The 57,671-nt window shown below is 37.7% G+C and carries 47 protein-coding genes (1 of these 47 running past the window's edge); 31 read left to right on the top strand and 16 right to left on the bottom strand.

Features of this window, described 5'->3' with window-relative positions:
• Positions 1 to 645 precede the first annotated feature (645 nt).
• The 5 genes from ACM03V_RS17855 to ACM03V_RS17875 all read left to right on the top strand — a co-directional run bounded on the left by ACM03V_RS17855 (position 646) and on the right by ACM03V_RS17875 (position 8,992).
• Positions 646 to 1,641: a helix-turn-helix domain-containing protein gene (locus ACM03V_RS17855; RefSeq protein ID WP_414622146.1), complete on the top strand. Its 996-nt coding sequence runs from the start codon at positions 646 to 648 to the stop codon at positions 1,639 to 1,641.
• A 131-nt stretch (positions 1,642 to 1,772) separates the two neighbouring features.
• Positions 1,773 to 4,337: a TonB-dependent siderophore receptor gene (locus tag ACM03V_RS17860; protein WP_414622147.1), complete on the top strand. Its 2,565-nt coding sequence runs from the start codon at positions 1,773 to 1,775 to the stop codon at positions 4,335 to 4,337.
• Between the two features lie 281 nt (positions 4,338 to 4,618).
• A complete protein-coding gene (locus ACM03V_RS17865; protein ID WP_414622148.1) occupies positions 4,619 to 5,698 on the top strand; it encodes an iron-siderophore ABC transporter substrate-binding protein in 1,080 nt (359 codons plus the stop codon).
• 371 nt (positions 5,699 to 6,069) lie between these two features.
• The gene (locus ACM03V_RS17870) at positions 6,070 to 7,023 is read left to right on the top strand and encodes an ABC transporter substrate-binding protein (protein ID WP_414622149.1); all 954 of its coding nucleotides are present in this window, start codon (positions 6,070 to 6,072) and stop codon (positions 7,021 to 7,023) included.
• A gap of 175 nt (positions 7,024 to 7,198) precedes the next feature.
• Positions 7,199 to 8,992 (top strand): ABC transporter ATP-binding protein, encoded by a 1,794-nt coding sequence (locus tag ACM03V_RS17875; RefSeq protein WP_414622150.1) that lies wholly within the window; start codon positions 7,199 to 7,201, stop codon positions 8,990 to 8,992.
• Positions 8,993 to 9,076: 84 nt separating this feature from the next.
• Here the strand turns inward: ACM03V_RS17875 and ACM03V_RS17880 are convergent, their stop codons facing one another.
• Both ACM03V_RS17880 and ACM03V_RS17885 read right to left on the bottom strand, forming a co-directional pair.
• Positions 9,077 to 9,493 carry an ester cyclase gene (locus ACM03V_RS17880; RefSeq protein WP_414622151.1) on the bottom strand — a complete coding sequence of 139 codons (417 nt, stop codon included), beginning with the start codon at positions 9,491 to 9,493 and terminating at the stop codon, positions 9,077 to 9,079.
• A 78-nt stretch (positions 9,494 to 9,571) separates the two neighbouring features.
• Complete coding sequence (locus ACM03V_RS17885) at positions 9,572 to 10,153, bottom strand: Crp/Fnr family transcriptional regulator (RefSeq protein ID WP_414622152.1); 582 nt, start codon at positions 10,151 to 10,153, stop codon at positions 9,572 to 9,574.
• A gap of 82 nt (positions 10,154 to 10,235) precedes the next feature.
• Between ACM03V_RS17885 and ACM03V_RS17890 the strand changes: the two genes are divergently transcribed.
• Positions 10,236 to 10,712, top strand: coding sequence for a GNAT family N-acetyltransferase (locus tag ACM03V_RS17890; protein ID WP_414622153.1), 477 nt, complete (start codon positions 10,236 to 10,238; stop codon positions 10,710 to 10,712).
• A gap of 36 nt (positions 10,713 to 10,748) precedes the next feature.
• On the opposite strand, the gene ACM03V_RS17895 is transcribed toward ACM03V_RS17890, so the two are convergent.
• The 4 genes from ACM03V_RS17895 to ACM03V_RS17910 form a co-directional block, all read right to left on the bottom strand.
• A complete protein-coding gene (locus tag ACM03V_RS17895) occupies positions 10,749 to 11,084 on the bottom strand; it encodes a XisI protein (protein ID WP_414622154.1) in 336 nt (111 codons plus the stop codon).
• A gap of 11 nt (positions 11,085 to 11,095) precedes the next feature.
• Entirely contained in the window at positions 11,096 to 11,185 is a 90-nt protein-coding gene (locus ACM03V_RS17900; RefSeq protein ID WP_414622249.1) for a hypothetical protein, read from the bottom strand.
• A gap of 72 nt (positions 11,186 to 11,257) precedes the next feature.
• Complete coding sequence (locus tag ACM03V_RS17905) at positions 11,258 to 11,917, bottom strand: NAD(P)H-dependent oxidoreductase (RefSeq protein ID WP_414622155.1); 660 nt, start codon at positions 11,915 to 11,917, stop codon at positions 11,258 to 11,260.
• Positions 11,918 to 12,247: 330 nt separating this feature from the next.
• Positions 12,248 to 13,234 carry a phosphotransferase enzyme family protein gene (locus ACM03V_RS17910; RefSeq protein ID WP_414622156.1) on the bottom strand — a complete coding sequence of 329 codons (987 nt, stop codon included), beginning with the start codon at positions 13,232 to 13,234 and terminating at the stop codon, positions 12,248 to 12,250.
• Positions 13,235 to 13,499: 265 nt separating this feature from the next.
• On the opposite strand from ACM03V_RS17910, the gene ACM03V_RS17915 reads away from it, so the two are divergent.
• The 3 genes from ACM03V_RS17915 (at position 13,500) to ACM03V_RS17925 (ending at position 17,803) form a co-directional block, all read left to right on the top strand.
• Positions 13,500 to 15,233, top strand: a complete 1,734-nt coding sequence (locus ACM03V_RS17915) for a diflavin flavoprotein (protein WP_414622157.1) — start codon at positions 13,500 to 13,502, stop codon at positions 15,231 to 15,233.
• Between the two features lie 93 nt (positions 15,234 to 15,326).
• Entirely contained in the window at positions 15,327 to 15,842 is a 516-nt protein-coding gene (locus tag ACM03V_RS17920; protein ID WP_414622158.1) for a phosphate-starvation-inducible PsiE family protein, read from the top strand.
• 230 nt (positions 15,843 to 16,072) lie between these two features.
• Positions 16,073 to 17,803: a diflavin flavoprotein gene (locus ACM03V_RS17925; RefSeq protein ID WP_414622159.1), complete on the top strand. Its 1,731-nt coding sequence runs from the start codon at positions 16,073 to 16,075 to the stop codon at positions 17,801 to 17,803.
• Between the two features lie 50 nt (positions 17,804 to 17,853).
• Here ACM03V_RS17925 and ACM03V_RS17930 read toward each other — a convergent pair whose 3' ends face one another.
• The gene (locus ACM03V_RS17930; protein WP_414622160.1) at positions 17,854 to 18,522 is read right to left on the bottom strand and encodes a DUF7003 family protein; all 669 of its coding nucleotides are present in this window, start codon (positions 18,520 to 18,522) and stop codon (positions 17,854 to 17,856) included.
• A gap of 114 nt (positions 18,523 to 18,636) precedes the next feature.
• On the opposite strand from ACM03V_RS17930, the gene ACM03V_RS17935 reads away from it, so the two are divergent.
• On the top strand, positions 18,637 to 19,386 hold the full coding sequence (locus tag ACM03V_RS17935; RefSeq protein ID WP_414622161.1) for a Rossmann-like domain-containing protein: 750 nt from the start codon (positions 18,637 to 18,639) through the stop codon (positions 19,384 to 19,386).
• A 201-nt stretch (positions 19,387 to 19,587) separates the two neighbouring features.
• Here ACM03V_RS17935 and ACM03V_RS17940 read toward each other — a convergent pair whose 3' ends face one another.
• Complete coding sequence (locus tag ACM03V_RS17940) at positions 19,588 to 20,031, bottom strand: nucleoside deaminase (RefSeq protein WP_414622162.1); 444 nt, start codon at positions 20,029 to 20,031, stop codon at positions 19,588 to 19,590.
• Positions 20,032 to 20,326: 295 nt separating this feature from the next.
• Between ACM03V_RS17940 and ACM03V_RS17945 the strand changes: the two genes are divergently transcribed.
• Both ACM03V_RS17945 and ACM03V_RS17950 read left to right on the top strand, forming a co-directional pair.
• Positions 20,327 to 21,715 carry a DUF2157 domain-containing protein gene (locus tag ACM03V_RS17945; RefSeq protein ID WP_414622163.1) on the top strand — a complete coding sequence of 463 codons (1,389 nt, stop codon included), beginning with the start codon at positions 20,327 to 20,329 and terminating at the stop codon, positions 21,713 to 21,715.
• Positions 21,716 to 21,781: 66 nt separating this feature from the next.
• Positions 21,782 to 22,432, top strand: coding sequence for a GDYXXLXY domain-containing protein (locus ACM03V_RS17950; protein ID WP_414622164.1), 651 nt, complete (start codon positions 21,782 to 21,784; stop codon positions 22,430 to 22,432).
• A gap of 5 nt (positions 22,433 to 22,437) precedes the next feature.
• Here the strand turns inward: ACM03V_RS17950 and ACM03V_RS17955 are convergent, their stop codons facing one another.
• The 4 genes from ACM03V_RS17955 to fni all read right to left on the bottom strand — a co-directional run bounded on the left by ACM03V_RS17955 (position 22,438) and on the right by fni (position 27,706).
• Positions 22,438 to 22,677, bottom strand: a complete 240-nt coding sequence (locus ACM03V_RS17955) for a hypothetical protein (protein WP_414622165.1) — start codon at positions 22,675 to 22,677, stop codon at positions 22,438 to 22,440.
• Positions 22,678 to 22,988: 311 nt separating this feature from the next.
• Positions 22,989 to 23,702: a choice-of-anchor E domain-containing protein gene (locus ACM03V_RS17960; protein ID WP_414622166.1), complete on the bottom strand. Its 714-nt coding sequence runs from the start codon at positions 23,700 to 23,702 to the stop codon at positions 22,989 to 22,991.
• 914 nt (positions 23,703 to 24,616) lie between these two features.
• The gene (sppA, locus tag ACM03V_RS17965) at positions 24,617 to 26,443 is read right to left on the bottom strand and encodes a signal peptide peptidase SppA (RefSeq protein ID WP_414622167.1); all 1,827 of its coding nucleotides are present in this window, start codon (positions 26,441 to 26,443) and stop codon (positions 24,617 to 24,619) included.
• A gap of 210 nt (positions 26,444 to 26,653) precedes the next feature.
• Complete coding sequence (gene fni / locus ACM03V_RS17970) at positions 26,654 to 27,706, bottom strand: type 2 isopentenyl-diphosphate Delta-isomerase (RefSeq protein WP_414622168.1); 1,053 nt, start codon at positions 27,704 to 27,706, stop codon at positions 26,654 to 26,656.
• 317 nt (positions 27,707 to 28,023) lie between these two features.
• Between fni and ACM03V_RS17975 the strand changes: the two genes are divergently transcribed.
• From ACM03V_RS17975 to ACM03V_RS17995, 5 genes are all read left to right on the top strand, one after another.
• Positions 28,024 to 28,293: a type II toxin-antitoxin system Phd/YefM family antitoxin gene (locus ACM03V_RS17975; protein ID WP_414622169.1), complete on the top strand. Its 270-nt coding sequence runs from the start codon at positions 28,024 to 28,026 to the stop codon at positions 28,291 to 28,293.
• A complete protein-coding gene (locus tag ACM03V_RS17980) occupies positions 28,280 to 28,561 on the top strand; it encodes a type II toxin-antitoxin system RelE family toxin (RefSeq protein WP_414622170.1) in 282 nt (93 codons plus the stop codon). The genes ACM03V_RS17975 and ACM03V_RS17980 overlap by 14 nt, the downstream gene beginning before the upstream one ends.
• Before the next feature lie 928 nt (positions 28,562 to 29,489).
• Positions 29,490 to 30,878, top strand: a complete 1,389-nt coding sequence (locus ACM03V_RS17985; RefSeq protein WP_414622171.1) for a 3' terminal RNA ribose 2'-O-methyltransferase Hen1 — start codon at positions 29,490 to 29,492, stop codon at positions 30,876 to 30,878.
• A 70-nt stretch (positions 30,879 to 30,948) separates the two neighbouring features.
• Positions 30,949 to 31,398 carry an AAA family ATPase gene (locus ACM03V_RS17990; RefSeq protein WP_414622172.1) on the top strand — a complete coding sequence of 150 codons (450 nt, stop codon included), beginning with the start codon at positions 30,949 to 30,951 and terminating at the stop codon, positions 31,396 to 31,398.
• Positions 31,388 to 32,146, top strand: a complete 759-nt coding sequence (locus tag ACM03V_RS17995; RefSeq protein ID WP_414622173.1) for a tRNA(His) guanylyltransferase Thg1 family protein — start codon at positions 31,388 to 31,390, stop codon at positions 32,144 to 32,146. Before ACM03V_RS17990 ends, ACM03V_RS17995 begins: the two co-directional genes overlap by 11 nt.
• 83 nt (positions 32,147 to 32,229) lie before the next feature.
• Here the strand turns inward: ACM03V_RS17995 and ACM03V_RS18000 are convergent, their stop codons facing one another.
• Entirely contained in the window at positions 32,230 to 33,555 is a 1,326-nt protein-coding gene (locus ACM03V_RS18000) for a tetratricopeptide repeat protein (protein WP_414622174.1), read from the bottom strand.
• Between the two features lie 527 nt (positions 33,556 to 34,082).
• On the opposite strand from ACM03V_RS18000, the gene ACM03V_RS18005 reads away from it, so the two are divergent.
• Both ACM03V_RS18005 and ACM03V_RS18010 read left to right on the top strand, forming a co-directional pair.
• A complete protein-coding gene (locus tag ACM03V_RS18005) occupies positions 34,083 to 36,707 on the top strand; it encodes a polynucleotide kinase-phosphatase (protein ID WP_414622175.1) in 2,625 nt (874 codons plus the stop codon).
• A 421-nt stretch (positions 36,708 to 37,128) separates the two neighbouring features.
• On the top strand, positions 37,129 to 38,922 hold the full coding sequence (locus tag ACM03V_RS18010; RefSeq protein ID WP_414622176.1) for an SUMF1/EgtB/PvdO family nonheme iron enzyme: 1,794 nt from the start codon (positions 37,129 to 37,131) through the stop codon (positions 38,920 to 38,922).
• A 555-nt stretch (positions 38,923 to 39,477) separates the two neighbouring features.
• Here the strand turns inward: ACM03V_RS18010 and msrA are convergent.
• Positions 39,478 to 39,957 (bottom strand): peptide-methionine (S)-S-oxide reductase MsrA, encoded by a 480-nt coding sequence (gene msrA, locus ACM03V_RS18015; RefSeq protein ID WP_414622177.1) that lies wholly within the window; start codon positions 39,955 to 39,957, stop codon positions 39,478 to 39,480.
• 488 nt (positions 39,958 to 40,445) lie between these two features.
• Here msrA and ACM03V_RS18020 point away from each other — a divergent pair, with 488 nt between their 5' ends.
• From ACM03V_RS18020 to ACM03V_RS18060, 9 genes are all read left to right on the top strand, one after another.
• Complete coding sequence (locus ACM03V_RS18020; protein ID WP_414622178.1) at positions 40,446 to 41,819, top strand: calcium-binding protein; 1,374 nt, start codon at positions 40,446 to 40,448, stop codon at positions 41,817 to 41,819.
• A 341-nt stretch (positions 41,820 to 42,160) separates the two neighbouring features.
• Positions 42,161 to 42,496, top strand: coding sequence for a DUF4870 domain-containing protein (locus ACM03V_RS18025; protein ID WP_414622179.1), 336 nt, complete (start codon positions 42,161 to 42,163; stop codon positions 42,494 to 42,496).
• A 164-nt stretch (positions 42,497 to 42,660) separates the two neighbouring features.
• Positions 42,661 to 43,197, top strand: a complete 537-nt coding sequence (locus ACM03V_RS18030; protein ID WP_414622180.1) for a nucleotidyltransferase family protein — start codon at positions 42,661 to 42,663, stop codon at positions 43,195 to 43,197.
• A 208-nt stretch (positions 43,198 to 43,405) separates the two neighbouring features.
• Positions 43,406 to 43,822 (top strand): KTSC domain-containing protein, encoded by a 417-nt coding sequence (locus ACM03V_RS18035; RefSeq protein WP_414622181.1) that lies wholly within the window; start codon positions 43,406 to 43,408, stop codon positions 43,820 to 43,822.
• Between the two features lie 716 nt (positions 43,823 to 44,538).
• Complete coding sequence (locus ACM03V_RS18040; protein WP_414622182.1) at positions 44,539 to 45,186, top strand: sigma-70 family RNA polymerase sigma factor; 648 nt, start codon at positions 44,539 to 44,541, stop codon at positions 45,184 to 45,186.
• 28 nt (positions 45,187 to 45,214) lie between these two features.
• Positions 45,215 to 46,306, top strand: a complete 1,092-nt coding sequence (locus tag ACM03V_RS18045; protein WP_414622183.1) for a DUF1822 family protein — start codon at positions 45,215 to 45,217, stop codon at positions 46,304 to 46,306.
• 278 nt (positions 46,307 to 46,584) lie between these two features.
• Positions 46,585 to 49,206: an ABC transporter substrate-binding protein gene (locus tag ACM03V_RS18050; RefSeq protein WP_414622184.1), complete on the top strand. Its 2,622-nt coding sequence runs from the start codon at positions 46,585 to 46,587 to the stop codon at positions 49,204 to 49,206.
• Between the two features lie 163 nt (positions 49,207 to 49,369).
• Positions 49,370 to 50,524, top strand: a complete 1,155-nt coding sequence (locus ACM03V_RS18055; RefSeq protein WP_414622185.1) for an FIST signal transduction protein — start codon at positions 49,370 to 49,372, stop codon at positions 50,522 to 50,524.
• Between the two features lie 3 nt (positions 50,525 to 50,527).
• Positions 50,528 to 51,562: an ATP-binding protein gene (locus ACM03V_RS18060; protein ID WP_414622186.1), complete on the top strand. Its 1,035-nt coding sequence runs from the start codon at positions 50,528 to 50,530 to the stop codon at positions 51,560 to 51,562.
• Between the two features lie 318 nt (positions 51,563 to 51,880).
• Here ACM03V_RS18060 and ACM03V_RS18065 read toward each other — a convergent pair whose 3' ends face one another.
• Positions 51,881 to 52,969 (bottom strand): RuBisCO accumulation factor 1, encoded by a 1,089-nt coding sequence (locus ACM03V_RS18065; protein WP_414622187.1) that lies wholly within the window; start codon positions 52,967 to 52,969, stop codon positions 51,881 to 51,883.
• A 455-nt stretch (positions 52,970 to 53,424) separates the two neighbouring features.
• On the opposite strand from ACM03V_RS18065, the gene ACM03V_RS18070 reads away from it, so the two are divergent.
• The 3 genes from ACM03V_RS18070 (at position 53,425) to ACM03V_RS18080 (ending at position 56,672) form a co-directional block, all read left to right on the top strand.
• A complete protein-coding gene (locus tag ACM03V_RS18070; protein WP_414622188.1) occupies positions 53,425 to 54,366 on the top strand; it encodes a response regulator in 942 nt (313 codons plus the stop codon).
• A 111-nt stretch (positions 54,367 to 54,477) separates the two neighbouring features.
• On the top strand, positions 54,478 to 55,167 hold the full coding sequence (gene ubiE, locus ACM03V_RS18075) for a bifunctional demethylmenaquinone methyltransferase/2-methoxy-6-polyprenyl-1,4-benzoquinol methylase UbiE (RefSeq protein WP_414622189.1): 690 nt from the start codon (positions 54,478 to 54,480) through the stop codon (positions 55,165 to 55,167).
• Between the two features lie 269 nt (positions 55,168 to 55,436).
• Positions 55,437 to 56,672 (top strand): DUF445 domain-containing protein, encoded by a 1,236-nt coding sequence (locus ACM03V_RS18080; RefSeq protein WP_414622190.1) that lies wholly within the window; start codon positions 55,437 to 55,439, stop codon positions 56,670 to 56,672.
• 712 nt (positions 56,673 to 57,384) lie between these two features.
• Here the strand turns inward: ACM03V_RS18080 and ACM03V_RS18085 are convergent.
• Positions 57,385 to 57,671 carry the 3' end of a hypothetical protein gene (locus ACM03V_RS18085; protein WP_414622191.1) on the bottom strand. The gene runs 433 nt beyond the window's last position, so only the last 287 of its 720 coding nucleotides appear in the window; its start codon lies beyond the right edge, outside the window; it ends in the stop codon at positions 57,385 to 57,387.

Consider the following 57,671-nt stretch of genomic DNA (forward strand, 5'->3'; position numbering starts at 1 on the left):
AGTTATGTACGGACTGATTACCGTGATTCACTAAGCAACGAATCGCACTTGCTCTGAGAATTAATCAACCCGGTTTTAGGTCAAATTCTAATTATTAATGCTGAAGAAATGAAGTAGGAAGGCTTAAGTACTTACAATCAAGCTGCGTAGCAGCTTATTTTCGGACAACTTTCCTTCAAAGGGAAGTTCAAAGTTTTCCGATGATGTTAGAGCTTGCTCTTGTTTTCGGTACATATATACTAATCAGTCTTTTGGTCTACTTACGGTAATGCAAGGATTTTGACCGATATTAAATCTTTTTCTTGCAGATGAATATATTCCTTTAGTTGGAAATGTAGGCTGTGCCACATTTTTGTATTTATTCAGCAAACCCTACTTAGAAAAAGCTGTGAAGAGTATTTGCAATATTTACCACCATTGGGTTGGGAACATATCAATTTTACAGGTGATTATGCTTGGAATGTGAAGCAGGCGACTACGGGTTAAGGAAAATAAGTATCGCGAAAATGCTTATTAGATTACACTGTTAATATGCAACAAGGTTAAAAATAATTCTCATTTAATTAAAACTAAAACTCCATTTTTGATCAATTTGTTACGTAAATTTTGAGATAAATTTTACTTTTATAATCAGTAATATCAACTATGGCTATCACTATTTCTCAGCAAACCTTCTACGAGTTGTTGTATCAGGAGACAGAAAACAGTTCCCAATATCCAGATCCCGATGATCAGTTAGATGTGATATATGATTACCCAAAGGTACTGGGACAAGGCTATTGGCGAGAAATCAAACTGCGTGAGGGTTTGGAGTTAGCTATTGGTGATTTGCGGTTGTGCGATCGCATGACTACTGAAGACCCAGAAACAGAATGTTGGCTAAATTACCATTTTCATTTTTCAGGGGAACATGAAGATAAATATACATCCATAGGTAGCGGAAAGTATATTTTCCAAGGCAGTGGTTTGGCTCCTCAAATAAAAACTCAGTGTGATCACGAACAGCCATTTCTTGAAGTTGAATTTACGATGCAGCCTGATGTACTGCGTTCCTTTGCGGGAAATAGTGAAGGAGAGTTACCAAAACAGTTGCAGCACTTAATCCGACCCTGTGATCAGTATTACCGTCGCTGTGGCACTGCCACCTTACCGATGCAGAGAATAGCGCAGCAAATTTTACACTGTCCCTATCGGAGTATTGCTAAACGGATGTATCTAGAAGGTAAGGTGCTGGAATTGATGGGAATGCTACTAGCACAAGAAGTAGAGATGCGTGATGGTAAAACCAATATTCAGCCTTTACAACCAGATGTAGTTGATAGAATCTACCGCGCCAGGGAAATCATCCTGCAACGCTTGGACAATCCACCCTCCTTACACGAATTAGCGCGACAAGTTTGTTTAAATGAATGCACCTTAAAACGGGGCTTTCGTTGTTGTTTTGGCACAACAGTATTTGGCTATTTGCGTAATTACAAACTTGAACAAGCGCGACAACTGCTGGAAATAGGAGAGATGAAAATTACCGAAATTGCTCATGCAATGGGTTACAACAGCCGCAGTCCTTTTGCTGCTGCATTCCGCAAACAGTTTGGCATGAACCCCAAAGAATACCAAAAACTGGGGAAAAATTCCGTTTAGCTATCGAAAAAATTCCGTCTACCTATCGGATTAGTCTTGGTTAACACAGAGTTTCACGGTATTTTTATTGAAAGTCATTTTTATTAATGGTATGAGCAGTGGTGTCAAATTATTGCTGGTTGAAAGTGTTGATGCTTGGCTCTTTCTGGGGATTGGTTGCTTTGCCAGCTGGGGCGGAAACAAGTTTAGACCGTATTAATCGTGATCTAAATACGTCTGTGGCAAATACGGCTAAAAGTAGTCAAAAAATCCCTCATTTAAACGAAGTTAAGCACCCAGCGACTACAGTTAAACAGTGGCTTGCTCAAGTAATAGTTCAGGTAACGGGTGTAAAACTAGGGCAAAGAGAGCAGGAATTGGAAGTAATTTTAGAAACCACAGGTTCAGATCAGTTGCAGCCTGTAAGTAAGAATGAAGGTAATAATTTTATTGTAGATATTCCCAATACTCAGTTAAATTTGCCATCTGGTAGTGAGTTTCGTCAAGAAAATCCTGCTGATGGAATCACTGCTGTGACTGTAACTAATATTGATGCAAAGACTATCCGATTGATAGTGACAGGTGAGACGAGTTTGCCCAAGGTTGAATTATTTGATAGCGACAAGGGTTTAATTTTTGGAGTAACGCCTGGGGTAACGGCTATGCAGCCACCAAAAACACCACCAGAAGAAGCATCAGAACAGCCGGATGAGCCAATTAACTTGGTGGTGAGGGGAGAACGGGATGGGTATCGCGTAACAAATACTACAACTGCTACAAAGACCGATACACCTTTGCGTGACATTCCGCAATCAATTCAGGTAGTACCACAAGAAGTATTGCGCGACCAACAGGTAACTCGCTTAGAAGATGCGGTTAGAAACGTCCCTGGTGTTAATCAGAGCTTTAACTTTGGCCCACTTGCCGTTTTCAGCATTCGCGGATTTGATGCAACACAAACAAATCTTCTCAGAGATGGGCTACTTGACCCTGTAGCTGGAGAATCGACTGAACTTTCCAGTATTGAGCGAGTCGAAGTTCTCAAAGGACCTGCATCAGTGCTATTTGGTTTAGGTAATCCAGGGGGAAGTATCAACCTAGTATCTAAACGTCCCTTAAGCGAACCTTTTTATGCTATTGACGCAACCGTTGGAACTTATAGTTATTATCGAGGTGCGATTGATTTAACAGGGCCGTTAGATGACTCGAAGACGGCTTTATATCGTCTTAACGTAGCCTACAGAAATTCAGATAGTTTTGTTGATTTCTTTAATGGTGAAAGCTTCAACATATCGCCTGTTATCAGTGTGGACATTGGCGATAGAACTAACCTCATATTAGAGGGAGAATACATCAAGACAAGAGATTCCTACGCATCTGGCGTACCTGTAATTGGTAGTATATTATCTAACCCCATCGGTGAAGTGTCTCGTAACCGCAACTTTGGTGAACCTTCTGATGAAATTGAACAGACAATTACAAGACTTGGATACCAACTAGAACACAAATTTAATGATAACTGGTCATTACGCAATGCGTTTCGGTTGGTGTCTCGTGATTACACTGACAAACTCACGCTTCCCGGAAGATTGGATGCAGACAATCGAACTTTTAATCGTGTAGATCGAGAATACGAGCTTGAAAATACAATTTATGCTCTGACTGCAAATGTGGTTGGCAAGTTCTCCACTGGTTCAATTCAGCATCAGCTACTATTTGGAGTTGATTTTAATAGTTTAGAAAACTCGTCACCAATATATGCTGAACGGGAAGCAAACCCGATTGATATCTTTAATCCTGTTTATGGTCAAGCAAAAATACCGGGAGCGGCCGTTCTTTTTGAAAGTAGCGATCGCTCGCTCACCAACTCATGGGGAATTTATCTTCAAGACCAAGTTACACTCTCAGAAGGCTTAAAGTTGCTGTTAGGTGTGCGGTTTGATACTTTTGATCGGAAATATACAGATTTCATCAATAACACAGAAAGCAGTGGCTCGGATAGTGCATTCAGTCCTCGTTTTGGGATTGTCTATCAACCCATACCTGCTATCTCACTCTATGCAAGTTACACAAGTTCATTTACTCCACCAGACGGCACATTCTTTTTTGGTATTGACTCTTCCTTGAAGCCAGAACGCGGTAATCAGTATGAGGTTGGGGTAAAAGCAGATTTGAATGATCGTCTTTCCGCAACCCTAGCCTTATTTGATTTGACTCGTACCAATGTCACGACAGAAGATCCTAATAGACCAAACTTTTCTATCCAAGTAGGTGAGCAAAATAGCCAAGGTATTGAACTGAATATTGCAGGTCAAATTTTGCCGGGATGGAATATTTATGCAGGCTATGGTTATATCGATGCAAGCATTACTAAGGATAATACTTTTACACCTGGAAATCGGTTACCAAATACCGCAAACCATTCTTTCAACTTATGGACAAGCTACGAAATTCAACAAGGGGAATTACAAGGTTTAGGGGCTGGATTCGGCTTGTTTTTTGTAGGCGATCGCGCTGGAGATTTGACTAATACTTATGATGTGCCTAGTTATGTTCGCACCGATGCAGCGATTTTTTATAACCGAGATAAATTCCGAGCTGCACTTAACTTCAAAAATCTATTTGACGTAAACTATTTTGAAAGTGCGCTTAATTCTAATCGTGTTTACTACGGACAGCCTTTTACAGTCCAAGGAACAGTTTCCTGGAAATTTTAATAATTGAGACAATGCCAAATATTTTCTGTTGACTAATATTGGGCATCTTAGGATTTAATATAGTTACAGCTGGCAATCATCAGGCATCTTAAAATATATCCTATTCACCTAAACTAGCAACCGCAGAATGTCGCATAGTTAAACACACAATGGGGGGAAACCTGTGTTCCCCTTAACCCCCAACGTGTCTAGCTATTTACGGACAGATGCCGCCATGTTTTATAAACAAGATAAGTGGAGAGCATCGCTTAATGTTAAGAATCTATTCGGGGTAAACTACTTTGAAAGTTCTTTCAATCGAAATCGACTTTTTGCTGGAGAAGACCTTACAATTCAAGGTAGAACTTCTTGGCAATTCTAACAGCCAAAGAAAGAGACGAAGATACATAAGCCGCTTCGTCACTTGGCTGTCTTTGGGCGTGATGGGACTTTTGCTTGTCACAGCCTGTACTCCTAAAAATCGCCATAACATTCAAATACCTATTGAATCGGGCATTGCAGAGTGCCATTCGTTTCAGCACGTTATGGGTGAAACTTGTATTCCTACTGCCCCGAAACGTATTATTACATTATCTGCCTTAACTCTCAATAATGCCCTTCTTCTGGGAGTAAAACCCCTTGGCAGCACTTATTTTCTAGACGATCGTAAGTTACTTATCAGCAATGGCATAGAATTTTTGGGACCTTCTCAACCTAATCTAGAGAAGATATCCTTGCTTAAGCCAGATTTGATTTTGGGCTGGGAAAACATTGACAAGAGTGTTTACCCCTTACTTTCAAAAATTGCTCCTACCGTGTTGGGAAAATGGGAAGAACCTCTGGATTGGTCAAAGCACTTTGATTTTGTCGCTCAGGTTTTAGGCAAGGAAAAAGAAGCTAAAGAAGCGTGGCAGAATTACTACAAAAAAATTGAAACCTTGAAAATAGCTTTGGGCATTGACGCGGTTTCTCTAAAGGAGAATGGCTACCAGGGACAAAAAATTTCATTTATCCACATACATTCTGGTAATCGTGGTGTTGAGAGTGATGTGAAAAACTCCTTTGCTGGTTCTATTCTAGATGCTGTTGGTTTACAGCGTCCAACAGCACAGAATATTAATGCTTACTATGGAAGCATCAGTATTTCTGAAGAGGAATTAGAGAAGGCTGATGGAGACGTGCTATTTGTTTCTATCTTGAGAAATAACGCCAAGGAAGCTTTTGCAAAAATTCAGAAAAGCCCCCTTTGGAAACGTCTTAATGCAGTTCAGAAAAATCGTGTTTATTTAGTTGATTCCTCAACCTGGAGTGGTTCAAATTTACCTGCTGCAAATGCTGTCCTTGATGATCTTTACAAATACCTCGTCAACACACCTTTATAGATGCCCGCATTACGAAAGATAATACTTTGACACCCGGAAACCGATTGTCAAATAGCGCAAATAATTCTTTTAACTTGTGGACAAGTTACGAAATTCAAAAAAAAAGGTAATTTACAAGGTTTAGGGGCGGGAATAGGCTTGTTTTTCGTAGGCGATCATGCTAATTTCGACAATACTTATACTGTACCTAGCTATCTTCGGACTGATGCCTCTATTTTCTATAACCAAGATAAATTCAGAGTTGCACTTAACTTCAAAAATCTATTTGATGTAGACTATTTTGAAAGTTCGCTAGGTAATCGTGTTTATTATGGGCAACCTTTTACAGTACAAGGCATAGTTTCCTGGCAGTTTTAACTATCGAGATCATCATGCGACATTTTTTCTACTGGCTAATATTAGGCATCTTGGGATTTAGTTTGCTTACAGCTTGCAATCATCACACACCTCAAAATATATCCTCTTTACCTAAACAACCAACCGCAGAATGTCGCATGGTTAAACACACAATGGGGGAAACCTGTGTTCCCATTCACCCCCAGCGTGTTGTCACCTTATCATCATGTACTTTAGGCAATGTTCTAGCCCTTGGGGTTAAACCCATCGGCACAACTAACGAAGTTTATGTAGAGGGAAACTCTCTCTCATCCATTAATGGTAAAACTGATGGCATAAAACTACTGGGACTTTCACAACCAAATTTAGAAGCAACATTACTACTCAAACCAGATTTAATTATTGGTGTAGATTGGTTCAAGCCAATTTATCCTTTATTATCTAAAATTGCCCCTACAGTATTAGGTGAAATTGATTTCATAAACTGGCAAAAACATCTGAGTTTTGTAGCTGAATCTTTAGGAAAGCAAGAGGTTGAAAAAGCACTTTGGGATCGCTATTATCAGCGAATAGAACAGCTAAAACAGGCATTAGGAACTCGCTATCAAGGCAAAAAAATATCCTTCATAACTCTTGGGAGTAATCAACTATACATTGACTCTAAAAATTCATTCTCTGGCTCAATTCTTAGTGATGCGCTTTTGCAGCGTCCAGCTGCCCAAAATCTCGACTCAACCTATGGAGCTTTTCCTATTTCCTTCGAGGAATTAGAAAAAGCAGATGGCGATATTTTATTTGTGACAACTTATTCAAGTGGGGGCAAAAAATTTCTTGAAGAAAAACAACAAGAGCCACTTTGGAAAAGCCTTAAAGCTGTTCAAGAAAATCATGTCTATTATGTCGATTTTATGTCATGGGCTGCGACACATATGCTGGGAACTGATGCAGTAATTGATGACCTCTTTAAATACCTAGTAAACACACCCTAAATATCTAGTTAGGGGAGGAAACAGGCAGTTTCTGTATTTTTGTATATGGTTGCTAACTTAAACTAAAAAATGCCATTTTTAGCTAAAAATTCGCATTTATTGGCTATATTAAGGCAACAAATAATAGTAAAATATACTAATTAAAAACATAAATTTTCCACCTTTAACTATTACAATGCCTGCAAAAGTTGACCCAGGAATCAATAAACGCTCTCCCCTCCAACGGTTACTCAACTATGGACAAAAATATCGCCCACAAATTTATCAAGCCACAACCTATTCTATTATCAATACAATTTTAGATTTAGCACCACCTTGGTTAATCGGTGTTGCTGTAGATATATTAGTCCAACAGCAAGATTCTTTGATTGCCAAATTGGGAATTACAGAAGTCTTATGGCAATTTGCTCTACTTTCACTAATCACTGTCATTGTTTGGATATTTGAATCACTTTCTGAGTATGCCTATAATAAACTGTGGCGAAACTTAGCCCAGAATATTCAACATAATTTACGCTTAGATGCCTACGATCATTTACAAGAATTAGAATCAGCTTATTTTGAAGATAGTAGTACAGGCGGTTTGATGTCTATTCTCGGTGATGATATCAACCAACTGGAAGATTTTTTAAATGGGGGGGCTAATGAAATTATCCAAGTCATAACTTCATTTATAATTTTAATCGGTGGTGCATTCTTCATTTTGCCTCTCAACATCACCTTAGCAGCAATGCTACCAATGCCGTTCATTCTTTGGGGTTCATTAATCTATCAAAAGCGTCTCGAACCTCGTTATGCTGATGTTAGGGAAAAGGTGAGTTTTCTAAATTCTCGATTAGCTAATAATATTAGTGGTATTACCACAATTAAAAGTTTCACAGCTGAAAAATATGAAAGTGCCAGATTAGCAACAGAAAGCGAAGCTTATAAAATAAGTAACGCCAAAGCAATTAAACTTTCTGCGGCTTTTGTACCTGTAATTAGAATGTTGGTTTTAGTTGGGTTTACGGCTTTATTATTTCTAGGAGGTATGGCAGCGTATTCTGGTAGGATATCTATTGGTAATTATAGTGTTTTATTAGTTTTAGTTCAAAGATTATTGTGGCCATTGGTATTTTTAGGAGAAACCTTTGACCGCTATCAACGGGCGATGGCTTCCACAAAACGAGTGATGGATTTATTAGATACTCCCATCCAAATTATTACGGGAGATATGCCTTTAGTTGTTGAGGAAGTACAGGGAGAAGTTGAGTTTAAAAATATTACTTTTGCCTATGGAAATAGTGGAACCATAATTAAAGAGTTGTCTTTACATATTCCTGCGGGAAAAACTATTGCGGTTGTTGGTTCTACTGGTTCGGGTAAAAGCACTTTAGTCAAACTATTGTTGCGCTTTTATGATGTTTCTGCGGGAAAAATTACCATTGATGGCATTGATATTCAAAAGTTGAATTTATTTGATTTGCGTCGCAGCATTGGTTTAGTGAGTCAAGATGTATTTTTATTTCATGGTACAGTGGCGGAAAATATTGGCTACGGGACTTTTGACGCTACTGATGCAGCAATTATTCATGCAGCGAAAATTGCTGAGGCACATGATTTTATTGTGCAATTACCCCAAGGTTATGAGACGATAGTCGGGGAACGAGGACAAAAGTTATCTGGGGGACAACGCCAACGGATAGCTATAGCTAGAGCAGTGGTAAAAAATCCGCCGATTCTGATTTTGGATGAAGCGACATCTGCGGTAGATAATGAGACGGAAGCAGCAATTCAACGCTCTTTAGATAAGATTACTGTGAATCGGACAACGATTGCGATCGCACATCGTCTTTCTACAATTCGCCACAGTCATTGTATTTATGTCATGGATGACGGTCAAATTGTGGAGCAGGGTAAACACGAGGAATTACTAGCACTTGATGGGATTTATGCTCTTCTCTGGCGTGTACAGTCTGGAATTCATTAATACTTAAATAATCTACTATATGTAAGCCCAAAGTATTAGGAGACGTTGCAGTGCAACGTCTCTACATTATTGATTTGTAGATTATTAAATAACCGTACCGACTCCCAACTGCTGCATCATGCCAAAAACATCAGCTTGCCCCCAATGTTCTGTAACTTTTCCGTCTAAAAGAGTATCAATATGTACAAACGAAAATTTTACTTGTTTTCCCGTCGGTGGAATTCCCATTAATTCACCTTGATGAGTACCGCTAAAAGTTCCACGAGTAACAACTTTATTACCTTCAGCAATGATTTCTTCAAATACATGATAACCATCTGGAAATGCAATAAAAGAGGACATCGCATACTGGATAAATTCATCAATTCCTTTTCGAGGAGTTGTATCCATTCCACGCCCCACTATATCCGCAGATATGAATTTTCGTCCTTGCTCAATATCTTGATTATCAAAGGCTTCATACATTTTAAGCACGATTGCTTTGTTCTGTTCGAGTGACATATTTTCTCACAAAAATTTCTGCAACAATATATTTTTAATCACTATAAGTTGTAAATTTTTGAGTTTCATTGACTTTGGTTAAGATTTTTGATTTTGATAAACTCTCCGTTTCAATCTACTGAGTGATTCTGGTTCAATACCAAGATATGAAGCGAGATAATATTGAGGAATCCTTTGTAAAATTTGGGGTTCAGTTTCAATTAATTTAAGATAACGTTCTTGTGGCGTATCAATTAGAAGTGAAAGTAATTTATCTCGCAGCAAAAAGGCTAAATCTTCAGCAACAAGTCTGAGTAATTTTTGCCCTCCTACTGTTTTTTCAAACAAAAGCATTGTTTGATGGTTGAATATAAGTATTTCTGAATCTTCGATTGCTTGAGTGGAAAAGCAAGCAGGTTTGTTTTTTTGGAAACTTTCGTAGTCTCCAAAAGTTTGGTATTCGGTATGAAAGAATAAGGTATATTCTTTATCGTCTTTCACAACAAAGCTTCTCAGACAACCTTTGTAAGTAAAAGCGACAAAATCGCAAATATCACCTTTATGAAATAAAAATTCTCCCTTACGTACTTCTCTAGATTTCAAGAGAGATTTGAGGAGGTTGATATCAACTTGGAATTCAGGTGATAGTTTCTGAATAAATGCATAAAATGACTCATGCATCGAATAAATCTCGTATAAAATTGTTCCTTATGATATTTTAGCTAGTAGTCTATCCAATTAATTATGACTGCTAACACATTTGATGATTCGACCAACTACGCCTGATGACACAACTGCGTTAATTGCTCTAGCTAAAGCTACTGGATTATTCGAGCCAAGCCAGCTTGATGAAGTTAACGAAATGCTGGCTGAGTACTTCGGCAACAGTGACAGTGAGAACTTATGGTTTACTGACGATGACGACGAGCCAGTAGGGATTGCTTACTGCGAGCCGGAACGAATGACAAACGGGACTTGGAATCTGCAATTAATTGCCATCCATCCTGATCGTCAAAGACAAGGACGTGGTGCGGCATTAATTCGCTATGTTGAACAAGCAGTGGCAGAGCAAGGCGGACGGATACTGCTGGTGGAAACATCAGGGGTGCCAAGTTTCGAGTTTAAGCGGGAGTTCTACCGCAAATGCGGTTATCAAGAGGAAGCACGAATTCGCGATTTTTACGAAGCTGGTGATGATAAGATTATTTACCGCAAAGTGCTAGCTCATTCGGAGCTTTGAAGGATTATAGAATTGAAAACTCAAGCTAATTTTAAGTTAACTTACACAAAAATCTGTTAACTGACGCATTTTTGGAGTATGAAAACCAATTATAATATCATGCTTTGGTATTCCCATCTCAACTAATTCGCTAGCAATATCAATTTCTGTTGTATTTTGCTGAATCCAAATTTTATCGTTTTTTATATCTAAATGCATCATACAACCATAAATTCGCTTTTGATTATTCCAACCTACACTAACAACTTGATAACGGTCGCGTTCAATATCAAAAATTTGTTCAATTTCAACTTCCTCATAGCTCGGTTTATACTTGGAACATTTAATTAATATTTGTTTAACTTTTTCTCTATATTCATTTAGATTATCCATTCAACAAGCTCCTATTTATCGACATCATAAATAATTAATTTCAAATTGTTTTCATTTATAATTGTTTGAGTAAAAGGTAAACTAAAAAAGTCATTATAAATTGCTGATGGAACCTAAAAATAGGCGGGCAAGGATGCCCACCCCAAAAAAATATAACTTTTATCTACAAAAACTTAATCTATATATTCCACAACATCTTCCGTTTCAAAGCGGACTTTAGGCAACGTTGCATACTTGTCACTAGCTAGCCGATACCCTGCCGCACAGATTACTACTGTATGATATCCTTTGTCTTTTAATCCCAAAACTTGATCATATTTATCAGGGACAAAACCTTCCATCGGACAGGTATCAACTTTTAACATTGCCGCAGAAAACATAAAAAATGCCAAAGCAATGTAAACTTGTCTGGTAGACCATGCATCTTTGTCAAGGGGATAAGGTGGTTGCTTGAGAAAACCTTTCACCATATCTCCAAGCCCTTGAAGTTTCTCAACAGGTGTATTTCGGACTTCCGACATCCGAGCCAGATAAGCATCAACATCCTGGCTGTTGACATCTTCTTTAATAGTCAAAACTACCAGATGTGAAGCTTCCTCAACCTGTTTTTGTCCCCAGGAATGCTCTACCAGTTGATGACGGATTTCGGGATTGCGAATTACGAAAAATTTCCAAGGTTGTACTCCAAAGGAGGAAGGAGCAAGTACCAAACTTTGTTCCAAAACTTTCCAAACATCTTCTGGAATTTTTTTGCTCGAATCAAACTCTTTGGTAGCATAGCGCCAATGTAGTTGCTTGAGAACTTCTTGGGGTGAAAATGTTGTTGCGTTCATTTGCAAGTTAATTAAAAAAACAGCCAGTTCAAAGATAAACGCAATTACAAATAAAGGCTAGTTGATGATTATTAATATATGGACAATCATATATTTGAGTAATTACGCAAGTAGCTATAGAGGTATTATGTTGATTTACGTGCAATAATCGCTGTATGATTGGGCGGTAGATTAAACTCACCATAACAGTGTAAAGTTTGCACCTCGAAACCGATTCGATCGAGCGCTTGTGCAATTTCTGTCGCTTTGTATAATCGCTGATGATGTCATCATGAATATATGCTAAGTCTTCTTTGTAATATTCTTTCATATTGAACTGATGAAAGCCGCTCATACATAAGCGATTATATCTTTTAACTTCGCAACATAAGACGGTATATATTCCAATGCAGTTTGCTTAATTGATTCTTCCTCAGATTTACCCGCAAGAAAAAGCGCAAGACAAATATATCTCGCTGCCATAAATAACGAAAGTTTATTTTCTATTTCAATTGAAAGTTCTTTAATACTTCTATACCCTTTGATTAAACTTGTTTTAATTTTAGAATATTCTGCCATTTCCGAATATTTAGCTAAAATTACCGCCAAATCGTAAATATAATATCCCCAGCCGGAATCATCGAAATCAATAGGAATTAAAGTATTTTGATGCAAGATAACGTTATTTAAGTGTAAATCGCCGTGAATAATTCCGAAAATATTCTTTTGCTTACCATTTACAGCTTCAAAATCAATTAAACGTTGATAAACTGACTCAAATAAACTGACTGTTTGATTATCAAAATATTTGTAACCTAAATTTGCATATCCAAAAGCTCCGTTGCTTCCAATTAAACCATCAGCATCAAACATTGGACGTTTAAAATTAATCGGCTTTTGCCAATTAGCAAGTTGATTATGAATATGAGCAACTAATTTACCAAGTTGCTCAAACAAGCTTAAGTCGTTCACTTGATTTCCGATAATTGGCGAATCAATCCATGAAAGTATCGAAACAGGTTTAGCAATTCCTGAAGCTTCAACCATAGAGACAAAGTTATGAGAATTATTGTAAATAGGCTTTTGATATTGGGAATTATTACAATTACTTAGATATTCGATAATTTTAGCTTCTGATTCTATATCTTGAACCGTATTTTGCAATCCGCAATATACCCTAAGTAAGAAATTACCTTGTTCGGTAGATAATTTAAAGGTTGTATTTTCTAAATGTTTGAGAAATTTTAGCTTTACAGAATTAAAATCATACTGCTTGATCGCATTACGTGCGATTTCAGAATTGATCGTAACTTGTTGTGAGGATGAATCTTTGTTCATGCGCTGTAAAAAATTATTTATATATATATCATGAATGGGCAATATTTGGCTCTAACTTTAGTCTTGTATTAATATCTTTGCTGGTTTGATTTCAGCAAGGTCAGTAAATCGATTATTTAATTAACGTAAGCTTATTCCTTGAATGTCTATTCATAAGTTTTATTAATCGTAAGCTTTACAAATTGGCATTTTACGAATTGCATATTTCACGTCAAGATAATAAGTAATAACACCACAGCACATAATATATTTTTGGATAAACATCATGGTTCAACTCACACAGTCTCCTCAAGCTACAACTAATCCAGGACGTTTAACAGTTGAAACTGTAGAAATTGCTTGTGAAACTACTGCGATTCGCTGTCTTGATTGGGACAGAGAACGTTTTGATATTGAGTTTGGTTTGCAGAATGGCACAACTTATAATTCGTTCTTAATTCAAGGCGAAAAAGTTGCTTTAGTTGATACTTCTCACGGCAAGTTTGAGCAGCTATACCTGGAAATAATTACAGGATTAATTGACGTAAATACAATAGATTATTTGATTATTAGTCACACCGAACCAGATCATAGTGGCTTGGTTAAAAATATTTTAGAATTAGCTCCTTCTATTACTGTTGTTGGTGCTAAAGTAGCGATTCAGTTTTTAGAAAATATGGTTCACCAGCCTTTTGAATCAATGGTGGTGAAAAGCGGACAGAAACTAGATTTGGGCAACGGACACGAATTAGAATTTGTTTCTGCACCGAACTTACATTGGCCCGATACAATCTTTACTTACGATTATAAAACCAGCACTCTTTATACCTGTGATGTATTTGGAATGCATTACTGTGATGATCGCACTTACGATGAAAATTTCACGGAAATAGAAGAAGATTTTAAATATTACTATGACTGTTTAATGGGGCCGAATGCGCGTTCTGTTTTGTCGGCTTTAAAGCGGATTGATAAATTAGAAATTGTCACGGTGGCAACGGGACACGGACCTTTATTACAGCACAATATTTCGGAATGGATTGGACGCTATCAAAATTGGAGTTTAGAACAAGCTAAAACCGAAAAATTAGTAGCTTTATTTTACGTTGAAGATTACGGTTATAGCGAAGAATTAGTTAGAGCCGTAGCTCATGGAAGTAACAGAACAGATGTAGCGGTAGAATTAGTAGATATCAATAATACCGAACTGACTGAAGTCCGAGAAATAGTTTCCCAAGCTGCCGGTTTAGTAATTGGAATGCCTCCCCAATCTAACGATGTAGCAATCGCTGCTTTAAATACCATCTTGGCAGCGGTTCATAATAAGCAAGCAATTGGTTTATTAGAGTCGGGAGGAGGAGAAGACGAACCCATTTATCCCTTACGCAATAAGTTTCAAGAATTGGGATTAACCGAAGCCTTTTCTCCAATATTAGTTAAAGAAACTCCCAGCAAAGCCACAGAACAACTTTGCGATGAAGCCGGAACCGATTTAGGACAATGGTTGAATCGCGATCGCACTATCAAACAAATCAAATCCATTGACAACGAGCTAGAAAAATCATTAGGAAGAATTAGCACCGGGCTTTATATTATCACCGCCAAAAAAGGAGAAGTTCAAAGTGCAATGCTGGCTTCCTGGGTGACACAAGCAAGCGTTAATCCATTGGGAGTTGCGATCGCAGTAGCCAAAGACAGAGCCATCGAATCCTTAATGCACGTTGGCGATCGCTTTGTTTTAAACGTTTTAGAAGAAGGTAAATATCAAGGATTAATGAAACATTTCCTCAAGCGTTTTGCTCCCGGTGCAGATCGTTTTGCTGGAGTGAAAACATATCCTGCTGCCACCAATGAATCCCCGATTTTAGCCGAAGCTCTGGCTTACATGGAATGTGAAATCACCACCCGCATGGACTGCGGAGATCACTGGGTGATTTACAGCACCGTCCACACCGGAAGAGTTGCCCAAGTAAATGCTCTAACAGCCGTGCATCACCGCAAAATGGGCAATCATTATTAACAGTTAGGAGTTAGGAGTTAGGAGTTAGGAGTTAGGAGTTAGGAGTAAACTTTTTCTCCCCTTGTCCCCCCATCACCTCTTCCCCCTCACACTATGCATAAACCTGCTGAAACTACACCAACTATGTATTACATCAATCGGGAGCGCGTCGTCCGAAGTTTGGAATTTATCCAAGACGCAATTGTAATTTGCTTGTGTATCGGTTTATTTAGCTTCATGGTGCTTGAGGTGAGAGATATGTTTCTTTCCTTGCTTCCACCTTTAGAGTCTCAAGCTGTTACTGCCGATATTTTGTTTTTGCTGATTTTAGTTGAGTTATTCCGACTACTGATTATTTATCTACAGGAACATCGAGTCTCTATCGGGGTAGCCGTTGAAGTTTCCATAGTTTCCGCATTACGAGAAATCATTGTTCAGGGTGTACTAGAACTAAGTTGGACTCAAGTTGTAGCAACTTGTGCCTTTTTATTAGTTCTAGGAGTACTATTAGTTCTCCGAGTTTGGCTACCCCCCACCTTTGATGGCATCGATCCCGAACAAGCAATAACTGAACGTTATAAGAATCGACAAGTTAAATCGGAATTTGTAGAAACCAATGGACGTACTTGAGTTAAGGAATACCTAACCCCCAACCCCATAAGAGCAAGGGAAGGGGAGTAAGAATCAAAGCTTCTCAAAGAAAATCAATAATATCAAACCTATAAGGGAAGTAAAGATAAGAATCAAAGCCTCTCTCCTTGTAGGAGAGAGGTTTGGAGAGAGGTTAAAGCTTCATCTCCCAAAATCCAAAATAAATGCATCCGTTGTTAAAATTCAAAATCTAAAATTCAAAATTGATTATGTCTACTACCATAACCACAAACCGTAAAAGAGATGTCCAAGTTGCTGAAATTGGAAAAGATACAATAATATTGCGATCGCGAACTTGGGATCGATTAAAGTTTGAAGTTGAATATTCCCGTCAAAAGGGAACTACGGCAAATTCTTATCTCATCCAAGCCGATAAAAAAGCTTTAATCGATCCTCCCGGTGAATCTTTTACGGAAATTTATCTCCAGGAATTAAAGCAACATTTAGATTTGACTACCATTAATTACATAATTCTTGGTCATGTCAACCCGAACCGCAGAGCGACTTTGGAAGCATTGCTGCCAATTGCTCCCAACGCTACTTTAATTTGTTCTCGCCCTGCTGCGAATGCGCTCAAAGCGGCTTGCCCTGAGTGGGAATCGCGGATTCAAACTGTGCGGGAGGATACTTTAGATTTAGGAGGGGGACATCTTCTCACATTTGCTAGCGTACCAACTCCGCGTTGGGCTGATGGGCTTTGTACTTATGATGCTGCGACAAAAATTCTTTATACAGATAAATTCTTTGGCGCTCATATCTGCGAAGATACTTTATTTGATAAAGACTGGAAAAGTCTAGATGCGGAACGTCGTTACTATTTTGACTGTCTCCACGCACCGCAAGCCAAACAAGTCGAAGCTGCTTTAGAAAAGATTGCGGTTTTCCCAGCCAAATCTTACGCTCCGGCTCATGGCCCAATTATTAATTATAGCCTCAGTAGATTTACTTACGATTACCATCAATGGTGTCAGAGTCAAAAATCTCAAGAGTTGAAGGTTGCTTTGCTTTATGCTTCTGCTTATGGAAATACAGCAATTTTGGCAGGGGCGATCGCCAATGGTTTAATTGAAAATGGAGTTAATGTAGAATCGATTAACTGCGAAGTCGCAGAGACTGAAGAGATTACCCGTATTGTAGAAGCAAGTGATGGCTTGATTATTGGCTCACCGACATTAGGTGGACACGCTCCGACTCAAATTCAAACTGCTTTAGGAATAATTCTTTCAACAGCAGCTAAAACCAAATTAGCAGGAGTATTTGGTTCCTACGGTTGGAGTGGAGAAGCAGTAGATTTAATAGAAAACAAATTTAAAGATGCCAATTATCGTTTAGGATTTGAATCAATTCGAGTTCGTTTCACCCCTACACCTGAAATTCTCCAGGAATGTCAAGAATCTGGGGCATTATTTGCCGAAAACTTGAAAAAAGACAAGAAACTGCGTAGCTCCCGTCAAGTTGTAACAGAAACTCATATAGATCGTACCGAACAAGCAGTAGGGCGGATTGTGGGTTCCTTGTGTGTAGTAACAACTCGTGACGGAAACACGCAAAAAAGCGTTTTAACTTCTTGGGTATCTCAAGCCAGCTTTAATCCACCAGGAATAATGATTGCGATTGCTGACGAACAGAATGCAGATTTCATCTGTCATGTAGGCGATAAATTTGTACTAAATATCCTCAAAGAAGGCAGAAATGTGCGCCGTTATTTTTCTCGTCATAGCACATTAGGAGATAATCCATTCGTCAATCTTTCTACCAAAACCGCTGATAATGGTTGTCTCATTCTCACCGAAGCATTATCCTATTTAGAATGCACGGTACAAAATCAAACCAAATGCGGTGATGGGTGGTTAATTTATGCCGTAGTAGATAACGGTGAAGTTCTAGAAAATGAAGGATTAACTGCACTAGAACATCGTAAATCGGGCAGTCAGTATTAATTGTTGTAGAGACGTAGCACTGCTACGTCTCCCGACGTTTGAAGCGCTTTTTATTTAATAATCCATTTTCGCCAATCAACATTATCATCTTCGCATGGTTGATACAATTCCGGTTTACCAGATCCAAGCACCTCAGCAATCATTTGCATGGATTTAGTTCTACTCGGCGTAGAAAACTCAGAATTAGGATTATAGACATCGGGATGATGCCAATTATCAAGTTGAATAATTTGAGTTAATTCAGCCGGTACTATTTCTCTAAATTCTGTTTGGGTTGCTAAAATTTTTTCACGATACCTGTCTACAAGATGAACCATCAAGTCAAAATCAATATAATCTGATAAATGAGGATTTCTCTCAATTTCACTTGAATTGATCGTAAATTGTTCTTCCCGAATCATTACTGATATAGATTCGGGAATATCTTGATCATCTTCCTCCAATTCACCTGATGGATATTTAACCGGAAAATAAGTAACGAAAGGTTCGTTTATCAAAATACTACTTCCAAATGCAGAAATCACCAGCACTGGTTCAACACCATTTAAACTATACCAACTAACTAATTGTTCTATAGTCAAAGCCCAATCTTCATCGTTCCGGAATCCAGTAAGACGAGCCGTGACCATATCGTCATTCATATTATCAAAACCCGGAAAATCCAAGTTACCAGCGGCTTTGTCCAGACAGTTGAGAATATTTTCTGTAGTAATTGTCATATTATCTTAAATAACTTTTATTAAGATAGCATTAAGCACCAATAACTACATTAATCTTTCGTAAAGAGTGTTATTCAAAAAGGGAAATCATAATTTACTATTAAGTTTAAGGCTATGATTAATCCCCGTGAAATCTATGATTTAATGTTAGATTATGGCACTACAGATACTAAAATAGAAGAAATTATCATCGGTTTGACTTGGACTTTATGTTTAACTGAAGGTGCGGGTTTGTGCATGAGTCCGGGAATGCTTACTCGCACTTTACCTTTCTCCGGAACTTTAGTAAATAAATCAATTTCTGAATTAGCTCCTTGGTTGCGTTCGTGGAATCCCTATCAAGCAACTATCGGAATGGCTGCGATTAATTCTATAATAAATTCTGATTCAAATTTACCCGATACAGGTACGGTTTTATCTCCCGATAGTTCTGCCAATTTAGCGGTATTCGAGCATTTTTTACCCCAAATTCGTAACAAAAACGTTTGCATCATTGGACGCTATCCGGGATTAAATAAGTATTCTCAAGAAATGCAAATGAAGGTAATAGAATTGAATCCGGGGCCAGAAGATTTTCCCGCACCAGCTTCAGAATTTTTACTACCGGAAGCTGAATGGGTATTTTTAACTGCTACTTCTATTGCGAATAAAACCTTTCCTCGTTTAGTTCAATTAGCAAAGAATTCTAAATTAGTTTTAATGGGGCCAACTCTTCCTTGGTTGCCAGATTTAAAACAAATGGGAATCGATTATTTAGCAGGAATTAAAGTTACTAATTTACCAGCTTTAAGAGAAACGGTTGCCGAAGGTGGTGGTGTGAGAATCTTTGAAACTGGTATTCAATATAGTGTTGTTGAGTTATGAATTAAAAAACCCCTCTCCATGAACGTGAAACGTTTTCTCGTAGAGTACCTCTCCCCCACTAAGAGAGAGGCTTTAAACAACTGCTTTTCTTTTCCCCCTTCCCTAAGAGGGAAGCTTTAAAAAATTGCTTTTCCTTTCCCCCTTCCCTACTAGGGAAGGGGTTAGGGGTTAGGTTTTTATATCCTTTAATTAACAACTGATTCACAAGGGAAATCTACTATGAAGCTGTTTACATTCTTCTTTTAATATCCCCGATTTGATTTTAATAGAAGCTGGAGATTTACCGATAATTTCTTCACATCGCATATTAATCATGTTGGGATTGTAATCATCTTCAAAGTCTGAAGCACCAGCACCATAAACGATTTCGGAAATACCTGCCCAAAAGCAAGTCGCCGCACACATTGCACAGGGTTCGCAGGTAGAATAAAGCGTATATCCCGATTCTAAAGCGGCAGTTTTGAGACGAGTAGTTAATTTACGTAAAACGTTTACTTCAGCATGACAGGTTGGATCTGCATCGGATTCAACTGTGTTACCGGCTTTCTCAACTATTTCGTTATCTTTTACAATTACAGCACCGAAAGGAGTTTCGCTTTTCTCAGCTTCGGCGATCGCCATTTGCATTATTTCTTCAGGAGTCATTCAATTTTGGATTTTAGATTTTAACAACGGATGCTTTTGTTTTGGATTTTAGATTTTAGATTTTGGATTTTGAATTTTAGATTAACTGGCTTGAAACAATAACACAATTTTTTATATCTTCTCTACAGATAAATCTAAGAAATTATATCCAGTTTATTTTTTAATGATAATCAATAAACAGTTATCAGTTAGCAGTTATATATTACTGTTCCCTATTCCCTGTTTTTTAAATCATTCGGGGACAAAATTTAGTTAAATTACGACTATAGAATCATACACCCAATTACCAATTCTCATGATAATAGACAGTTTTCGGGCTAAGTTACGCAAGGAAGCACAACTTTGGCGAGATGAAGGAATTATACAAGATTCTCAGTACGAACAATTATCCCAAAGGTATCAGTTTGATAGTTTGGATAATGTTGCTCAAGACCGCTTTATTTTTATTTTAATTGGAGTCGGTTGTATACTTGTAGGCTTGGGGGCAATTACTTTTGTCGCAGCTAATTGGCAATCATGGTCGCGTGAAGTAAAGTTAGTTTTATTATTAAGTCTATTCTTTGCAACAAATATTATTGGTTTTTTCCTTTGGAGAGAACCCGTATTTGATAATGCGGGAAGAAGAAGACGGCAACGTAAGCGAATATTTGGACATGGTTTATTACTTTTAGGTGCTTTACTTTTAGGCGCAAATATGGCCTTTATGGCGCAGACATTCCATATCAGCGGTGCCGATTATCAACTGTATTTATTCTGGGGAATTGGCGTTTTGGTAATGGCTTATGGCTTGCGTTTGGCTTCCTTGGGGGTGTTTGCGTTCGTCTTGATGAACATTGGATACTTTACAGGCTCAGGGGAGTTATGGAATTCTGTGAGTGAATTTTCTTTGTCATTGCTGATGCTCCAACATATGCCAATCCTTTATTTAGCGCTGTTTGTTCCTTTAGCCTATATCTGTAAATCGCGATGGATTTTTGGATTATCTACGATTGCTTTTGCTACTTCATTGCAATTTAATTTAAGTAAAAACTATCTGCCCATGCTTTATTCTTTTGCCTTTGCACTTCCACCAGCGTTATTATGGAGTTATGACGATTTACTAATTCCTAAAGTTAATCAAAGATGGTTTCAATCGGTTGCACGTAATATAGCATTGCTATTTTTGAGCATTCTATTTTATGTTCTTTCCTTCCAGGGATATTGGCAATTTTACAATTATTCTTCTGTTAACAACTTAAAACCCAATTTATTTTTATTCATAGATTTGGGAATTATTACGGCTTTAGCTATATATCAATGGTTTCATTTATTGCGTCCAAATCGCAACCGTCAGCGTCAAGGAATAGATATTACTCATATTGCTATCGCCATCTTTATTGTAATAGCTGCTTTTGCACCGATATTAAGACAAAATACTGCCGGAATGTCGGTTTTAGCAATATTTATTTTCAATTTACTGTTAGCATTATTAGCTTGCGGAATGATTCGTCAAGGATTGCAATCAAATCAAAGACGCGCTTTTTGGGGAGGAATGATCTTGTTAACCCTGCAAATTATCACCCGAATGCTCGAATACGACACGGCTTTATTACTTAAATCTTTGGTTTTCGTGTTGTGCGGAGTCGCTGTAATCGGCGCGGGATTATGGTTTGAACGCCATTTATCAGTGAGCAGTCAACAGTGAGCAGTGAACAATTATCAACTAACAACTAACAACTAATAACTAATAACTAATAACTAATAACTAATTATGAAACCTTTTCCAGAAGAATCTTCCCAAAAAGAACTAATTCCCGATTTTAAAACGAAATCACCTGCAACTAATAAACCAATACCAATTCTTACATTTATAGTACCTTTATTAATCCAAGCTGGGTTACTTTTCGCGATACCAGCGCAATCAGCTTACACTTACCTTACGGGTAAAACGGTAATTTTACAAACCGTACCTGTAGATCCTTACAATATATTAACTGGTTACTATCAAATTCTCAGTTACGACATTTCCACAACAAGCACTTTAGAAAAACTTCCCGGTAGTAAAGACTTATTAAAAGATGGCAACAGTTTTTATGTCGTACTCCAAGAAGAAAAATCTACTGATGAGAAAATTCCTAAAGCTTGGAAACCACTACGGTTAAGTGAAAAACTTCCCGATTCTCTTGCCGATAACCAAGTAGCGTTGAAAGGTAAATATCGCTCCGGTAGGGTTACATATGGTTTAGAAAAATATAATATCCCAGAAGACCAACGCAATCAAATTAATAACAATATATCTCAAGCAAGTCGAAGCGCAACACAACCGGATAAACAACCCATCGTAGTGGAAGTCAAAGTTGATTCTCAGGGTAAATCGGTACCTATAAGTATGTGGGTGAAAGAACAAAATTATAGGTTTTAACTGATTCACTCTTCGTTGCGTAATTGCCAAGCCGCACCAAAAGCGGCTCCGGCTCCTGCTAGTAATCCCGTACTCATTCCTTGTATGGTTTTACTAATGGGATCTTGAGTTAGACATTCGCTTGTTACCTCAGTAGCTTTTAAACACATGGTGCTTTCAGCCCAACTAGACGTACCTCCAAGCACTACACCAGCCACGCTACAGGAAACGATTAACAGTAAAAGGCGTTTATTTTTTCTATCCATAGATAGGTTTTTAAATATCTTTAGTATTAATTCTTCTATCCACTGTACATAAAAGTTTACGCATTGTCAGCATGGTTTGTATAAAATTCTGAAAATTTTTCTCATTTAATTTTTTGTGCAGAGCGAAAATATGTAGCGATAAGCCGCTCTGCTAATGCGATTTTGATGGGGCTTATATCAGGCTGGCTAAATTACTTACAAATAAAAAGATATTTGTTTGTAGTAGCGCTTCCTATAAGAGGCGCTAAAGCGCTACTACGAACCTTATTTATCTGATTATTTTTGTTGTGTCACGACACTCAGACTGTATCTCAGACAAACCTAATTTTCGATTTAGTTAAAACCATTGTGGCTGCTAATCCGATAAATATAGTCGCAGGTACTCCCGATTCAGGTACTTTCTTTCTGCGTTGCGGTTCATCTTTTTTAGCGTAGGTGTAAGAAACCATTACATTAGCACCTGCGTAAGTTTCAAAACGAGCCGATAGATTTCCCGCACCTGTAGCTGTTGAATTACCTATGGCTTCCAGGAATAAATTAAAATTACCACCGCCAACGAAGGGTGTAAAATCATCTGGAATGGTTAAAAGTGTCGATTCTTTCTTGGTATTAGAAATTTCTGTTAATTTAACGCCCGAAGTACCACCAAAATCAAATGTTCCATCGTATGCGCTCAAGTCTTTTTCAACCGATGCAGTGGGTAAAGCTACGAGTAGTAGGGAATTATCGGGTTTTTTTAAACTGATTTCTGCGGCAAGATTTCCCGTAACTAGTGCTGCCTGAGCGTCTTCGTTTTCTAAACTTACCGAACCTTGAACATCACCACTTAACTCAAATAAAATGCTTTCTAATTTGCCCAAACTGCTATCAAATTTGGGTAAGCTTATTTGTTTTTCAAAATTAGTTTTTTCTAAATTGACCGAACTTTTATAAGTCAGCGTAGATGCTTGTACGGCATTTATTGGCGCTAATATTGCAGCAAAACCTGCCACCATCACTTTGGTTTTGAAAATGGATAGATGCATAATTATTTAACCTATATATTGTTTGCGTTTTTTATGAATGTTTATTCAACGCATCTTGGACTCTAAAAAAGAGATTAATTTAGTTAAAATAATTAAGCAATATCACTTAAGTATATTCATGAAATATTTACAAAAATACTCCGGATATATCCAGTTATATATATTTTATGTAAGTAAAACTCAAGATATTGTTTTTGTTTAATTTCATTAGTAAAAACTTTATAATCAACAGTAAATATTTTATAAACTTGAGTATTTAAAATATATTGATTAAATTGCTAAGTGGCTATGCTGTTTTTACTTATTTTTGGGTTTTGACAATTTTTCGCAATCATTGGAAATTGCCAAGCAAGAAATATAAGGATACTTGTGATGTTCCTCGTGGTAGCCGAAATGATAGCAGCTAATCAAATTTATATTTCTTTGAGAAGATAGCGAATAAGAATCAAATCATAAGGATTGAGCGAGGCATCCTAATAAAAAAATATCATAGTTAAAGCATTTTACTTCCTTGATATATAGGGTGCAAGATGCCCGCACTACAAAGTCTCCACATTTTTTAATCAAATTTTTATAATTAATCGTAGGTTGGGTTAGGCACACAAAGAAATATAGCAAGAAAGCGAAAAAACATATTTGTGCCGTAACCCAACATCTTATTTATCGGAACTTTGAAATATTTTGCCCTTGAATAACGAAGTTTGTACGCAAACGTGATGTTGGGTTACGACACGATTAATTAGATTTTCGTTACGAACTTCAATTGGTTTTCGTGTCTAACCCAACCTACTAGCTAGCAAGATGCCAGGAATACAAATGTAAAAGAGACTCCGCAATTGCGAAGTCTCTACATTTTTGAATCAATAATTAATTATGAATTGTTGACAATTGATAATTACTAACTGATAACTGATTTATTCGATTATCAAATTAAAAGGCAACCGAGCATATACACCTAATGGATCGTTCATGTTTTGTAAAACCGCTATTTCTGCTTGTAATTTCTCAAATTCCTTGGTTAAAGGATGATTTGGTTGAAGTGAGGTTTTGCTAGTTTTAAACACAGCTTGGGTTTCTTCTGCGACTTTACCAAAAAATCTTTCGCTAAAGCTGCTGGCTCTGGGATACTCTTGCAATTCCCATTTATCTCCTAACTTTGCTTCCGAGGCAGCATATTTGATCGCCGCATCTAATCCGCCGATTTCATCCACTAAACCAATGTCTTTCGCAGCTTTACCAGACCAAACTCTTCCTTGAGCAATATCTGCTACCTTTGATTGTGGTAGGTTTCTACCTTTGGCTACTTTATCTAAAAATTTACCGTAAATTCGGTTGACGCTGCTTTGAAAAATCGCCAATTCTGCTTCAGATTTGGGACGAGTCACTGTTCCGATGTCAGCATATTTTCCCGTTTTAACGCTATCCCAAGTAATACCGTTGTCGTTGGCTAATTTTTGGATATTGGGTATGCTGCCAAATACACCAATGGAACCCGTAACGGTATTTGGTTCGGCAAAAATTCGGTTGGAATCTGTAGCTATCCAGTAACCACCGGATGCCGCAGTATCTCCCATTGATACCACAACTGGTTTAACATCGCGAGTTAATCTAATTTCTCGCTGGATGATTTCGGATGCGGTAGCGCTACCACCGGGAGAATTTATCCGTAAAACCACCGCTTTAACATCTTTATCTTGACGCAGACGACGGAAAATTTTAGCGAAACGGGTTCCCCCTACTTCTCCTGTGTCTCCATCACCGTCAACAATACCACCTTCGGCATAAACTACAGCTATTTCCGAATCGGAATTTCTACTTATATTTTTATCGGCAAGAGTCGCGTATTCATCTAAATCAATTTGTTTAAAAGTTTTTTCATCGCTATCACTTTTCGTTAACTTTTTGAGTTCGGTAACTACTTCGTCAAAATAGGCAACCTTATCTACCAAACGGTTGGTTTTAGCTTCCGAGGGTTCTAAAAGTCCTTTACTATCGGCGATCGCCTGCAATTGTTGCGGTGTCATTTTACGGCTTTTACCTACAGTACCGCGCCATTCACCCCATAAATCATCTAATAATGTTTGAATTTGCTCGCGGTTTTCCGGACTCAATTGTTTCAAAACTAAAGGTTCAACTGCACCTTTAAACTTTCCTACTCGGACAATTTGCACGCCTACACCAAACTTTTCCAAAGCCCCAGCCAAAAACATCGGTTGCGAACTCAAACCGTTAATTTCCATTCCTCCGTAAGGATTAACCATAACGGTATCCGCCACCGAACTGAGGTAGTATTCTTTTTCACCCCATCCGACACCGTAAGCAACAACTTTTTTACCCGTATCGCGAAACTTCGAGAGTGCTTCACGAATTTCCTTGAGAGTTGCAAAACCCGTGCTTCCGGCTCCCGAAGCGTCCCTTGCATCCAAATAAACGCCCACAATTCGCTTGTCGGTGCGGGCTTTTTCCAAAGCATCCAAAACCTCACGCAGTGTCATCTGCTTTTTATAATCACCCGATATTGCTTGCTGTAAAATCAAACCAGTATCGGGCTTTCCGTCGGTAATTTGAGTTGATAAATCAAACACCAACATCGATGAATCTTCTACTTTCGGTCCCGAATCCGTGGAAGCAGCAGCAAAAACTAGCATGAATAATCCGACAGTACTTATACCCCCAAAAATAAATAGTCCTAATAAACTACCAATTAAACTCGCAAAGGTCTGTTTAATAAAATTACGCATATTACCCCGGTTTTACTAATAAGTATTTACATTTAGCCCCTAAGTATTGGTAGATGCACTTAAGGGCAACTACCATCCTCAAATTTATTCTGCATCTTTTCACTTCATATTTTATAAATCATCCTTTAATAATTACTTTGTATTTCCAATGTCCCCTATAAATATTGTTCCTAACACCTATATATTTTGCTCAATAATTAAGATATAGAATTATTCAACTGTTTTAATTAAACTATCAGAATGTTGAAGTTGTTCTAGTGTAGCGTTACCAGTACAAAATAGTACGGTGCTAATTTCCGCAATTAAAACTTTTGCTAAATCGTAAAGTGTAGCCTCAGATGAAGTTGCAGCTTGTAAAAACGGCATTGCCAACCCGGCTATATCGGCACCCAATGCGATCGCCTTCGCCACATCTACACCGTGACGCAAACCCCCCGAAGCAATCAAAGGTACATCAGGGGCAATGCTGCGAATTCCGGTGATGCAGTCAGCCGTCGGAACACCCCAATCAGCAAAGGTTCTACCCAAACGTCGCTGTAAAACATTATCAGCACGCTCGCTTTCCACCAAAGCCCAAGAAGTACCGCCAGCACCAGCCACATCAATCGCTGCAACTCCAGCACCAATAAGTTTGTGAGCCATTTTCGCCGAAATTCCATTCCCAACTTCCTTAACAATTACCGGCACTGGTAATTTTTGGCATAAAGTTTCGATTTTGTCCAGCACGCCCCGGAAATTAGTATCACCTTTGGGCTGAATGCATTCTTGTAGCGGGTTAAGATGCAAAATCAGCGCATCAGCTTCCAAAATGTCAACAACTCGCAGACATTCATCTAAACCGTAATTGTAATTCAGTTGAATCGCACCCAAATTAGCGAACAATAGTATATCGGGAGCATATTTACGAACTGCAAAAGTATCAGAAACTTCCGCATTTTCTACTGCAACTCGTTGAGAGCCGACACCCATAGCCAATCGGTAATGTTGAGCAACTTTCGCCAAACGACAATTAATAGTTTTAGCTTCTTCGGTTCCCCCAGTCATCGAAGAAATTAATAATGGCGCATTCATAACTTTTCCTAAGAATGTAGTGCTAATATCAATTTGATCGCGGTCAATGTCCGGTAAACAACAATGGTCAAAATGATAGCGTTCCAAACCATTAGTAGTTTGACGAAACTGAACATCTTCCTCTAGACAGATGCGGATGTGGTCGGCTTTGCGAGATTGTGTTGCGGCTGAGTAATTTGTAGAAATTTTCACGGTGGAGACTGGGAGTAAAGTTAACTGCTATTTTCTCAGTCTGTAGTATTTTGGGATTTTTTGGAGTCAAATACGCGCCTTTTTAACAATTTGCAATTGAGAATGGGGAATTGGGCATTGGGCATGGGGGATTGGGCATCGGGCATGGGGAAATAATTTTTTAATTGTGCTGTAGGGTGTGTTACGGCTACGAGATATTTTCGCTTATGGGTAATAAATTTGCGATCGCCGTAACGCACCATCGGTTATTTGGAAACGAAGAAGATATATAATAGAAAATAGTCATAATGTACAAAATAGTCAATATCTTAATTTATATGCAAAATTACTCACTTACAGATGCTCGAAATAAACATGGTGAGGTTTTTGATAAAGCCGCTGTTGAACCAGTTTTGTTAACAAAACAATCACGTCCGAGTCATGTAATCATGTCAGCAGAAACTTACCAGAAATTAGTTGAAAGATTGGAAGAATTAGAAAATATGGTATTAGGGCAAAAAGCTAATGTTGCACTTAGTAATTCAAAAATGGTGGGGAGTGAAGCTTTTACAAATGCGTTAGAAAATTTAGCAAATGGCGAAGCTTGATGGTTTAGAAACCGTTCTTGATTTTTTAAACGGTTTGCAACCGAAAATTGCAGCACAGATTGCGAAAAAAGTATTGGCTTTAAATGTAAATCCTTTACCATCTGATAGTAAATCACTATCTGGTTATGAAAACTATTATCGCGTTGACAGTGGTGAATATCGAATAGTTTATAGATTTTTTCCTGATGAAGACTTAGTTGAAGTGATTTTGGTCGGCAAACGTAACGATGATGATGTATATAAAAGATTGAAACGCTTATTGGGATAGTTAGTAAGAGGAAAGTTGAGGGAACAGATTTATATAAAAACGCCCGCAGCAGATTAAAGCTGGGGCTAAAATATTTTTAAATGTTACCTAAACAAATTAAATGTTTTACTAATCATTAAATTCTATGAAGAAACCAGAGTATTAAACCCTGGTTAAAAAATTATTATTTACAGTTTAAGATTTCGGAAATTTAATCGCTGTCGCTTTTTTTTAAAAGTGCTAAGAAAGTCAGCGCCAGTGTTACGATTGCTCCCCTTCTTGAGAAGATGTCTAGAAGGAAAAACCACTAAGCAAATTTTGTAGAATATATAGCATCCATTTGTAATTGATTAGCTAACGTTTGCATCTCAGCCTGCATTTGCAAATCATACAATTGGCTATAGAAATCATCATAACTAGGGGTATAAGTTTCTTTTTCAACTGTTCCCAGCCAGACACCATCACCGTATTCAACATCAACTAATTCGTATCCTTGGCTAAATAATTCTTTACCATCTGCTAGAAGTTCATTTACCTAAATCTTCTAAAACACTTTCTTCAAATTCATTCAGATTTTCACGCACGGTGTAGGCATTGTTAGACATAATTCTCTTCCTATAAGAAATATTTTGAGGTTTTTCAGAGGCTTTCAGAAGATTACAGAGTCTTGTGAAGCCCCCAACAACCAGTATTATATGAACTATTAGTCAATGTGAGTATGTATTTTTATGCAATATTTGAAAAGTAAGAGTTATTATTGCTACTTAATTTTCTGTCAAGTTAAGCGCGATCGCCGCTCATCGCCACATCCACAAACACCTTCTCTAACATCGAAATCACTGACTCAGCGCCCCTCCGCGCTTACCTCAGCGTTCCTTTGCGTTTAAAGTTAAAAATTTATCTAATCTAAAATGTTACCTTAAAGACTGTCTCCCCATCCTTCAACTAAATGCTGCTAACAATCGCCACTACTCACCAACCTGCAACCGATTTGGGTTATCTTCTACACAAACACCCAAGCCGTTGTCAGTCGTTTTCGCTTTCCTTCGGAGAAGCCCACGTTTTCTACCCGGAAGCAACAAAGGAACAATGCACCGCAGCTTTATTATTAGATATCAATCCAGTAAAATTAGTCAGAAAGAGAACTTTAACGCTGGATGCCTATGTAAACGATCGCCCTTATGTAGCTTCTTCGTTTTTCAGCGTAGCCATATCTCAAGTATTTGGTACAGCTTTGGGTGGGCGTTGCAAAGATAAACCGGAGTTAGTAGAAACAGCGATACCGTTAGTAGCAAAAATATCGGTTTTACCTTGTTATAGTGGTGAAGGTTTTTTACGAGAATTATTTGAACCTTTAGGTTATCAAGTAAGTTTACAAAATTATCCTTTAGATGAAACTTTCCCGGAATGGGGAGAAAGTAAATATTTCACGGTTGAATTACAAAACACTTTACCTCTTTCGCTTTTACTCAGCCATCTTTATGTTTTAATACCAGTTTTAGATAATAATAAACATTACTGGGTAAACGAAGAAGAAGTAGAAAAATTATTGCGTCACGGGGAAGGTTGGTTAAAGGAACATCCATTAAAAGAAGAGATTACCAAGCGCTATTTAAAACGTCAATATCGCTTAACTCGCTCTGCTTTAGCGCAACTAACCGAACCCAACGAACCAGATCCCGATAGTGCCGAAGAAAATCACGATAAAGAAGAAGCAGCAGTAGAGAAACCACTAAGTTTAAATAAACAGCGTTTGAATTCAGTAGTAGAAGTTTTAAAGCAGAATAATGCTAAAAAAATTGTAGATTTAGGTTGTGGACAAGGTAATTTACTCAAATTGCTTTTGAAAGATAGTTACTTTGAAAAAATTACCGGAGTAGACGTATCCTATCGTTATTTAGAAATTACCAAAGAAAGATTAGAACGATTACATTTACCTCGCAACGAATGGGAAAAATTACAATTAATTCAAAGTGGTTTAACTTACACAGATAAACGAATTACCGGATACGATGCGGCTGCCGTAATTGAAGTCATAGAACATTTAGATTTACCCAGGTTAAGCGCTTTTGAAAGAGTATTATTTGAATTCGCCAAACCACAAACAGTAATAGTTACCACACCAAATGTAGAATATAACGTTAAATTTGAAAGTCTACCAGCCGGAACATTACGTCATAAAGATCACCGTTTTGAATGGACAAGAGCAGAATTTCAAAAATGGGCAAAAGAAGTAGGAGAAAACTTTAGTTATAGCGTGGAATTTCAAAGCGTAGGTGAAGAAGAATTAGAAGTAGGTTCCCCCACGCAAATGGCGGTTTTTTCAGCTAACAGTTAACAACGATCAAGTTCGTAGTAAGGGCTTTAGCCCTTTATCTTTGAAAGCGATAAATCGCTTACTACAAACAATGCAAGCAATCATATTCATCGGTATTCAAGGAGCGGGGAAATCAACTTTCTACCGCGAATATTTTCTAGATACCCACATCCGAATTAATCTTGATATGCTCAAAACTCGTCACCGAGAAAAGCTAATATTTCAAGCTTGTTTAGCAGCAAAACAGCGATTTGTCATAGACAACACTAATCCCACAATAGAAGATAGAAAACGCTATATAATTCCAGCGAAAGCACAAGGTTTTCAAGTGTTAGCATATTACTTTAATTCAAATTTAGAAGATTGCAAGCAACGCAACAGCCAACGTCAAGGGAAAAAAGTAATTCCCTTAGTCGGAATATTATCAACTTATAAAAAACTTGTTTTACCTAGTTACACAGAAGGATTTGATGCAATATACTCGGTAAAAACCCATCCAGATTATTCATTTATAGTTAAGGAGTGGAATCGTGAAATTTGACGAGCTTGATACTAAAATGCGGGTATTTGAAACCGCTCACGATTATTGCGTATTACCAGGAATTTATATAGTAGCGAGATTAGATGGAAGGGGTTTTACTCGTTTAACAAAAGACGTGCATAAATTTAAAGCACCTTACGATGAACGTTTTCGCGACTATATGTTAGATACCGTAGAGCATTTGATGAATAGCGGTTTTGATATCATTTACGGCTACACTCAAAGTGATGAAATATCTTTACTATTTAGCTTAGAGGATGAAACATTTAATCGCAAAACCCGCAAAATCAACTCAGTTTTAGCAGGAGAAGCCAGCGCTAAATTTTCGTTACTTTTAAAAGATATGGCTTGTTTTGACTGTCGAATTTCTCAACTTGCGAATATTCAACAAGTAATTGATTATTTTCGCTGGAGACAACAAGACGCACATAGAAATTCTCTTAATTCTCAGAGTTATTGGTGTTTGCGTGGAGATGGAGAAACAGCCCGTAAAGCAACTAGTATAATGGAAGGTTTGTCGGTAGCCGATAAAAACGAATTACTATTTCAACATGGAATTAATTTTAACGAATTACCAAGCTGGCAGAAACGCGGTATGGGTTTGTATTGGCAAGAATATGAAAAAGAAGGATATAACCCAGTTAAAAATGAAACAGTTTTTACAACAAGACGACGGATAAGAAGAGAATTGGATTTGCCGATGAAAGATGATTATAGTGAATTTATTAGGAAGTTTTGTGGATGTTGAAATTATCGTAATCTCATATGGTTTGTTAATTTGAGCTATTTTAAAACCCGTTTTTTTGAAAAAACCGGGTTTCTTTATTTTCATCAGTGATTTAAAAATAAAGCTTTAAATCTTATATCATCGCGAATCTTGTCAAAGCATGACTCAGTTTTTGCCTTTTCGCGGCATTCTTCGGGATTAAGATTGATAGCTGTTTGTAAATTTTCAATAGCTAAATCGATATTATCTAACGCGGCATAACAGCAAGCCTTTTCATATAAAATATTTGGTTGATTTGGATGTAAATCTAAAGCTTTATCAAAAAATAAAATTGCTTCTTCATTTCGTTTTAATTTGTGTAGTACCGTACCGTAAATTTTCCATGCTAGATCGTAATTTGGATTAATTTCTATTGCTTTCTCAAAAGCTGCGATCGCATCTTCATTTTTCCCTAATTCATGAAGTGCATAACCTCTAAAACAATGTGCAACATAGTTTTCTGAGTCAATTTCTATGACTTTATCAAAAGCTAAAATTGCATCTTCATATCTTTCTGATTTACCTAGCGCTCTTCCTAGTCGATTGCGAATTTGGCAATTTTTTGGTTCTAATTCTACAACCTGATTAAAGGTATCAATCGTATCTTCTAATTTTCCTAAAGTATATAGTATGTCAGCCTTTCTATATAAAGCTTCTGAGGAATTAGGCTGAATTTCTATTGCTTTATCAAAGCAAACAATCGCATCTTCTAATTTTTCCAATTTCTCTAGCGTATAACCTTTTTCATACCAAGCTTTTGCGTCATGAGGCTGAATTTCTATTACTTTATCAAAACAAGTTAAAGCTGATGCAAACTTTTCTAAATCAAATAATGCAATACCTTTGTGGTACCAAGCTAAATCGAATTTAGGTTTGTATTGGATTGCTTTATCAAAGCACATAACGGCATCTTCTAATTTACCTAATTCATACAGCGTCAAAGCTTTTTCATGCCAAGCTTTAGGATAATTAGGTTTTATTAGAATTAGCTTTTCAAAACTAATCAATGCTGCTTCTAATTTATGAAGCTCCAACAGCACAACACCCCGCAATAACAAAGCTTTCAGGTAATCTGGCTGAATTTCTATCGCTATATCAATACTGGAGAGTGCTTCTTGCAATCTTCCAAGTTTAAATAAAGTAACTCCCCGCTCGTACCAAACATAATGAGAATCGGCTGAATGGGTTATTGCTCTTTCAAAATTAATCAGCGCTTCTTCAAAATTTTCTAAACCTTGTAGTGCCATTCCCCGAAAGACAAGAGCATCATAAACGTTGGGTTCCGATTCTAAAATTTGATTATAAACTAATAATGCTTCTTCAAAACGTTGTAATTCTATAAGAGTTACCCCTAAATGATGTAAGCCTTCCCAGTCGTCAGATAAATGCATTTTGGATTTTAAAGTTTATTCTCTAAAAAAAGGTAAATGTAATTTAATTCATTTATAACAGAAGTTAAACGCATCTATTACGATACAAACACTGCTTAATTAAAAAAATATATTTCCTTAGCTTTGAGGTGTAATAAAATGAACATTTTAGAGGATAAATACGTAAAATGGTTCTAGTTTGATGAATATAATATTGAATCAGATAAAAATTTTGGTGAAGAATATTGCAATGCCATAATATCTTTCCGTAATGGTACAAGGATTGGTATTAATATTTGGAGCAAACAATATTTTATAAAGAATGTCAATAATCTGGATTGGATAAATGAATAATTTGCGATATTACCAGATATTGTAGTAAAGAATTATCAAGCATCTTCGATTAGGAAAGCTATTATTAACTTAATAGAAAAATGGTTAACTTTACCTGGCGGTTTCAACCGCCGGATATTTAAAAAAACATCCCCTGAAACTCTTACCTCAGCGCCCTCCGCGTCTAGTAAGGTTTATTAGATCCTTGAAATACTATGAAAATAACTATCCCCGAACTATCTCTAGTAACGCTCATCGGTGCATCAGGCTCCGGTAAATCAAGCTTTGCAAAAAAACATTTTCAAGCATTTGAAGTTATATCTTCCGATTTTTGTCGCGGATTGGTTTCCAACGATGAAAACAGCCAAGATGCTTCCCGCGATGCTTTCGAGGTACTCCACTACATCGTTCATAAGCGTTTAGCAGCCGCCAAACTAACAGTAATTGACGCAACCAACGTTCAAAGAGAAGATAGAAAATATTATGTAAACTTAGCAAAAGAATATCATTGTTTTCCCGTTGCCATAGTTTTAAATTTACCCGAAAATATCTGTCATCAACGCAACCAACAACGTCCAGATCGACAATTTGCTTCTTATGTAGTTCAGCGTCACGTGCAAAATTTAAAACGTTCTTTAAGAGGTTTAGAAAAAGAAGGTTTTCGTTACGTTTACGTGCTTAATTCCATCGAAGAAATCGAAGCCGTAGAAATCCAACGTAAACCATTATGGAACAATCGCAAACATGAGCATGGTCCCTTTGACATCATCGGCGATATTCACGGTTGCTGCGATGAATTGGAATTACTATTAGAAAAACTAGGCTACCAAAAATCAGTTAACAGCGTTAGCGAAGCGTGTCGCGATAGCGACATACAGTTATCAGTTATCAATAATAATTCTTCCCCCTCTCCTATTTACTCCCACCCCGAAGGACGCAAAGCCTTATTCCTCGGCGATTTGGTAGATAGAGGTCCCCGGATTCTTGATACTGTCAAACTCGTAAAAAACATGGTGGAAGCGGGTGCGGCGATTTGCGTACCGGGTAATCATGAAAACAAGCTGTTACGAAAAATACGCGGTAAAAAAGTTAAAATTAATCACGGTTTAGAGCAAACTGTGGCAGAAATTGAAGCTTTATCTCCAGAAGTACGTGAACCTTTCCTTAAAGAAATTGAACAGTTTATCGACTCTTTGATAAGTCATTTTGTCCTAGATGACGGACGTTTGGTAGTTGCTCATGCGGGAATGCGTGAAGAAATGCAGGGAAGGGGTTCGGGAAAGGTGCGGAGTTTTGCGCTGTATGGTGAAAGTACTGGCGAAATTGATGAATTCGGCTTACCCGTGCGCTACAATTGGGCTGCGGAATATCGCGGTGAAGCGATGGTGGTTTACGGACATACCCCCGTACCGGAAGCGGAATGGTTGAATAATACGATTGATATTGATACGGGTTGCGTTTTTGGTGGTAAGTTGACGGCTTTGCGTTATCCAGAAACGGAATTGGTAAGTGTTGATGCAGCGAAAGTTTACTGCGAACCCGTAAAACCTTTGGGTAATATAACAGGTGCGGGAATCACTTCGCAACAGCACTTAGATGACGTTTTAAATATTGATGATGTCTTGGGTAAGCGAATTATTAATGTACGTCTGCAAAACAAGATTACCATTCGAGAAGAAAATTCCATTGCAGCTTTGGAAGTGATGAGTCGGTTTGCTGCAAATCCCAAATGGTTGATTTACCTTCCTCCTACCATGTCACCCGTCGAAACTTCTCAATTACCCGGATATTTGGAGCATCCAAAAGAAGCTTTTGCTTATTATAAAAACGAAGGAATTACTGAAGTTATTTGCGAAGAAAAACACATGGGTTCGCGAGCAGTAGTTATTGTATGTCGCGATGAGGAAGCTGTTAAAAGAAGATTCGGAATTGTTAATGAAGGAATCGATATTTGTTACACTCGCACCGGAAGACGCTTTTTTAATAATTCGGAATTAGAAACTCAGTTTTTAACAGGAGTAAATAAAGCTATTACTGATAGTGATTTCTGGTCAAGATTAAATACAGATTGGGTATGTCTCGATTGCGAACTGATGCCCTGGTCGGCGAAAGCTCAAGGATTAATCCGGAGTCAATATGCAGCAGTTGGTGCAGCTTCTCGTCCGGCTTTAAGTAATGCCATAAATTTACTTACGCAAGCCAGTCAAAACTGTATTGAAGTTAACTCATTGCTTAGTAAATTTCAAGAACGCCAGCAAATGGCAAACCAATATGTAGACGCTTACCGTCGCTACTGTTGGGAAGTTAACGATATTGCCGATATCAAACTGGCACCATTTCATATTTTAGCTACCGAAGGTGCGGTACATACAGATAAAAACCATCGCTGGCACATGGAACAAGCTGCAATGTTAGAAGCAGCTAATCCCGAATTATTAATGGCAACTAATTACAAAATTATAGATTTAAACGACCCCAGCAGCGAAGCAGAAGGAACCCATTGGTGGGAGGAAATGACAAGTAAAGGGGGTGAAGGAATGGTTGTCAAACCGCTAGAATTTATCGTTAAAGGTAAACGCGGAATTTTGCAACCAGCGGTGAAATGTCGCGGTAAAGAATATCTGCGGATTATTTACGGAGCGGAATATACTACCGAAGAGAACTTAGAACGTCTGCGTAAGCGCGGGTTATCTTTGAAACGTTCCTTGGCAATGCGGGAATTTGCTTTAGGGGTGGAAGCATTGGAAAGATTTGTTGCAGAAGCGCCGTTGAGAAGGGTTCACGAGTGCGTGTTTGGGGTTTTGGCTTTGGAGAGTGAAGCGGTAGATCCGAGGTTGTAGGGGGAAATTAATTTCTTGTGTGAGGCGCATTTTACCGCCTTGGAATAAATTCCCAGGCTCAAACACCAAGTGGTCTAAAGACGACTAAATAAGGATTTTAGTGCGTTTCAACGTACTTTGTTTATTAGCCTTGAAATTGATTTCAAGGCGGGAATGGAGCCTGTAGGCTACTTCTACGTACACCATAACGTTTTCAATAAAAGGGGAAGGGGGTGAGGTTAAGTTTTTATAGCATCGAAATGAAAATCCCCATATTTCCCGAAAATCCTCCCAAAAAACTGTAGAAAATTAAATAAACTTCTAGAAAACTTTATGAAATTAAATTTATAATTAATTTCCCCATGAGATAATTTCAAAATATTACATTTTTAGTTAAAACATTTAAGCTCGTTTTTATACTAATTGGGGAAATTAGCGTATAGTGAATACTTTAGTTGGACGTTATGAAATCACTCGTCAATTAGGTGGAGGTGGTTTTGCAATCACCTATCTCGCAAGAGACACCATGCAACCGAGTAAACCCCTATGTGTAGTCAAGCAACTACGTCCTAACAAAACTCATCCGCGATTAATAGAGTTATTTCATAAAGAAGCAGCTATCTTAGAAAAATTGGGAAAACATCCTCAAATACCCCAGTTACTAGCGCACTTTCAAGAAAATGATAACCTCTATATTGTTCAAGAACTTATTCAAGGGCATGATTTAAGCAAAGAAATTTTTTCAGGGAAGCGATTGAGCGAAGGTTATGCCAGCAAGTTATTACAAAGCATTTTAGAAATATTATCCTTCGTGCATCAGCAAGGAGTAATTCACCGGGATATCAAACCCCAAAACCTCATGCGTCGTCAAGAAGATGGCAGAATATTTCTGATTGACTTTGGTGCGGTTAAAGAATTGGGGAGTTTGATGTTAAATTCTCAAGGTGAAGTAATTTCGAGCATGGTAATTGGTACGCCGGGATATATGCCTAACGAACAGGGTTTGGGTAAACCTTGTTTAGCGAGCGATATTTATGCGACAGGAATGACTGTAATTCAAGCTTTGACAGGTACTCAACCTTCTTGGTTAGAAGAAAATCCCGAGACTGGTGAAGTGATATGGTTAGGTAGAGTATCCATTAGCCAGTATTTAGCAGAAGTCATTACCAGAATGGTACGTCGCCACCATAGTTTTCGTTATTCTCATGCCAGATATGCATTACAAGCGCTGAATTTACCAACGCGGCTGTCACCGTCAGTTCCGCCGAAACCACTACCTAATCCACCAATACCAATTAATTTTTCACGTCGCAAAGCCCTGCAAATTATTAGTTTTGCTGGTAGTGGACTTTTACTTACTGTTGGAGGAAAAGCATTATTTGACAGTGTTTCAAGCCCAGATGATGTAAGTAAGCTCAAAAGCTTTGACTTTGAAACAGTCACAGTCAATGCAAGTGGAAATATCATTACCCGTCAACCACTTAACGCTAAGTATTTCACAGAAGATTTAGGTAATGGTGTCATTTTAGAAATGGTGAAAATTCCTGGTGGTGACTTTTTCATGGGTTCACCAGCAGATGAGAAACAACGAAATGATGATGAAAGTCCCCAACATCAAGTAAATGTTAAACCCTTTTTCATAGGTAAATTCGCAGTTACTCAAGCACAGTATCAAGAAATTATGGGTAAAAATTCTTCTATCTTCAAAGGAAAAAAACGTCCCGTAGAATCAGTTACCTGGAATGATGCGACGGAATTTTGTCAGAAGTTAACCGAGAAAACCGGAAGAGAATATCGTTTACCTAGTGAAGCTGAGTGGGAATATGCTTGTCGGGCTGGAACTACCACACCGTTTCACTTCGGCGCGACAATTACCACTGATTTAGCTAATTACAATGGTAATCAAACCTATGGGGATGCACCAAACGGTAAATATCGTCAAGAAACAAGACAAGTAGGTAGTTTCCCTCCCAATACTTTTGGCTTGTACGATATGCACGGTAATGTCTTGGAGTGGTGTCAGGATACCTGGCATGAAAATTATAATGGCGCACCTACTGATGGTAGTGCTTGGATTGAGAATGGTAATGATTCTTTTCGAGTAATGCGGGGCGGTTGCTGGCCCGACGATCCTGAGTACTGCCGTTCCGCGTCTCGTTACAACGCTTCGCGCGATGTCAGCAACGACTCCTATTTTGGTTTTCGTGTTGTCTGCGGGGTTGGGAGGGACTCTTAATAGCCCTTTATACTTTTCCCCTTATGCTCTCTGCTCTTTTTTCTTTACCCTCTCCCCCCTTCGACGGTCGATTTTTTTGATATTAATAATTGTAGGGTGCTGTTAGTAGGAGAGTACGGCACCATGAATTTAAGTTATGGATGAAATCATTAATGAATAAACTCATATTTAAAACATGGCGATTCTAAAGTTAAAAAATATAGATACCATTGTTAATTAGCCATCATTACCGCCTTGGAATAAATTCCCAGGCTCAAACACAAAGTCTGATAAATCAGACTGGGTAAGATTTTAGTGCGTTTTAACGTACTTTGTTTATTAGCCTTGAAATTGATTTCAAGGCGGGTATCGGAGCAAAACGCGAGATTGGTGCTGTCACCATTCCAAAGAATTCGTTTCAATCTTGAATTATTCCTGTAGGCTGCTGTTATCGCGACAGCGTGACGCACCATTTTTTATTAAATTTATTCACAACCCAACATTAAAACGGTGCGTTAGACGCGAACACAAATTAACTCATCACCATCATAATTACCCATCGCGTCATAACACACCCTACTTTTCTCTCCGCTTCATTTGTTCAAAATTCTTCTTCTCAAAATACTGCTGATGCTCATCACTTGCTAACCAATAATCCGCATCTGGTTTAATCTCCGTCACAACATCTTTTTCATACTTCCCAGAATCCTGTAATTTCTGCTTTGAATTTCTCGCCATTACTTCTTGCTCGGAATTATGAAAAAATATTACAGAACGATATTGTTCTCCTCTATCTGGCCCTTGACGATTTAAAGTTGTAGGGTCATGAATTTTCCAAAATACTTCTAATAACTCTTCGTAACTAATAATAGAAGCATCATATTCAACTTGTGTAACTTCAGCGTGCCCGGTAATTCTAGAAACCACATCAAGATAGCAGGGATTTTCAAAATGTCCCCCCATATATCCCACCGAAGTAGAAGTAACGCCCTTTAATCTGCGAAAAGCGGCTTCTACACCCCAAAAACAACCCGCACCAAATGTAGCTTTTTCCATTATCAAATTATTTTTATAAATTTTAGGACTTACGCAATAGTAACGATAAATTAACTATTGCAGCCGTTGTGATCCCCCCAACCCCCCTTATGAAGGGGGGCTTTACGTAAATCCTGAATTTAAAAGATTCTAACCCGCGCAGGCCGGTTTTGCTTGTGTAGCCGCGACTTCCAGTCGCCAGGTAATTTACTATAAATACAATTTTATTTACTAATTCATCTTGCAGTAAGTTTCCCCCCAAACTACGATAAGTAGCTGCAAAATCTTCGGTATAAAAGAAACGATAACCCCAAAACACAAAAGTGTGCCCTACGTCTAGCAAAAGAACATCAAATTTATTTATGAAATCCATTAGCAATTATTTTAGTAATCAAAAGAACCATTTTTACAACAAAACGTTTCCTTCCATACTATTAAAGGTAAAACTATACAGTTGAATGCTTTCTCAAAAGTGTTTAATATAAACTTTCGGTTTTCAGGGAGGCTTTGTGACAAATACTTTTTCATTTGAACCGGAAACTACCTTCGAGGTAATAGACGGTGGGTTTGACGGTGAATTTGATGGAACCGGAGATAGCGTTTTTCCCGGTAATTTTTTCACCGTGATACTTGGTAGCAGTGGTGAAGCTGCTGAATTTGCGGAATTTAATATCGGTGAATTTTCGATTCCGGAAGGAACAACTATTACTAGTGCAAGATTCGATGTAAAAATTACTGGTTTAGAAGTAGGTGGATTGGGCGCTCCTTTTGGCGATAATCCCGATAGTATTGGTGCTTTTGGATATGCGGGTAATGGGGTTGCTGATGCTTCGGATTTTGAAGCAGGGGTACTTTTAGATACTGAAGATACTTCCAATCCATCTGTCGGGCAGCAGCTTTCTTTTGATGTTACCGATTTTGTGCAAAACTTGGTTAACAACGATGAATCTTTTGCAGGAATTGGTTTACGCGCTTTGGAATTTGGAGGTTTATTGGTAGATCCAACTTCCGTAAGTATGCCGACGTTGATAATTGAAACCGCTGCAACGTCTAATAATCCTCCTGTAGCTACTGACGATGTTGTTACAGCTTCTCAAAATACTGCTGTTATTATTCCCGTCGCGAATTTGCTCGGTAATGATACTGATAAGAATGGTGATTCTTTAACTATTACTGCCGTTAATAACGCTATCGGTGGTACTGTAACTCTTAACGATAACGGTACTATCGATGATTCCGGTGACGACACGATAATTTTTACCCCCAATCAAGATAACGGAAACGCCAACTTTGAATATACTGTGAGCGATCGCCAAGGTGGTACCGATGTTGGTTTAGTTACGGTAATGATTCCTAATAATATCGAGGGTAACGACACTCTCAAAGGTTTTGCTGGAGACGATATTCTCAAAGGTGGTAAGGGTAACGATCAAATCTTTGGTAACGCTGGAAATGATTTGTTATTAGGCGGTAAGGGAAAAGATATTCTTGTCGGCGACGAGGGTAATGATTTTCTCGACGGCGGTAAGGGAAAAGATCAATTATATGGCGGTATTGGTAATGATAATCTTTCGGGAGGAAAAAACCAAGATATTCTTGTCGGTGGCGAAGGAAATGATTTTCTCAATGGTGGTGCAGGTGCTGATACTTTGACTGGTGGTACGGGTGCCGATAATTTCTACCTTGATGGAAATAGTTCTACAAAAGATATAATTACTGACTTTAACTTAGGAGAAGGTGACAGAATTACTACCTTTAATAATCTTCTGTTCAAAGATTTATCTTTTTCTGGTAACGATATTTTATTTGGAGATACAGTATTAGCAACCCTAGAAGGATTTGATACTACTTCTTTTAATTCAAGTCACTTTTATGCGATTTGAGAAAAGGTAAATTAATTAGTCAGGAATTAAGAGTTAGGAATTAGGAATTCAGATTTTTACTTTCTGAAAAAACCAAGATTTTATTTGCAGACAATTTTAGTCTTTGGTTATTAAAAATTCATCACTCTTAAGCCTAACTCTTAATTCGTTGAAAATAAAAAACTAATGAATTTAAAGCTTGAATTATTAATTAAATAAATTCAAGATAACTACCGTAATTCTATGCAATTGTTAACAAAATTTTATACAGATAAAGTCATAATCTTAAATTCAATGACATTACGAAATAAGTACAATTATGATTGTAGAAGTATATATAAATTCTAGAAAGAGTTTGTCATATGGAAAATGCAGATCAACGCAAACTATTGTCAGCCCTATCTCATGGAGCGATATTCCTTAGCTCTACGCTCGTAGCTGTCGCTATACCCATTGCAATTTTGTTTACTACAGAAGATTCAGTTGTAAAGGCTAATGCCAGAGAATCCTTGAATTTCCACATTAATCTTTATATATATGGATTAATCGCTGCAATGCTGACTGTAGTTATTATCGGTTTTCCATTACTGATGATTTTAGGTTTAATCAGTTTTATAATGCCGATTATCGCTATTGTGCAAATTTTAGGCTCACCAGATCAACCTTACCGCTATCCATTTATATTTCGTTTGGTATAATCGCTTATTTACCCATGTCTAAATGTAGAGACGTTGCAGTGCAACGTCTTTTGTATTTATATAGCTAATAATTTTTTTAATCGTAATGTATTTAATTAAATCAACAAGCGCCACATAACTGATATACTCGCTACAAATAAATATTAATTAAATTCAAACTTATTATGAGCAGCGTCGATCGCCTGCAAAATATCCTAAGTAATTCCACCGTTGGGACTGTATTACCAGCTATATCTCAACTCAATTTACCCGATTGGTGGTTAGCTGGAGGTGCTTTACGAAACACGGTTTGGCGTTCGATTTTTGGCGAAGACTGTCAGTTGTTTATCAAAGACTTTGATATTGCTTTTTTTGATCAAACAGGAGACAGAAATCAAGAATTAGCAGCAAAAGCAATTTTAACTAATCAGTTTCCAGACTATCTATTTGATATAAAAAATCAAGCCAGCTTTGCTCGATGGCGCTCCGGTAAAAAAACTTTCACTAGCACTGAAGACGGTATCGAAAACTGGCTGCACACCACGGCAGCAATAGGCGTGCGTTTAAGCGAACGAGGTGAATGGGAATTTTTCACACCTTACGGATTAGAAGACTTATTTAATGGTATTGTCAGGGCGACTCCAGCAAATGTAGACAATCCAGACGCACAACGCAAGGCTGATGGGTATTTACAGAAATGTCCCTGCTTGCGATTAGTGTGAGGGAGAGGGAGATGGGGAGATGGGGAGATGGGGAGATGGGGAGATGGGGAGATGGGGAGATGAGACTGACTGATAACTGATAACGATTGACTATTGACTGCTAACTGAATATGTGATACTAATGTACTAATAAGGTTAATCTAAATATAAATTTAGCGGTTGGGATTGAGAGATTCCACTTACCTCTGTTAATAGGAGAGCAGAATTTATGAAGTTTAGCAAGGTTGATTTAAGTAACTTATTAGGTGTGTCTCATTCGGAGGGATATTTACAGTTATTGCTCGACAGGGGAGACGAGTTAGAGTTTTTGGAGATACCAGCACCAATACAGGCTTATCAGGGATTGCAGGATTTAGATGAACTGATTGCGGAACCTCCGCCGCTGTTAGAAGATGAAGAAGCATTTGCGATGTTACCAGTAGCATCACCTATGGCAAGTGCGATTGGATACGATTCTGAAAGTGAGGTTTTACAGATAGAGTTCAATAGTGGTGCGGTATATCAATTTTCAGATGTAGATGAGGATACCTTCGAGGATTTATATACATCTGACGCTGTGGGTAGATATTTTAATCAGAATATTAAAGGTAGATATCAGTCTCAACGTATAGACAATTCGTGTTGAAGAACCGCATTCTATTCTATAAAAGTTTGAGATATATCAGATATATCTATTAAATTAAAAATTTTAAAGTTTCCTGGTGCCACGGCTAATTGCTTTCCTTAAAGCAGTTAGCCTTTACTTTTGGGCGAGCAGTTATCAGTGAGGAAATTATTATGATGCTATGTCTTTGCTTTCAATAAACATCTCCGGAAAACATTTCTATGGTTTCAAATTACACGCAAACCGCGAGCCCCCCTACCCCCCTTCCCTATGTTCGCGCAGCGTGTCCGAAGGACATGGGAATGGGGTTTTTTTAAGCCTCTCTCCCAGTGGGGGAGAGGTTTGGAGAGGGGTATTTTATTTTCCGGAGATGTCTAATATGATATTTTAAGTTTCTGACTGAGGCTTTTAAGAGACGTTCTTTATTTCACTTTTTTATTGTAGGGTGTGTGACTAGAATGTTGACTCTACCGCTTTTGAGGAGATAAAAATTCATACAGGTTTCTTGTTCCCAGGTAGAATCTGTTGCTTAATATTCCTTAACAGTAATTTATTGCACAAAACTGAATTGCAATTTGCTCGAGAAAATGTAACGTTTTGTAAAGATATAGGCGGATTTTTGAATAGCGTCTGACAGTCTCACAACGTGGAAAATTCAAATTCATTGTAGGAGCAACTGTGCGAGAGCAACGTCCGATATATCAATCGTTTATCAGTTATATATTAGCATTACGCACATGGCATATTCTGAAGGTTTAAACGAGCGGCTCGCCCAATTAGTAACTAAAGTTTCTCAGCATCCTCACGGTAGTCTGAAGCGGCAGCAGTTGTTAAATCAGTTGATATTTCAGATGCAGCAGTCGGGGAAAATTTGGTTGGGTGGCGATATTATTCCCGAATATTATGAAGATGCATTGCAAAAAACTTGGTTTTGGTTTTGCAAAAATATAGACAATTATGATGCTTCTCAAGCTAATGTAATTACTTGGTTTAATTCCCATCTTAAATTTAGAATTTTGGATATTCGTCAAGAAATAGCGATAGATAAGAAGACTAGAGCAACTAAGCCGAAAGATGAAGAATTAAACTTTATAGATCCAGTAGATAATGTACCCGCACCGGATAAAGCGCAACCTATTTTAGAAGAAACTCTAGAATGGATTGAAACACAAGGTGATGAATTACGCCGTCAGCACGTGCGCTCATGCCCGCATATTAACTGTCAGGAATTACTTAAACATAAATTACCACCGAATGAAAAAACGTGGCGGGAATTAGCCGAAAAGTTTGGAAAAAGAGAAAGCACTCTCAATCATTTTTACAACCACAAATGTTTTCCTTGTCTGTTAGCTTTCGGCAGAGCGCAAGGATATATAGATACGTAGCAAAAATTAGTCAATACGGTATTTACTCATGAATTCCACACAGCAGCTAACTATTTCCGTTCCCATCACCGAAGCTAACCGAAATAAAGCAAAGCAATTTGCTCAACAACAATCTAATTCGGAAAAATCTTTGCAAGTTTACCATAATACTTTAGCGGTATTGGTAACTAACAACTATTTACAAATGTTGGATGTACAAACTTCATTACAACAAAGTCATAGTTGGAATGCTGTTGCCAGAGTAAGTACCAATATTGCTGACTTAAACTTACCGGGAAAAGGACATTTAGAATGTCGTTCAATATTAAAAGGTGACGATAATTGCTACTTTCCCCAAGATGTTTGGAATCAGCGTATCGGTTATGTTGTGGTACAGCTTGATGAATCTTGTAAACAAGGCACATTATTAGGCTTTTTACCGCAAGTTAGCAGAAATACAATAAATATTAAAGAATTGCAATCTTTGGATGACTTATTTATAGCTTTACATTCTAACGAAACCGTAGTGCAGTTGAGTCAATGGTTAGAAAATATTATTGATGAAGGTTGGACAAAAGTTGAAGCAGTAATCGGAAAAAAAGCTATTAATCCTCTTTTCGTGTTCGCGGATATTCCTTCTGAAGATCCAAATGCTCATAAAATGAAAGATGCTGTGGGACAATTGTATGATACTCAAGATGAGATAGATAAAGTTGATTCCGATTCCGAAAAAGCTTTAATTCATTTATTAAAAAATACCCCTAACGAAGAAATTCGCTGGAAAGCTGCTGAATTACTGTGGGAAATCAACCCAGAAAATCCTGCTGGGGGCATAAGAAAAGCAATTGATTTAGGAATGCAATTTGGTCAAAACGCTATTGCTTTGATGGTAGCAATTTTACCTAAACCCGATGGAAGCATGGCAATTTTAACAAGAGTATATCCAGGATATGGCGCTAATTATCTTCCCCCTTGTTTGCAACTTAGCGGATTAGATGCAGCCGGAAGCTCGTTTTTCACAGTTCAAGCTAGAAATAAAGATAACTATATTCAGTTTAAGTTTACCGCTGAATTGGGCGATCGCTTTAATATTCGAGTGGCTTTAAATGATGCTAATATTACCGAGAGTTTTGTTATCTAGTTATTTGCATCCGCACGTAGTTAACGATTTTTCTCTACCAAAATAAATCTCATTTTTGACAGTAACTTAATTTATATTTTCTATCTGTAGAGATGCGTTAATAAAGTATCCCCAAAAGGCGGCATACTATATCGCATCTCTACATTTGTCAAGAAATAATGCAGTTTTCTGTAATTTGGATCGGAAATTGGAACATTAGCATTTATTATCTATTCTTCAGTATAATTACTGTTATAAATTAGACTAAATTTTAATAAAACCATTACTTCTTAACCGTCATGAGCAAATTTGTTGTACTGAATATTGACGAAGGCAGTTTTGAGCAAGGTTTTCCTGTAAGCATCGGAATGGGTGAAGAAGGGCCAACTTACTATAGACAAAGGTTTAAGCTTCCTCCTGCGCCCGATATTCCTCATTTATATAAAGATTGGAAACATAAATACGGCGATTTAGGTGAAACTATTAGACAAATCGGTATTCCTCCCGCTCAAGTGACTAATCATTCTGTAATTGAGGATGAAAAACAAGCTAGGAAGAGACTTGAAGGCTATGTGCGTCAGTGGTTCGATCAACTTCCCTTCCGAGAATTACAGGTAAGAATAGAAGAAAGGACGCAGCCAAATGAATCAGTAAGAGTAATTATTGATACTAATAATATTTATTTAAAAAAGCTGCCTTGGCATTTATGGCAATTATTTCAAAACCGTCCTCAAGCTGAATTTGCCTTAATCGCAGAGTATGCGCCCCCTACAGAACCTTTGAAACGTCCGGTCAAGATTCTGGCTATTTTCGGGGGTAGTGAAGGATTAGATTTAACTTCAGATAGAGAACTAATTACCACATTAAAAAGTCGGGGAGCAAAAATTACTTCGTTAGAACAACCCCAACGGAGTCAATTAAGTGAGAGTTTGTGGAATCAACATTGGGATATTTTGTTTTTTGCTGGACATAGTTCTTCTGGAGAAGAATGTACAACTGGACAAATTCAAATTAATGACAGCGAGAGTATTTCCCTAGATATCTTAAGATATGCTTTAACTACTGCGGTTAATAATGGCTTAAAATTAGCAATTTTTAATTCCTGCGATGGTTTGGGTTTAGCCGATGAGTTGAGGGGTTTAGGAGTTCCGCAAATGATTGTGATGCGCGAACCCGTACCCGATGAAGTAGCGCGACAATTTTTAAAATATTTTTTAGATGATTTTTCTCAAGGACATCCTTTATATTTAGCGGTGCGAAATGCACGTCAACGTCTCAAATGGATGGAACATAATTTCCCCTGTGCTACTTGGCTTCCTGTAATTTGTCAAAACCCCGCAGCACGTCCTTTGGTTTGGGCTGATGCTTCGATGAAAAGGTTAAAAAAATTCGTTGTATGTGGAATTGGTATTGCGTTGATTTTTGTTGGTAATAAAATGATCAACACTATGGAACTACCTTATAATTCTCAACCGCAGACAATATCAACTACAACTAAACCAAGTCCAACTCCTACTAAAAATCCCCCAGAAACTCTACAAGATTTAGGTAATAACTTTAGCTGGGGAGAAAAAATACTAATTGGGTATAACTCCAATCAATGGAAACAAAAAGGTATAGATGCTTTTGACCAAAATAATTACGAACAATCTATTATATATTTTAACCAATCTCTTAAACAAAATAAGAACGATCCAGAAACGCTGATATATCTTAATAATGCTGTCGCGATGGAACCCTCAGAAAGCGATAAGCTTCCAGTGTTAACTAAAGCCAATCCAAGAGCTTGCTTTATTCAAAATCCAAAGCCTCTCAAAATCGCTGTCATTGCTCCTATTTTTGGTAATACAACAAACCAAATCAATGAAGAAATATTGCGAGGAGTTTCCCAAGCTCAAAATGCAACTAATTTGAACTGTGGAATTAAAGGTAGGCTGTTACAAGTAATTATTGTTGACGATCAAGATAAGGCTTCTATATCTGCACAAGTAGCAAAAACATTGGTTGACGAAAAAGATATCTTAGCTGTGGTTGGTCATTATTCTAGCAGAGCAACTATCGAAGCTGGAAAAGTTTATCAAGAAAATCAAATGGTTGTGGTTTCTCCCACTAGTACTGCTGTGAGAAAATCGCTTAATAGAGACTATGGAATTAATTTGAATAAATATGTTTTCCGTACACCAACAAATGACGGGATTGCAATTAAAGATTTAGTTAATTATATGGTTAGAACACTAGGTAAAACAAAAGCAGCTATTGCCTATGATTCTAGTGGTTCGTACAGTAAAACTTATCGCGAAGAATTGAAAAATCAACTGCAATCAATAGAAAATGGTCAATTGATTAATCTTAAAGAGTGCGACCTTTACAATAATGCCAATCTCGAAAATTGCGTCAAAACAGCTAATCAAACAGTAAGTGTATTAGTGCTTGTTCCTGAAACAGGTGTAACTTTGAACAAAGCTTTGGGAATTTTAGATAGCAATAATGCTTCAAATCTGACACTCTTTGGTGGAGATTCTTTGTATAGCAAAGCAGTAGAGAATAAGGGCGAGAAAGTCCAAAATTTTATGATTCCAATTCCTTGGTTTCAAAATGAAGCTAATCAGAGCTTATTTGAAAGCGATGCTCAAGAACTTTGGAATGCTCAAGTCAACTGGCGTACCGCAATGTCATATGATGCGACTATGGCAATTGTTGAAGGTTTAAAAGCCATTGACGGAGATCCAACTCGCGAAGGAATTCAAAAGGAGTTATCTGCATGGAATTTTTCTATAGAAGGTGCAGCAGGAAACGTCGAATTTGATGAAAATGGCGATCGCCGCATCACCTCCGAAAACGATGCTCAAATCGGCGTATTAGTTCGAGTAAAATGCGACAATCCAACATCCCAGGATTGTAAATTTGTTAAAGTTCCCTAACAGTAGAATAGTTTAATCTATTAAAATAACTGAATCAAAACTTACTACTATTCCAACACCTCCCGAATGTGTTTCTTAGGAGTTAATACTCCACTACCTTTAACTCTGTCTTGAAATAAGGGAATAATAATCTTATCCCTAAAAAAAATACAGAGGTGCTTATATGTTTAAGGTAGCAGTTGGACACAGTAACGATCCAGATTCGGATTCAGCTATTGAAGAAGTATTAGAACAATGTCAAACTAGTTTAGCCGGAGAAATTCCTACTGCTGGAATCTTATTTGCTGCAATTGATTTCGAGCATTCGCTTCTATTGCAAGAAATCAATCGAGCTTTTCCCGAAATTGAATTAATTGGCTGTACAACTGATGCTGAGGTGTCTTCGGTATTAGAATTTGAGCAAGATTCTTTGACTTTAATGCTATTTTGTTCTGATGAAGTGGAAATTCGTGCGGGTGTCGGCAGGGGACTTTCTAAAGATGCAGTTGCAGCTACTTTCCAAGCGGTTACACAAGCACAAGCAAAAAGCAAGTTAAAGTCTCATAAATTATGTTTAGCAACTCCGGAAAGTCTCACAATGGATGGAGTTTCGACTGTAGATGGCTTAAAACAAGCTTTAGGTGAAAATTTTCCCATTTTAGGTGGATTAGCTGGGGATCAAATGAGAATAAATCAAACTTATCAATTTTTTAGCACGGAAGTTTTGAGCGATTCAGTCCCAATTCTATTGTTTTCAGGTGAATTATTATTTTCTCATGGTTTTGCAAATGGTTGGCATCCTATTAGTAGAAAAGCTGTAGTTACTAAAATAGAGAAAAATATTCTATATGAAATAGACAATAAACCTGCTTTAGATTTTTACGATGATTACTTGAGTGGGCTTCTACCTTCGGCTGAATATCCTTTGGCAGTATCAGATTCACAAGCCAATAATGTTTACATGGCAGCAGTACACGTGTATAATCGCAAAACTAAAATTATCAATTGTTTCGCCAGAATTCCCGAAAAATCTACAGTACAAATAGCCCAAGCAAATCGTGAAGATATTTTAGCTGCTGCTAAAAGTTCAATTACAAAAGCTTTGGAAACCTATCCAGGTAATCAACCACAAGCTGCTTTATTCTTTTCTTGTGTTGCTCGCCGTCAACTGCTAGGTACAAAGACAAAGGAAGAATATCAATTGGCTAAAACTATTTTAAAGCAAGATTTTCCATGTTGTGGTTTTTATACATATGGCGAGATTTCACCTTTGGAAATTGGTACACCCAGCAGGTTGCAAAATCAAACTTTCGTGACGTTACTTCTGGGAGTAGAGTAAACAATGACGGAGGTAGAAGAATATAAACAAAGAATTAAGGAATTAGAAAAAGCCAATCGGATTTTGCAAAAGAAATTAGAACGTTCTGATTCTAATCAAATTGCTTTGGAAGAAAGTAATGATAAAAATGAATCTTTACTTAAAAAAGTAATTTTTGAATTGGCTCACTCAAAAAAAAATTTAGAACTGCGGAGTCATGAATTAGAGCAAGCTTTGCAAAATTTACAAGCAATGCAAGCGCAGTTAGTAGAATCAGAAAAAATGTCTGCTTTAGGTATAATGGTTGCGGGTGTTGCTCATGAAATCAACAACCCCGTTAGCTTCATTTATGGTAATCTCACTCACGTTGAAGAATACGTTGAAGACTTATTTCAACTATTAGAATGCTATCAAAAATCTTGTTTAAATCCTACTCCCGAATTACAAGCAGAAATTGAAGCCTCGGAACTTGATTTTATTAAAGAAGATTTTCCCAAACTTTTAAATTCTATGACAGTTGGTGCCGAACGCATCAATAAAATTGTTTTATCTTTACGCAACTTTTCCCATCTCGATGAATCAGAAATCAAAAAAGTTGATATTAATGATGGTTTAGATAGCACTTTAATGATTTTACAAAATAAATTTAAAGCACAATCGAATAGTTCAGAAATTCAAATAATCACAGAATACGGGAATCTTCCTTGGGTGGAATGCTATGCTAGACAATTGAATCAAGTATTTATGAATATTATTATTAATGCTATTGATGCTTTAGAAAAATCATTAAATCCTCAAATCAAAATTAGCACGGAAACTAAAGGAAGCTCGATTTTAATTAGAATTGCTGACAATGGAATGGGAATACCTCCAGAAGTTCAGCAAAAGATATTTAATCCCTTTTTTACCACTAAACCCGTTGGCAAAGGCACGGGTTTGGGATTATCAACGAGCTATCAAATTATTGTTGACAAACATCAAGGTAAATTGGAATGTCATTCAATCCCCGGAATTGGTACGGAGTTTTTGATTTCGCTACCGCAGAAGTTTCGCAAGTAAGGAGATGGGGGGATGGGGGGATGGGGAGAGAATTACAAATCCAAAATCCAAAATCCAAAATCCAAAATTCTACCCTCTCTACCTAAGGTGTTGACTTTGTGCTTTTTTAGAGGATTAAAATCATACAAAAAACGTGTTTGCCCCCAAGATATTGCCCTCTCCCCCTTCCCCTCTCCCAAGCTTGGGAGAGGGGTGCCCGTCAGGGCGGGGTGAGGGAAAGTAGTATGAACTTTAGACGCAGAAATTTTATCAAAGTCAACACCCTATTCCCTACTCTCTACCCCCTCATCTTCCATGCCCAATTACCCATTACCTAATCTATTCATCAATCTGCCAGGAATCTTTGGTAAATTCTTCATCCAAAATTCTTTTGGGTTTGACGATGACAATTAATCTTCCTAATATTTCTACTTCGGGTTCGGTTTCAAACCACTGAAAATCTAATTCTCCGGCATTATCCACTACGAAATAACCGCCATCGTCCCATTTTCTTTGAGCGCGATCGACGGCTACCATTACTTGCTGGGGCACGTTTTGCTCTTCATTGGGGAATTTATGGTTTTGACACAATATTACTACTGGATCTTCGGCATTTGAAACTACTTGCCAACCTGGTAATGGTACCCAAGCGCCAACACCTTCAAATTTCACCATGTTAAATGGCCCGTCTTCTTCCACCATAGGAACCGCTTTCAAATCATCTGGTGTCAGCGGTAACTCACCCACCACGGGAACCACGCGAGACATTTCTGCATCAGATTCCAGTCTGTAAAAGGGTAGCAGCGGTGCTGGACGTTGGGGTACAACTGTAAAATCTGTTAATAGCTGTTCTATTTTTCGCCGTGCCGTATCCGTATGAGCAAACTTTAAACCCTTGGCAATAAAGCGCGATCGCAATTGTAAATCTGATTTTTGTCGGGCTTGTTTCCAAGTTTGATAAGCAACTGCATCTCCCGGATGTGCGGAAAACCCTTCAGGAAAAGTACGCAAGCGGGAATAATCTTTGATTGCTCTGGCTACTTCTTTAACTTCGTCTGCATCCACTTTATGCTTAAACGCAAGTTCGGCAGCACCCGCACGCTCTTCTTGGGTAAGCATCCGAAACTCGTACAGTAAATCGCTTCCTCGCTGAGAGTAATGGGTTTTTACCTCCTCCGAAGCACCACTTTTTTCTAGGGAATTGTAAACTTGAGAACCAACAATAATTTGATTTTGCTGAATTGGTTCAAAACCCGTAGCTTCAAAAATATCTTGAGGATTGTAACCAGATTTTTGCAGATAAGCACAAGCTTGTCCCCATTCCACCCAGGTTCCTTCTTTTTGCCTTAGTTTTCGTAATAATTCTTGGGATAATTCCTGATTTGGTTGATTTTCAGAATTTTGAGGTAGAGAAGGTGAATCTGTCATAGCCGGGGAAAACGCGCAGTAATAAAAATCATTTTATGCCCTAACAGCAAATAAGTATCCCTAGAAAAAACATATAGTTACACAATTGTTAAACATAATTAAGAAAAAAGTAGGACTTACGCAAAGCCCCCCAAATTAGCGGGGGGTTGGGGGGATCTTAATCTTGGAAATACCTACTTTATCGTTGCGGTTGCGTAAGTCCTCAGAAGTAAAAAAAATCAACTCGAATCTTGGGGTGAATACTCAACCGGTAGTTAAAATTATGGGTTATCAAAGAATAATCCCACATCGAATGCGGATTTAAAGACCGTATTTTCTCGGATAAAAGCAACTCCATTTAATTAGAAGATAGTGTCTTAAGGTCAGTTATAAATACATTTATAGGAAATCTTGCATTCGGGAGTTAGATTTGTATCCAATATAAAAAAGCACATATGATGTAAAAGAATAAATAAATGAATAATCTCATCCCAAATCTAGATAATATTCGCAATCAATTAATGACTACAGAAAAACGTAAAAAACAAAAAATCCTAGTAGTAGACGACGAACCAGATAATCTGGATTTGTTGTATCGAACCTTTCGTCGTGACTTTCAAGTTTTGAAGGCAGACAGCGGTAGTAGTGCTTTACAAGTGTTGGCAGAAGAAGGAGAAGTTGCTGTAATTATCTCCGATCAAAGAATGCCAGAAATGAAGGGAACTGAATTTCTTAGCAAAACTTTACCTCAATTTCCCGATACGGTAAGAATCATTTTGACTGGTTTTACCGATATTGAAGACCTTGTAGACGCTATCAATGCCGGACAAGTTTACAGATATATTACCAAACCTTGGGACCCCGAAGAACTCAAGGGAGTTGTGCAGCGTGCCGCTGAAACCTACGATTTACTCAAGCAGCGCACCGAAGAATTGCATCGTGCAAATTCGCACATAGCGTTATTGACTTCATCCGTACAGGTGACAAAAACTGTTTCCAGTAAGGAAGAAAGTCTATCACCTATTGCTGAAATCTATGGGGAAACTTTTTCTACTGATGGCTGTATTCTTCAGTTAGTAGAAAACGGCAGTTTGACTTCTGCTTGCGGTACTTTTAGCCAAGACGGGATATTAGATAACTGGTTGGATAAAGATCCTTTAATCGAGGAAGCTATTGCAACCAGCAACATGAAAGTTTGCGTAAATGTAACTAAAGACGAGAAACTTAAAGAACTCGCTCACTATTCAGATACAGATACGGTGGGGCATTTAATTGTCCCCATCGTTCACGCAAATCAAGTTACCGCAGTGCTATCGCTACAGTGGAAACAAACCTGTACTTTGCGAGAAGATGAACTAAAGCTGATTCACATTTCCGCCCAATTGTTAGCACTGATACTTAATTGCGCTCATGACTAGTCAGTGTTAGCGAAGCGTGGCGGAACGCCATACAATTATCAATGAACAATGAACAATCGACAATAAATGCTCGATAATTGATAATTGATAACTGATAATTGTTAACTGAAAATGTCTGAAATTCGCTCCATTTTTAACCGCATTGCCCCTGTTTACGACCAATTAAACGATTGGTTGAGTTTCGGACAACACCGGATATGGAAGGAAATGACGGTTAAATGGAGCGCTGCAAATCCGGGAGATACCTGTCTGGATTTATGTTGTGGCAGCGGCGATTTGGCTTTCCGCATGGCTCGCAAAGTTGGCACAAGTGGGAAAGTAGAAGCTGTAGACTTTTCCTCAGAATTATTAGAAGTTGCAAAACAGCGCAGCAAAGATTATTATCCTACTCCTCCCATTTCCTGGATCGAAGCTGATGTACTCGAATTACCTTTCGATGACAATCAATTTGATGCAGCCACAATGGGTTATGGATTAAGAAACGTTACAGATATTCCTCTTTGCTTAAAAGAATTACATCGAGTTTTGAAGACACAAGCAAAAGCCGCAATCTTAGACTTTCATCGTCCCGAAAATGCTTTGATGCGCGGCTTTCAGCAATGGTATTTAGATAATTTAGTGGTTCCCGCAGCCACTCAAATGGGTTTAAAAGAAGAATACGCTTACATTAATCCCAGCTTAGAGCGCTTCCCTTTAGGTAAAGAACAAATTAAAATAGCTCGCGAAGTTGGTTTTGCAAATGCCGTACACTATCCTATCGCAAACGGTATGATGGGAGTGCTGGTAATAACCAAGAGTTAGGAGTTAGGAGTTAAGATTTTTTAGTAGTGAAAGCTGGGAATTTTTAACTTTCAACTTAAATATATAATTAATTAGTTTTTTCTTAGATCAATTATTTTTACAAATTCCTAATTTGATAAAAGTCTAAAAATCAAATTGCAATTGAATAATCATGCGATAAATCCCCTAATGATTCAACTAAATTTCTTTTTCGATTAACTTCTAACTCATAATTTCCAACTCCTAACTCCTAACTCCTAACTCCTAACTTTAAACTCCCAACTTCTATCGTGGATTTTTCTAATCTCTGGTTATATATTACTCCCCCCCTAGCAGGTGGAATTATCGGCTATTTCACTAATGATTTAGCGATCAAAATGTTATTTCGTCCCTACCAAGCATGGTATATAGGGGGAAAGAAGGTTCCATTTACTCCTGGATTAATACCCCGCAATCAAGAGCGTTTAGCCAAAAACGTTTCTAAGACAATAATGCAGTCGCTGCTAACACCAGAAGAATTACAGAATCTGGCACGACGCTTGTTAGAAAGAGAACGAGTAGAAGCAGGAATTCTGTGGTTGCTGCAAATGGCGATCGCACAAATTAAAGATGATAAAGAGCAAAAAACTACTAAAATCCTGGCAGGAATTCTTAAAGATTTGCTCGGAGAATCATTACCGCGCTTGTTAAAAGCTTTAGCGCGACGAGAAGATTTTTTAGAAGCGCAAATTGACCAAATATTTGACCAAATACTATTAGAATTCCAACTTACCGACGTTCAAGCTTCTCGTTTAGCTGACTGGTTGCTACAAGTCGTTTTACCACCAGATACTATTCGTTTAGCCATAATTGATTTTCTCACAGACCGCACAATTCAAACCATCGACGAAAGCTTTCGCGAAAGAACTAGCGGTACATACTGGGTAGTAGCCAACCTCTTCGGCTTACGCAACAGCTTGACTCGTTTGCGTACCTACTGCTTAGACGAAAAAGACACAACCAACGCTCGCATTCGCGAATTAACTCAAGATTTACAAGTTGGCGATCGCATTCGTAAAATTGTCCAAGATGTCTCTTTACAAAACTTACCAATAGGTACCGTGCGGCAACTCCGGAAAACCACGGGAGATACCGTGCGTCAATACATCAGAACCCGTGGTGGTGAATTATTAGAAGGTTTCAGCAAATCATTAGATTGGGAGAAAATAGCGGGTTTACTATTAAACCGTTTAAGTAATTCCCAAGTAATGAATTCATCTTTAGAAGTAGTCAGCAAAGAATTAGCATTACTATTAGAGCGTTATTTAGAAAAAGATTTAGAAAATATAGTTGCTCAAACAATTCCAATTTTATCAATCGATCAAGTAATCATCGATAGAATCAAATCAACATCACCCGCTGACTTAGAAAATGCCATCGAAGGAATTGTTAAAAGCGAATTACAAGCTATTGTGACTTTAGGGGGTGTTTTAGGTTTCTTTGTCGGCTCCTTTCAAACCGTATTATTGTTATTTAATAATCTGTAGAAATTTTAGTCAATTGTAGGGTGTGTTACTAGGGTGTTGACTTTGATAGGATTTCCGCGCTTAAAATTCATACAGCTTTTATGCCACACCATCTCCCGCCCTCACCCCGCCCTGAAGGGCACCCCTCTCCCAAGTTTGGGAGAGGGGTTGGGGGAGAGGGATTTATCTTTAATAAGAACACGTTTTTTGCATGAATTTTTAACCTCTAAAAAGGTACAAAGTCAACAGCCTAGTACCGCTTGGCGGAAGTAAGAAGTAAGAAGTAAGAAGTAAGAAGTTTGATTTTCTAAGCTTTTCAGCCATTTTTAATGGTTGCCTTATTTAAGCCGTGGTGTACTAGTGTGTTACGGCTACTAAATGTAATGGTTTTAATTACCAAATAGCGGATGCCGTAACGCACCATCTGCCTTTAATGCTTTGATTTCATATTTAACAAAAACCCTCATCCGCCGAGGAATTATTTTAATAAATATTATCAAAAACCTCCATCCGCCGGGGAATGCAATTAAGCGTCTAATAGCGAAAGTCGATTAAAATGGACTATAAAAGTCTTTTAGTGCGTTTTAACGTACTTTGTATATGAGCCTTGGAATTTATTCCGAGGCGGTTTTGAAAGCTAATTCCAAATGGTGCAAGATGTTAATTTTAATGGACTGAAAACATATTATTCACAACTCCTAACTCCTAACTTATAACTCCTCACTCTCTTCTCTTATTGCGGAATAAACGTAATATCAAAAGAAGTCCATCTATCGTTTATCTGCTTCGGTTGTCCAACTTTAAAAAAGCCAGATAACTTACGATTTTTCTCATCATAATTAGTCACTTTACCCCAGTTATAACCGTTTCCGGCTTGCTGCATAAAGTAAGTGTTAAACTTTGAATTTCGCTTGCTTGGTTGTTCGTTAACTTCAAAGAAAGGCGCACTTTCTGGGGAACGATAACCTTGTGGAATTGTACTACCAAAAACTATTTCTAAATAAACTGTTTTACCGATAT

Origin of the sequence: Calothrix sp. CCY 0018, from assembly GCF_963920925.1 — a bacterium.
In the GTDB taxonomy this organism is placed as follows: Bacteria; Cyanobacteriota; Cyanobacteriia; order Cyanobacteriales; family Nostocaceae; genus Rivularia.

Coding starts and splice junctions, on each gene's coding strand:
- ACM03V_RS17855 (WP_414622146.1), top strand. CDS start 646: ATGGCTATCACTATTTCTCAGCAAACCTTCTACGAGTTGTTGTATCAG.
- ACM03V_RS17860 (WP_414622147.1), top strand. CDS start 1,773: ATGCTTGGCTCTTTCTGGGGATTGGTTGCTTTGCCAGCTGGGGCGGAA.
- ACM03V_RS17870 (WP_414622149.1), top strand. CDS start 6,070: ATGCGACATTTTTTCTACTGGCTAATATTAGGCATCTTGGGATTTAGT.
- ACM03V_RS17875 (WP_414622150.1), top strand. CDS start 7,199: ATGCCTGCAAAAGTTGACCCAGGAATCAATAAACGCTCTCCCCTCCAA.
- ACM03V_RS17880 (WP_414622151.1), bottom strand. CDS start 9,493: ATGTCACTCGAACAGAACAAAGCAATCGTGCTTAAAATGTATGAAGCC.
- ACM03V_RS17885 (WP_414622152.1), bottom strand. CDS start 10,153: ATGCATGAGTCATTTTATGCATTTATTCAGAAACTATCACCTGAATTC.
- ACM03V_RS17890 (WP_414622153.1), top strand. CDS start 10,236: ATGATTCGACCAACTACGCCTGATGACACAACTGCGTTAATTGCTCTA.
- ACM03V_RS17895 (WP_414622154.1), bottom strand. CDS start 11,084: ATGGATAATCTAAATGAATATAGAGAAAAAGTTAAACAAATATTAATT.
- ACM03V_RS17905 (WP_414622155.1), bottom strand. CDS start 11,917: ATGAACGCAACAACATTTTCACCCCAAGAAGTTCTCAAGCAACTACAT.
- ACM03V_RS17910 (WP_414622156.1), bottom strand. CDS start 13,234: ATGAACAAAGATTCATCCTCACAACAAGTTACGATCAATTCTGAAATC.
- ACM03V_RS17915 (WP_414622157.1), top strand. CDS start 13,500: ATGGTTCAACTCACACAGTCTCCTCAAGCTACAACTAATCCAGGACGT.
- ACM03V_RS17920 (WP_414622158.1), top strand. CDS start 15,327: ATGCATAAACCTGCTGAAACTACACCAACTATGTATTACATCAATCGG.
- ACM03V_RS17925 (WP_414622159.1), top strand. CDS start 16,073: ATGTCTACTACCATAACCACAAACCGTAAAAGAGATGTCCAAGTTGCT.
- ACM03V_RS17930 (WP_414622160.1), bottom strand. CDS start 18,522: ATGACAATTACTACAGAAAATATTCTCAACTGTCTGGACAAAGCCGCT.
- ACM03V_RS17935 (WP_414622161.1), top strand. CDS start 18,637: ATGATTAATCCCCGTGAAATCTATGATTTAATGTTAGATTATGGCACT.
- ACM03V_RS17940 (WP_414622162.1), bottom strand. CDS start 20,031: ATGACTCCTGAAGAAATAATGCAAATGGCGATCGCCGAAGCTGAGAAA.
- ACM03V_RS17945 (WP_414622163.1), top strand. CDS start 20,327: ATGATAATAGACAGTTTTCGGGCTAAGTTACGCAAGGAAGCACAACTT.
- ACM03V_RS17950 (WP_414622164.1), top strand. CDS start 21,782: ATGAAACCTTTTCCAGAAGAATCTTCCCAAAAAGAACTAATTCCCGAT.
- ACM03V_RS17955 (WP_414622165.1), bottom strand. CDS start 22,677: ATGGATAGAAAAAATAAACGCCTTTTACTGTTAATCGTTTCCTGTAGC.
- ACM03V_RS17960 (WP_414622166.1), bottom strand. CDS start 23,702: ATGCATCTATCCATTTTCAAAACCAAAGTGATGGTGGCAGGTTTTGCT.
- sppA (WP_414622167.1), bottom strand. CDS start 26,443: ATGCGTAATTTTATTAAACAGACCTTTGCGAGTTTAATTGGTAGTTTA.
- ACM03V_RS17975 (WP_414622169.1), top strand. CDS start 28,024: ATGCAAAATTACTCACTTACAGATGCTCGAAATAAACATGGTGAGGTT.
- ACM03V_RS17980 (WP_414622170.1), top strand. CDS start 28,280: ATGGCGAAGCTTGATGGTTTAGAAACCGTTCTTGATTTTTTAAACGGT.
- ACM03V_RS17985 (WP_414622171.1), top strand. CDS start 29,490: ATGCTGCTAACAATCGCCACTACTCACCAACCTGCAACCGATTTGGGT.
- ACM03V_RS17990 (WP_414622172.1), top strand. CDS start 30,949: ATGCAAGCAATCATATTCATCGGTATTCAAGGAGCGGGGAAATCAACT.
- ACM03V_RS18000 (WP_414622174.1), bottom strand. CDS start 33,555: ATGCATTTATCTGACGACTGGGAAGGCTTACATCATTTAGGGGTAACT.
- ACM03V_RS18005 (WP_414622175.1), top strand. CDS start 34,083: ATGAAAATAACTATCCCCGAACTATCTCTAGTAACGCTCATCGGTGCA.
- msrA (WP_414622177.1), bottom strand. CDS start 39,957: ATGGAAAAAGCTACATTTGGTGCGGGTTGTTTTTGGGGTGTAGAAGCC.
- ACM03V_RS18025 (WP_414622179.1), top strand. CDS start 42,161: ATGGAAAATGCAGATCAACGCAAACTATTGTCAGCCCTATCTCATGGA.
- ACM03V_RS18030 (WP_414622180.1), top strand. CDS start 42,661: ATGAGCAGCGTCGATCGCCTGCAAAATATCCTAAGTAATTCCACCGTT.
- ACM03V_RS18035 (WP_414622181.1), top strand. CDS start 43,406: ATGAAGTTTAGCAAGGTTGATTTAAGTAACTTATTAGGTGTGTCTCAT.
- ACM03V_RS18040 (WP_414622182.1), top strand. CDS start 44,539: ATGGCATATTCTGAAGGTTTAAACGAGCGGCTCGCCCAATTAGTAACT.
- ACM03V_RS18045 (WP_414622183.1), top strand. CDS start 45,215: ATGAATTCCACACAGCAGCTAACTATTTCCGTTCCCATCACCGAAGCT.
- ACM03V_RS18050 (WP_414622184.1), top strand. CDS start 46,585: ATGAGCAAATTTGTTGTACTGAATATTGACGAAGGCAGTTTTGAGCAA.
- ACM03V_RS18055 (WP_414622185.1), top strand. CDS start 49,370: ATGTTTAAGGTAGCAGTTGGACACAGTAACGATCCAGATTCGGATTCA.
- ACM03V_RS18060 (WP_414622186.1), top strand. CDS start 50,528: ATGACGGAGGTAGAAGAATATAAACAAAGAATTAAGGAATTAGAAAAA.
- ACM03V_RS18065 (WP_414622187.1), bottom strand. CDS start 52,969: ATGACAGATTCACCTTCTCTACCTCAAAATTCTGAAAATCAACCAAAT.
- ACM03V_RS18070 (WP_414622188.1), top strand. CDS start 53,425: ATGAATAATCTCATCCCAAATCTAGATAATATTCGCAATCAATTAATG.
- ubiE (WP_414622189.1), top strand. CDS start 54,478: ATGTCTGAAATTCGCTCCATTTTTAACCGCATTGCCCCTGTTTACGAC.